Source organism: Photorhabdus sp. RM323S (assembly GCF_042879375.1).
In the GTDB taxonomy this organism is placed as follows: Bacteria; Pseudomonadota; Gammaproteobacteria; order Enterobacterales; family Enterobacteriaceae; genus Photorhabdus; species Photorhabdus tasmaniensis.
This window is the reverse complement of record NZ_JBHFKZ010000006.1, coordinates 115,344-159,506: the sequence shown is the minus strand read 5'-3', so window position 1 is coordinate 159,506 and position 44,163 is coordinate 115,344. Positions and strand designations below refer to the sequence as shown.

The 44,163-nt window shown below is 41.5% G+C and carries 38 protein-coding genes and 1 riboswitch (1 of these 39 cut by a window edge); of the genes, 17 read left to right on the top strand and 21 right to left on the bottom strand.

Going from position 1 to position 44,163, the window contains the following annotated elements; all coding sequences use genetic code 11:
• Together ACGF7G_RS05110 and cdiI are read left to right on the top strand one after the other, a co-directional pair.
• On the top strand, nt 1-2,475 hold a 2,475-nt coding region (locus tag ACGF7G_RS05110), incomplete at its 5' end, for a DUF637 domain-containing protein (RefSeq protein WP_387463949.1).
• A gap of 10 nt (nt 2,476-2,485) precedes the next feature.
• Entirely contained in the window at nt 2,486-2,848 is a 363-nt protein-coding gene (gene cdiI / locus ACGF7G_RS05105; RefSeq protein ID WP_133812679.1) for a ribonuclease toxin immunity protein CdiI, read from the top strand.
• Between the two features lie 54 nt (nt 2,849-2,902).
• Here the strand turns inward: cdiI and ACGF7G_RS05100 are convergent, their stop codons facing one another.
• Complete coding sequence (locus ACGF7G_RS05100) at nt 2,903-3,118, bottom strand: SymE family type I addiction module toxin (protein WP_166650283.1); 216 nt, start codon at nt 3,116-3,118, stop codon at nt 2,903-2,905.
• Between ACGF7G_RS05100 and ACGF7G_RS05095 the strand changes: the two genes are divergently transcribed.
• The 4 genes from ACGF7G_RS05095 to ACGF7G_RS05080 all read left to right on the top strand — a co-directional run bounded on the left by ACGF7G_RS05095 (nt 3,022) and on the right by ACGF7G_RS05080 (nt 5,547).
• The gene (locus tag ACGF7G_RS05095) at nt 3,022-3,678 is read left to right on the top strand and encodes a hypothetical protein (protein WP_387463959.1); all 657 of its coding nucleotides are present in this window, start codon (nt 3,022-3,024) and stop codon (nt 3,676-3,678) included. The two genes, ACGF7G_RS05100 and ACGF7G_RS05095, sit on opposite strands and share 97 nt — an antisense overlap.
• On the top strand, nt 3,679-3,966 hold the full coding sequence (locus ACGF7G_RS05090; RefSeq protein WP_133812677.1) for a hypothetical protein: 288 nt from the start codon (nt 3,679-3,681) through the stop codon (nt 3,964-3,966).
• Between the two features lie 245 nt (nt 3,967-4,211).
• Entirely contained in the window at nt 4,212-5,030 is an 819-nt protein-coding gene (locus ACGF7G_RS05085; protein WP_387463947.1) for a hypothetical protein, read from the top strand.
• Between the two features lie 13 nt (nt 5,031-5,043).
• Nucleotides 5,044-5,547, top strand: coding sequence for a contact-dependent growth inhibition system immunity protein (locus tag ACGF7G_RS05080; RefSeq protein WP_387463945.1), 504 nt, complete (start codon nt 5,044-5,046; stop codon nt 5,545-5,547).
• Nucleotides 5,548-6,905: 1,358 nt separating this feature from the next.
• Here the strand turns inward: ACGF7G_RS05080 and purB are convergent.
• From purB to rluE, 5 genes are all read right to left on the bottom strand, one after another.
• Nucleotides 6,906-8,276, bottom strand: coding sequence for an adenylosuccinate lyase (gene purB / locus ACGF7G_RS05075; RefSeq protein ID WP_387463943.1), 1,371 nt, complete (start codon nt 8,274-8,276; stop codon nt 6,906-6,908).
• Between the two features lie 23 nt (nt 8,277-8,299).
• Nucleotides 8,300-8,926, bottom strand: coding sequence for a high frequency lysogenization protein HflD (hflD, locus tag ACGF7G_RS05070; protein WP_387463941.1), 627 nt, complete (start codon nt 8,924-8,926; stop codon nt 8,300-8,302).
• 2 nt (nt 8,927-8,928) lie between these two features.
• A complete protein-coding gene (mnmA, locus tag ACGF7G_RS05065) occupies nt 8,929-10,032 on the bottom strand; it encodes a tRNA 2-thiouridine(34) synthase MnmA (RefSeq protein ID WP_387463939.1) in 1,104 nt (367 codons plus the stop codon).
• A gap of 84 nt (nt 10,033-10,116) precedes the next feature.
• A complete protein-coding gene (locus ACGF7G_RS05060; protein WP_387463937.1) occupies nt 10,117-10,566 on the bottom strand; it encodes an NUDIX hydrolase in 450 nt (149 codons plus the stop codon).
• Complete coding sequence (gene rluE, locus ACGF7G_RS05055; RefSeq protein WP_387463935.1) at nt 10,559-11,188, bottom strand: 23S rRNA pseudouridine(2457) synthase RluE; 630 nt, start codon at nt 11,186-11,188, stop codon at nt 10,559-10,561. The genes ACGF7G_RS05060 and rluE overlap by 8 nt, the downstream gene beginning before the upstream one ends.
• A gap of 139 nt (nt 11,189-11,327) precedes the next feature.
• Here rluE and icd point away from each other — a divergent pair, with 139 nt between their 5' ends.
• The 4 genes from icd to ACGF7G_RS05035 all read left to right on the top strand — a co-directional run bounded on the left by icd (nt 11,328) and on the right by ACGF7G_RS05035 (nt 18,021).
• The gene (icd, locus tag ACGF7G_RS05050; RefSeq protein WP_387463933.1) at nt 11,328-12,581 is read left to right on the top strand and encodes an NADP-dependent isocitrate dehydrogenase; all 1,254 of its coding nucleotides are present in this window, start codon (nt 11,328-11,330) and stop codon (nt 12,579-12,581) included.
• 321 nt (nt 12,582-12,902) lie between these two features.
• Complete coding sequence (locus tag ACGF7G_RS05045) at nt 12,903-13,370, top strand: hypothetical protein (RefSeq protein ID WP_387463932.1); 468 nt, start codon at nt 12,903-12,905, stop codon at nt 13,368-13,370.
• A gap of 2,107 nt (nt 13,371-15,477) precedes the next feature.
• Nucleotides 15,478-16,941, top strand: coding sequence for an alanine/glycine:cation symporter family protein (locus tag ACGF7G_RS05040; RefSeq protein ID WP_387463931.1), 1,464 nt, complete (start codon nt 15,478-15,480; stop codon nt 16,939-16,941).
• 252 nt (nt 16,942-17,193) lie between these two features.
• The gene (locus ACGF7G_RS05035) at nt 17,194-18,021 is read left to right on the top strand and encodes an N-acetylmuramoyl-L-alanine amidase (protein WP_387463957.1); all 828 of its coding nucleotides are present in this window, start codon (nt 17,194-17,196) and stop codon (nt 18,019-18,021) included.
• A 403-nt stretch (nt 18,022-18,424) separates the two neighbouring features.
• On the opposite strand, the gene ACGF7G_RS05030 is transcribed toward ACGF7G_RS05035, so the two are convergent.
• Complete coding sequence (locus ACGF7G_RS05030) at nt 18,425-18,853, bottom strand: DUF805 domain-containing protein (protein WP_133812690.1); 429 nt, start codon at nt 18,851-18,853, stop codon at nt 18,425-18,427.
• Between the two features lie 215 nt (nt 18,854-19,068).
• Here ACGF7G_RS05030 and ACGF7G_RS05025 point away from each other — a divergent pair, with 215 nt between their 5' ends.
• Nucleotides 19,069-19,569: a DUF2165 family protein gene (locus ACGF7G_RS05025; RefSeq protein ID WP_387463930.1), complete on the top strand. Its 501-nt coding sequence runs from the start codon at nt 19,069-19,071 to the stop codon at nt 19,567-19,569.
• 157 nt (nt 19,570-19,726) lie between these two features.
• On the opposite strand, the gene yidA is transcribed toward ACGF7G_RS05025, so the two are convergent.
• Entirely contained in the window at nt 19,727-20,533 is an 807-nt protein-coding gene (gene yidA / locus ACGF7G_RS05020) for a sugar-phosphatase (protein WP_387463929.1), read from the bottom strand.
• Nucleotides 20,534-20,624: 91 nt separating this feature from the next.
• Nucleotides 20,625-21,008: a helix-turn-helix domain-containing protein gene (locus ACGF7G_RS05015; RefSeq protein ID WP_133812693.1), complete on the bottom strand. Its 384-nt coding sequence runs from the start codon at nt 21,006-21,008 to the stop codon at nt 20,625-20,627.
• Nucleotides 21,009-21,318: 310 nt separating this feature from the next.
• Here ACGF7G_RS05015 and ACGF7G_RS05010 point away from each other — a divergent pair, with 310 nt between their 5' ends.
• The gene (locus ACGF7G_RS05010) at nt 21,319-21,477 is read left to right on the top strand and encodes a PhoP/PhoQ regulator MgrB (RefSeq protein ID WP_387463928.1); all 159 of its coding nucleotides are present in this window, start codon (nt 21,319-21,321) and stop codon (nt 21,475-21,477) included.
• Between the two features lie 170 nt (nt 21,478-21,647).
• Nucleotides 21,648-23,027, top strand: coding sequence for an amino acid permease (locus tag ACGF7G_RS05005; protein WP_387463927.1), 1,380 nt, complete (start codon nt 21,648-21,650; stop codon nt 23,025-23,027).
• Between the two features lie 69 nt (nt 23,028-23,096).
• Here the strand turns inward: ACGF7G_RS05005 and pagP are convergent, their stop codons facing one another.
• Nucleotides 23,097-23,720: a lipid IV(A) palmitoyltransferase PagP gene (gene pagP, locus ACGF7G_RS05000; protein ID WP_387463926.1), complete on the bottom strand. Its 624-nt coding sequence runs from the start codon at nt 23,718-23,720 to the stop codon at nt 23,097-23,099.
• A 611-nt stretch (nt 23,721-24,331) separates the two neighbouring features.
• Between pagP and cspE the strand changes: the two genes are divergently transcribed.
• Nucleotides 24,332-24,541, top strand: a complete 210-nt coding sequence (gene cspE, locus ACGF7G_RS04995; RefSeq protein ID WP_011147003.1) for a transcription antiterminator/RNA stability regulator CspE — start codon at nt 24,332-24,334, stop codon at nt 24,539-24,541.
• A gap of 115 nt (nt 24,542-24,656) precedes the next feature.
• A riboswitch (TPP riboswitch) is annotated at nt 24,657-24,749 on the top strand.
• A gap of 42 nt (nt 24,750-24,791) precedes the next feature.
• Nucleotides 24,792-25,592 carry a bifunctional hydroxymethylpyrimidine kinase/phosphomethylpyrimidine kinase gene (thiD, locus tag ACGF7G_RS04990; RefSeq protein WP_387463923.1) on the top strand — a complete coding sequence of 267 codons (801 nt, stop codon included), beginning with the start codon at nt 24,792-24,794 and terminating at the stop codon, nt 25,590-25,592.
• 124 nt (nt 25,593-25,716) lie between these two features.
• Here thiD and fbaB read toward each other — a convergent pair whose 3' ends face one another.
• Nucleotides 25,717-26,766, bottom strand: a complete 1,050-nt coding sequence (gene fbaB, locus ACGF7G_RS04985) for a class I fructose-bisphosphate aldolase (protein ID WP_387463921.1) — start codon at nt 26,764-26,766, stop codon at nt 25,717-25,719.
• 506 nt (nt 26,767-27,272) lie between these two features.
• Here fbaB and ACGF7G_RS04980 point away from each other — a divergent pair.
• Nucleotides 27,273-27,566: a DUF1240 domain-containing protein gene (locus ACGF7G_RS04980; protein ID WP_387463956.1), complete on the top strand. Its 294-nt coding sequence runs from the start codon at nt 27,273-27,275 to the stop codon at nt 27,564-27,566.
• A 1,184-nt stretch (nt 27,567-28,750) separates the two neighbouring features.
• Here ACGF7G_RS04980 and yegQ read toward each other — a convergent pair.
• From yegQ to ACGF7G_RS04945, 7 genes are all read right to left on the bottom strand, one after another.
• Entirely contained in the window at nt 28,751-30,127 is a 1,377-nt protein-coding gene (yegQ, locus tag ACGF7G_RS04975; RefSeq protein WP_387463920.1) for a tRNA 5-hydroxyuridine modification protein YegQ, read from the bottom strand.
• A 200-nt stretch (nt 30,128-30,327) separates the two neighbouring features.
• Nucleotides 30,328-30,672, bottom strand: a complete 345-nt coding sequence (locus ACGF7G_RS04970; protein WP_133812699.1) for a YegP family protein — start codon at nt 30,670-30,672, stop codon at nt 30,328-30,330.
• Nucleotides 30,673-30,769: 97 nt separating this feature from the next.
• A complete protein-coding gene (gene baeR / locus ACGF7G_RS04965) occupies nt 30,770-31,474 on the bottom strand; it encodes a two-component system response regulator BaeR (RefSeq protein ID WP_133812700.1) in 705 nt (234 codons plus the stop codon).
• Nucleotides 31,471-32,859: a two-component system sensor histidine kinase BaeS gene (baeS, locus tag ACGF7G_RS04960; protein WP_387463955.1), complete on the bottom strand. Its 1,389-nt coding sequence runs from the start codon at nt 32,857-32,859 to the stop codon at nt 31,471-31,473. Before baeS ends, baeR begins: the two co-directional genes overlap by 4 nt.
• The gene (gene mdtC, locus ACGF7G_RS04955; RefSeq protein ID WP_387463918.1) at nt 32,856-35,942 is read right to left on the bottom strand and encodes a multidrug efflux RND transporter permease subunit MdtC; all 3,087 of its coding nucleotides are present in this window, start codon (nt 35,940-35,942) and stop codon (nt 32,856-32,858) included. Before mdtC ends, baeS begins: the two co-directional genes overlap by 4 nt.
• On the bottom strand, nt 35,939-39,085 hold the full coding sequence (locus ACGF7G_RS04950; RefSeq protein ID WP_387463917.1) for an MdtB/MuxB family multidrug efflux RND transporter permease subunit: 3,147 nt from the start codon (nt 39,083-39,085) through the stop codon (nt 35,939-35,941). The genes mdtC and ACGF7G_RS04950 overlap by 4 nt, the downstream gene beginning before the upstream one ends.
• On the bottom strand, nt 39,085-40,299 hold the full coding sequence (locus ACGF7G_RS04945) for an MdtA/MuxA family multidrug efflux RND transporter periplasmic adaptor subunit (RefSeq protein WP_387463916.1): 1,215 nt from the start codon (nt 40,297-40,299) through the stop codon (nt 39,085-39,087). The genes ACGF7G_RS04950 and ACGF7G_RS04945 overlap by 1 nt, the downstream gene beginning before the upstream one ends.
• Nucleotides 40,300-40,502: 203 nt before the next feature.
• Here ACGF7G_RS04945 and ACGF7G_RS04940 point away from each other — a divergent pair, with 203 nt between their 5' ends.
• Nucleotides 40,503-40,718 (top strand): helix-turn-helix domain-containing protein, encoded by a 216-nt coding sequence (locus ACGF7G_RS04940; protein WP_387463914.1) that lies wholly within the window; start codon nt 40,503-40,505, stop codon nt 40,716-40,718.
• Between the two features lie 89 nt (nt 40,719-40,807).
• Here the strand turns inward: ACGF7G_RS04940 and ACGF7G_RS04935 are convergent, their stop codons facing one another.
• The 3 genes in view from ACGF7G_RS04935 to ACGF7G_RS04925 are tightly spaced (at most 35 nt apart) and all read right to left on the bottom strand, a layout consistent with a single transcriptional unit that may run on beyond the window.
• On the bottom strand, nt 40,808-42,340 hold the full coding sequence (locus tag ACGF7G_RS04935) for an asparagine synthetase B family protein (RefSeq protein ID WP_387463913.1): 1,533 nt from the start codon (nt 42,338-42,340) through the stop codon (nt 40,808-40,810).
• A gap of 35 nt (nt 42,341-42,375) precedes the next feature.
• Entirely contained in the window at nt 42,376-43,731 is a 1,356-nt protein-coding gene (gene aroA / locus ACGF7G_RS04930; RefSeq protein ID WP_387463911.1) for a 3-phosphoshikimate 1-carboxyvinyltransferase, read from the bottom strand.
• A gap of 27 nt (nt 43,732-43,758) precedes the next feature.
• Nucleotides 43,759-44,163, bottom strand: the end of a protein-coding gene (locus ACGF7G_RS04925) for a 3-phosphoshikimate 1-carboxyvinyltransferase (protein WP_387463909.1). 900 nt of this gene lie beyond the right edge of the window; 405 of the gene's 1,305 nt are visible here — the last part of the coding sequence; its start codon lies beyond the right edge, outside the window; it ends in the stop codon at nt 43,759-43,761.

The window sequence follows — 44,163 nt, the reverse complement described above, 5'->3', positions numbered from 1 at the left end:
CAGGCCACCAAACTGGCGGCTAAAGGGGCAATGGATGTGGCGGCACAAGGCGGTTACTTGTACGCTCAGGCGATGGAAGAATCCAGTCACTATGAGAAAACAGAGACCACGCATAAGTGGTATGGCAAAAAGAAAACCATTAAACACACCCGTCATGATGTTACTAACAAAGTGACTGAATTTACCGCCGGCGGCGATATTAACCTGTTAAGCCGGGATGACAGCACCTATGAAGCCAGCAAAATCGCCGCCAATCAACATGCCAGACTGACCAGCACGCACGGTCAGGTTAATTTTAAAGCGGTAAACAACAGCACCTTTGCGCAAACGATTACCCATTCCAAAGGGTTCTACATCAAGCAGACAGATAAAGGTTACACCGAAAATACCTGGGTGCTTCCTGCTATTCATCTCGGTGGAAAACTCACCGTAGAAGCAGCCAACGGTGTCAGCGCTGATATCAAAGCTAAAAATGGTCAGTCATTACAAGCTGTCGTCTCCGTCTTCGGTAATACCCCGGAAACCGCCTGGTTGAAAGGACTGAATGAACGTCAGGATGTTCAATGGAACGTAGTCAAAGATGCGTATGACAGCTGGGATTATAAAAGCCAACACCTGAATCCGGTGGTTTCGGCGGTGATAGCGATTGCCGTGGCTACCGTGACGGCAGGCACAGGCATAACGGCTTCGGTGGCCGGGTCAGCAGCAGGCACGGCAGGTTCAGCGGCGACGGCAGCGGGGGCAACCGCCAGCACCGCGGCTACTGTGGGCTCAATGGCTTACGGTGCGACAGCTTCCGGCATGGCGGCACTGGCCTCTCAGGCGGCGGTCGCCCTGGTGGATAATCAAGGAGACTTATCTAAAACCTTAAAGGCCATGGGCAGCAGCGATACCGTTAAATCAACCATGACCTCCATGGCAATGGGCGGTGCATTGGCGGGTTTTGACACGGTGATGGGATGGGATAACGCAGCGAATGGCGCAAAACTGGATCCATCAAAGGCAACATTACCTTCCCTGAGCAACGGCGACTGGAGCAAAGTGGCTCAACGGGTTGCAGGCCAATCCATTATCGGTGCCAGTCTGGGGACAACGATTAATGGCGGCAGTTTTAAAGATAACTTCACCACCGCATTACTTGCCAATATCGGCAATCAGATGAATGCAGAAGGGGCCGGGCTGATTGGGGATAACGGGGACATTCTGGGTGTGCCCGGTAAAGCCCTTAGCCATGCAGTGGTCTCTGCCCTGGCGGCGGAAATGGGGGGCGGTGATGCCAAAGGGGCGGCTGTGGGTGCATTGGCCGCAGAACTGGCGGCAATTACAATGGAAAGCCGGCTATTTGAACCATCGTACAAAAATGAAGCCGAGCGGCAAATTCATCAGCTTCAGGAAGCGCTTACGGGTAATGAAGCCAAGACCCAGACAGCCAAACTTATCGGGGCGTTGTCAGGTGCCCTGATAAGTCATACACCGGAAGGTGCTTACAGTGCGGCTAACAGCGCAGAGCTTGTCTATCGTAACAACATGACTGAGCATATGTTGCATCAGTTATCGGTTGATAATCAAAAAGATATCCTGGCGGCAGAGAAAGGGGATAAATCGGCGGCAGAACGCGTTATTGCGCGACGTGATGCCGCGATAACCGTGACCGCAGTGGCCGCAGGCGGATATGCACTGGCTTATGGCGGTTATATACTGGTGGCCGGATCGGCTGAAATGGCAGCGGCAGGGCGTATTGCGCTTGAAGGGTGTAAGACTAATCCAGCTCTGTGCCTGAATAACGTGGGCATTTTTGTTGCGGATACTATTGCGCCAGAAGCGGCGGTTGGCACGGGCGTTTTAGCGACCGGAGCCGTAAAAATATTAGGCAATACCCAAGAAGGTGCGAAAAATCTGGCAGGAGAATTGAGGGATGCCTCAAAACCGCTGTTAAGCAATGCCAAACCTGATACCCATGCTGTAACTCGCTTGATTGAAAAAGAGAAGTTGTATGCTGGAAAGGGGACGACGACCATCACAACCCCAGAAGGTATCAGTTTCCAGATTAACCAGCCGAAGCATTTAGCGACTGTAGATGGTTTTTCTCAAAAATCAGGTATTAGTGGGGCACACAATGCTGATGCGTTTAATGCAGCAGTAAAACAATATAACGTAAAAATTGTAAGTGAAACACCTACAGGTGTGAAAGGTATTACACATATTGAATATAAAATACCAGCTAAACATCCTCAAACAGGTGAAATTACTCACTTCAAAGGTAATGGTTCAAAACCATTTGAAAAGACTATCTATGATCCTAAAATTTTTACTGATAAGAAAATGTTAGAGTTAGGTCAACAAGCAGCTACCAGTGGTTACAAACAAGCTATAGCTAGAGGCCAACAAGCATATGATGCTACAACAAGTGGTGTTACATTTAGGGTATATCTTGATAAGAAAACAGGTGGGATAAGTAACTTCCATCCAAAATAGGACATAATAAATGAAATTTTTATTTGAGCTACCTTATGATCATTCTAATTTTGATTGGATCATAAAAAGCTATTTTGATCTTATGTATAATGACAATCGTTTTTTAGATGCCGTAGAAAATATTATCCAAAAAGACTCTTTTATACTAGATGGTGTATATTGCTTTTTTCCTGACATAAATAGTTATGATGAAAATGAACATTTTGAAGGTGTTCAGTTTGCTGTTGGTTATCCACCAACTGATGAAGATACGATAACAATCAGTGAAGAAACCTGTTATCACTATGTCAGATTAGCCTGTGAAAAATATCTAAAACTTCATCCAGAAGATACCGATAAGGTTAATGAGTTACTGACAAAAATACCAAAGTAAAGTCAACTCTCCCCGATCATACGATCGGGGGGGGGGAATTATTTTTATTAACTTTTAGAACTGATACACAAGTTTAATAATTAACTGGTCATCTTCTATTTTAACAATCACCGGTCTATTAGCATAAAAACCTATCTGTTCCAGCCATCGTCCCTTAATGGTGATCTGCTGAAATGGCAGCGGCAGGGCGTATTGCGCTTGAAGGGTGTAAAACGAATCCGGCGCTGTGCCTGAATAATGTGGGGATTTTTGTTGCAGATGCCATTGCACCAGAAGCGGCGGTTGGCACGGGCGTTTTAGCGACCGGAGCCGTAAAAATATTAGGCAATACCCAAGAAGGTGCGAAAAATCTGGCAGGAGAATTGAGGGATGCCTCAAAACCGCTGTTAAGCAATGCCAAACCTGATACCCATGCTGTAACTCGCTTGATTGAAAAAGAGAAGTTGTATGCTGGAAAGGGGACGATTAACCAACAATACCTTAAAGAAATGTCTAAGAATGGTGTCAAATTTTCACCTGAAAATGTCTTAAGAGCTGAAAAGTTAGCTGATGGTAAAATAGTGTTTCTTGAGAAAGGTAATTCATCGGCGGGGCTTCAACATATTGTAGAACGCCATGCAAATGACTTTGCTAAAATAGGTGTTTCAGAATCACAAATACCAAATATAGTCATGGATGCTGTTTCTAAAGGAAAGGTTGTCGGTTATCAAGGAAAAGGTACTGGACGTCCGATTTATGAAATTACAATCAATGGACAAAAGCAACGAGTAGCAGTGACTACTGGCAGTAATGGCTTTATTGTTGGTGCTAATCCAGCAGGGAGTAAATAGATGGAAAGAATAAAATTAATGGTTGATTACGATTGTTATCCATTATGGCTTGATTCAGATGATGAGATTGGGAATATTGATCCTGATGTTTTACCAATTAGTGATTCTCTCAAAGAGGAATTAAATAATTGGTCTAAACAATATGATGAAACATTAAATTTGGATGACCCTTTAAGCTCTGGATTTTCAACCCCAGAAGCAGAAATAGTTTTTAAGGAAAAAGGTCAATATCTGCGAGAAAAACTACAAACTGAGTTGGGTAATGACTATGAAGTAGTATATCAATAATGATTACTAATCCCCCGATCGTTAGTGAACTATCCTCCCCCGAATGGTTAGACAAACATATAACATTCGGGGGGAAGTTCATCCAATCGGGGGCTATATTCTTCTATTTTTATGACAACCGGTCTGCCAGCATAAAACCCGAGTTGTTCCAGTCAGAGCCCTTTAAGAGTGAGTTGAGATCTGGACACTGATTAGGCTATCCCCCAGAAAGTGCTTACAGTGCAGAGCTTGTCTACTGTAACAACATGACTGAGCATATGTTGCATCAGTTATCGGTTGATAATCAAAAAGATATCCTGGCGGCAGAGAAAGGAGATAAATCGGCGGCAGAACGCGTTATTGCGCGACGTGATGCCGCGATAACCGTGACCGCAGTGGCCGCAGGCGGATATGCACTGGCTTATGGCGGTTATATACTGGTGGCCGGATCGGCTGAAATGGCAGCGGCAGGGCGTATTGCGCTTGAAGGGTGTAAGACTAATCCAGCTCTGTGCCTGAATAACGTGGGCATTTTTGTTGCGGATACTATTGCGCCAGAAGCGGCTGTTGGAACAGGCGTTTTAGCGACCGGAGCCGTAAAAATATTAGGCAATACCCAAGAAGGTGCGAAAAATCTGGCAGGAGAATTGAGGGATGCCTCAAAACCGCTGTTAAGCAATGCCAACCCTGATACCCATGCTGTAACTGGCTTGATGGAAAAAGAAGCGTTGTATATAGAGCGCAACTCGGCAACAGCGACTGTCAGCGCCGCAGAAACCGGTATTCAATGGGGCAAAGGTAATATGAAGCAAGGTATGCCTTGGGAGGATTATGTAGGAACACAGCTTCCTGTCGATGCCAGATTACCGAAGAACTTTAAAACTTTTGATTATTATGATGGTGTAACCAAAACGGCAGTTAGCGCGAAGTCAATGGATACTCAGACTATGGCAAAACTGACCAAGCCAAATCAGATATATAGCTCGCTTAAAGGAAATATTGATGCTGCTTCGTTGTTCAAGACTCATACTTTATTAGATAGGAAATTGAATACGGGAAACATCAGGGTGTTAAGGTCACAGTGACACAGGTGAAATGATGATATTCAACAAAGATCAGGATTATTGGGCTGGTTGCTACAGCACTAATGAGTTTTTACTTATTGAAACTTATTCTGGATTGGGAATGGTTGGGGTCGATCCTTTATTTCCCCGCCATCTACTTGCACCAGATGCTAATAATAAAGATATCGGTGAAACACTGATACAAGCTCTGTCAGATAGTCGAACATTAACTTCTCTTGATGAGCGTGTGGTTTTTTTTGATCTTGGAAAGGGAAAAGAGAGATATAACGAAAAAGTAGGTATGCTCATGGAGAGGTATGGTTATAAAACTAAACGCGCCTTATTCAATGGCATGAAAAACTGCACTATTCATTGTATTAATGGCTTAATAAGCATTGAGCCAAGCTACCACGAAAAGCTTGAAGCTTGGAGCGGTGATAGAATTAAAGAATCTGATTATGTTGTTCTTCTGATAGATAGTTCTTCGGAGGAAATTGGAGCAGCTCTTAGATTGGCTTTTAGTCGTTGTATCGGTTAAATCAAGATCCCAGCCATAAAAAAGCTGGGATTTTTTCCCTTTTTGGTTGTTCAGCAAGTTGTTTTCTTTTCGGTGATTAGTTATCTAAGGATAAAAAAACAGGTATCTATTAATACCAGATTTTGAAAAGGTACAGAGTAACTAAAACGGCTTATTCCCATCATGTTTAATGTATTTATCAATAATGCTATCCTTTGCTTATTTTACATTTAATTGTCCTGCCATAACCATTTAAAAGCACGAAAAAAGAGATATTAAAGCTTTTATATAAAAGACGGATTTAACTATAAATGCAGTTTTTTAAATGACGTTAATCATTAACAGAAAACTTAAAATAAATCAGCGAAAAAAAGAATGTTTTCCGAAAAAACAAAGAGGTGTATTTATACCACCAAGCTATTTACGGATTGATTTATGAAGATAAAAGACTTATAAAAACCGTTCATAATTGCCAGTAAAACAACGCCAGTAAAGATAAAAAGCGAATGTGATTAAACGTAAAACACAATATGCCATGATGATTAAACTTAATGAAAAGTAAGTATTAAAAGCAGTAAAAGCAACGGTTAAAATCTTATAATACTGATTAAAACCAGCAGTTTTAAAGATGGCTTTTAATAACAGTTTAAAATATCCCTATCATAAATCTATCAGTGAAAATGAGAAAAATAATTGGCTTTATTAATGCTTATATACCACGGATAAAAGGACAAAAAAGAATATGAATCGGTTAATCAGACAATTTTTTTCCAAAAACAACCGATTTTAATAATGTTTTCAACCGGTTAATAAACTTTTTCATAAACCAGTTAAATAGTCATTTATGGAAAACAGGAATAATAAAATACGCAAATAAATAACTTAACTGAATACGAGCTGGATGACTTACAGCGCTATTGTATTGAATTTATTATGTAATACCGTGATACATTAAATACATCCGTTTAAACTCGTTTTACACTATTTATCCCGTTTAATAGCATTGCTTTTCTATCGTTTGATTTAAATCATGTCTCTTTTTATACCTTAAATGTGATTTAACGCTAAAATCAACTTATGTCGTTATTTTTTCAAGCTTTTCTCAGAGTTTAAACCTTACCGAATTAACCTTTTTATCCATTTTTTATTGCGCTATTTCTTTATGGTTTACTTCGTAAAATAACGACTAGAAAGCTTTTGAATACCCATTTATTCAGATGGTGGATTCACATAATAAGTACAACATCGTTAATCTGGAAATAAACAGGTTAATAAGGAAAATAGTCAGTATTATTATTCATAATAAAAAAACCTCGTTATTTTCAACGAGGTTTGTCAGCGGTCTGAGACGGATATTTTATCCGTCTGTGGAATATCAATTAGTTTAATTCATCAACCAGAGTGATTGCACGGCCAATATAATTTGCCGGAGTCATTGCTTTCAGACGTATTTTCTCTTCTTCGGGTAAATCCAGCCCATCAATAAAGGTTTTCATTCCTTCAGCATTGACGCGTTTACCACGAGTGAGCTCTTTCAGCTTTTCATAAGGCTTTTCGATACCGTAGCGACGCATGACGGTCTGGATAGGTTCAGCAAGGACTTCCCAATTTTTATCCAGCTCATCTAGCAGATGCTGTTCATTGACTTCCAGTTTATTTAAGCCTTTCATTGTGGATTGATAAGCAATCAGAGCATATCCCAGACCAACGCCAAGGTTACGTAATACGGTTGAGTCAGTCAGATCACGCTGCCAACGGGAGACCGGTAACTTGTTTGCCAGATGACCAAGTACGGCATTTGCCAGCCCCAGATTACCCTCAGAGTTTTCGAAATCAATCGGATTGACTTTGTGCGGCATCGTAGAAGAACCAATTTCGCCAGCAACCGTTTTCTGTTTGAAATGGTTGAGTGCAATATAACCCCAAATGTCACGGTTGAAATCGAGCAGGATCGTATTGAAACGGGCGACGGTATCAAACAATTCGGCAATATAATCATGAGGTTCGATTTGAGTCGTGTAAGGATTCCATTTGATACCCAGTGAAGTCACAAATGTTTCACTGAACTGGTGCCAGTCAACCTGCGGGTAAGCAGCTATATGAGCATTATAGTTACCTACTGCGCCATTGATTTTGCCTAATATTTCGGTTTGCTCCAGTTGGCGATACTGGCGCTCCATCCGGTGAGCAACGTTGGCAAACTCTTTACCCACAGTGGAAGGTGTGGCCGGTTGACCGTGAGTACGGGACAACAGCGGCAAATCCCGATATTCAGCCGCCATTTTTTTTATGGTGTCAATTATCTGACGCCATTGTGGCAAAATGACTTCTTCACGGGCTGTTTTCAGCATCAGTGCATAAGACAGATTATTAATATCTTCAGAAGTACAGGCAAAGTGGATAAATTCGGCAACTTTATGCAGCGCCGACACATCTGCAACTTTCTCTTTCAGAAAATATTCCACTGCTTTGACATCGTGGTTAGTCGTGCGTTCGATCGTTTTGATACGCATTGCATCCTGTTCATTGAAATTGGCGATAATTTCATTCAGGTAAGCGTTTGCGTCCGTATCAAAAGCGGGAACTTCTTTAATTTCAGCACATTCTGCCAGTTTTTGCAGCCAACGTACTTCAACTTGCGTGCGGAATTTCAGTAAGCCAAACTCACTAAAAATGGCACGTAATGCGCTGACTTTATCGCCGTAGCGGCCATCAATCGGAGAAACAGCAGTCAGTGAGGATAATTCCATTGGTAGCAACTCCCGGATTTTATTTAACAATGAGCAAGAATATCTTTCGCCTGTTGGAGCAGGCGTTGACGAGAAAACATTAATTGCCAGCGACTACCGCCAACTTGCTGCCATAAGACAGCACAACGGACCCCTGCCAGCAGAATAGCCCTGACTTTCGCTTGTACCAGTGGATTGCGCAGAACATCAGGGGAACCTGTCACCTGGATCCTTGGGCCTAATGGGCTGACAATATCAACATAAATACCGGCCAACGCATTGAACATGCCTTCTGACATGGGTTCAAAATAAGTCTGTTGGCGCTCTAACTGGTTAATACGGTTGCCAAGTGCGTTGGAAGCGTCCCGATTGTCATTCAGGCGGCGTTCCAGTACCATCAGGCTTAACATATAGCGGGTAATATCGGCAGAAAGACTACTGTTAGAGCCATTGAACATCCCTAGCATGGCATCCAGCCCAATTTGCAGATTGCGTTCATGTTTGCCAAACACATCTAAAACAGATGCTGGGTTGGTGTTCAGAATGCTATTAACCATAGTTGCAACCGCATCGGTATCACACTGGTTTTCGTGAGCAAGTTGCTGGACCAGACGACTTGACTGGCAAATTCCCGCCAGAGCCAGTGTAATGTTGTAATAATTCTTTGCCACAATTACTCCTGCAAACGTTGTTCAATCACGCCACCGCCAAGACAAATTTCCCCCTGATAAAAGACGGCTGACTGGCCAGGGGTGACTGCGGCGACAGGGTTAGCAAAACGGACTTCTATTTTGTCTTCGTTTATTGGTGTGACAGTGCAAGGAATATCCTGCTGGCGATAACGTGTTTTAACTACGCAGCGGATTTCTTCTGTCAGTGGTTGTCTGTCAATCCAATGAAGCTGTTGAGCAATAAGGCCGGCAGACATCATACGGGGGTGTTCGTGTCCCTGAGCTACGATCAGAATGTTATTTTGAACATCTTTGTCTATGACATACCACGGTTCTTCACTGCCTTCTTTAGTTCCGCCGATCCCCAAGCCTTTACGTTGACCCAGTGTGTGGTACATCAGCCCCTGATGCTCGCCAAGAGTTTCTCCATCTACCGTCATAATTGGCCCCGGTTTGGCGGGCAAATAACGGCCAAGGAAATCACGGAATTTGCGCTCACCGATAAAACAGATACCCGTGGAATCTTTTTTCTTTGCCGTCACCAAACCGATTTTTTCAGCGATACGACGAACTTCCGGTTTTTCCAATTCACCGATAGGAAATAAGCTTTGCGCAATTTGCTGGTGGCTCAGGGTATATAAAAAGTAGCTTTGGTCTTTATTGTTATCGAGCCCACGCAATAATTGGCTCTTACCGTTAATATCCTTGCGGCGGACATAATGACCTGTAGCGATATAATCCGCCGCTAAATCTTCAGCGGCGAATTCCAGAAATGCTTTAAATTTAATTTCTTTGTTGCATAGAATATCTGGGTTAGGGGTTCTGCCGGCTTTATATTCAGAAAGGAAATGCTCGAAAACATTATCCCAATATTCGGCAGCAAAATTGACGGTATGAAGTTCAATACCCAGTTTATTGCAAACGGATTGAGCATCGGCCAGATCAGTCGCGGCTGAACAGTACTCTTTATCATCGTCCTCTTCCCAATTCTTCATGAACAAGCCAGCCACTTGATAACCTTGCTGTTGCAGCAGGTATGCGGAAACGGAGGAATCTACACCGCCGGACATGCCGACAATGACTTTTTTCTGGCTGTTATCTGACATGGGAATCTCACTGGAGAAAAAAACAAGCGCCGTACTTTAACACGTTGTAAACGGGGGTGCATTAAACTCATCACTGTTTTGCTATTAATTAACCGGAGAGACATAGCTATCCAATAGGGTGATAGGATGTTTTTCATTTCGCAGGTAACAGCGGATACTTTCTGCGACGAGTGGTGAACGCAGACGATCACTCTTTAATATTTGTTCTGCCGTAACCCAGTGGCAGCAGTCAATATCACTGTCCTGTGGATGGGGAGCTGTTTGCTGTTCCATTTCGATCAGAAACAGAAAGCGGATAAAGGGTGTGCTGTCTGGTGCAACCCACTGATAAATTTTCAGCAGCGCTTGTGGTTTAGCCCGGATACCGGTTTCCTCCCATAATTCACGCTCTGCTGCCTGCAATAGCGTTTCATCCGCTTCAAGATGACCTGCGGGTTGATTCCATAATGCTTTGCCATTAATTGTCTCTTCAACCACCAGGAATTTATTCTGGGCATGGACAACACAGGCAACGGTAACGTGATGGTTAAACAAAATCGATCTCCTTCCATTCACCGGGTTTCATCTCGTCTAATTGCCAGTTTCCCAGACTAAAACGGATCAGCCGAAGTGTAGGGAAACCAATATGTGCTGTCATTCTGCGCACTTGGCGGTTTCGACCTTCGTAAAGTGTTATTTTTAACCAGCTCACAGGAATGCTTTTACGTTCACGAATCGGTGGATGACGATTCCAAAGCCATGTGGGTTCATGAACTAACTCGGCACCTGCGGGCAAAGTAGGCCCATCCTTTAAAATAATACCGCCCCGCAGTTTATCGAGTGAAGCTTCATCCGGAACGCCTTCGACCTGAACGTAATAAACCTTGGCGGTTTTTTTATCCGGTTGAGTCAGATGTGCCTGAAGTTTACCGTCATTAGTCAAAATCAATAATCCTTCACTGTCACGATCCAAACGTCCGGCGGCATACACATCGGGGAACGGGATAAAATTTTTCAGTGTTGTTCTGCCCATTTCATCGGTGAACTGGGGCAAGACATCGTAAGGCTTGTTAAATACCAACACCCGGCGAGGCCCTGTTGGTTTTTTGACAGAATGTGATATTTTTCTGTGGCTGAATCGGTTAAGTTTGTGTTTTTTAACAGAGAAATTTGTCATCATAGATCACTAAGCGAAATGGGGTCGGTATTATACATTAGTCTGCTATCGATTGGCGTTTGCAGAATATTCAAGTAGTATTGACAGGTCCCTTACAAAAAATTAACAAGGTATTACGCTTACTTGAAAGGAGAGGTTAATGGAAAGCAAAGTAGTTATTCCGGCGGAAGGTAAAAAAATAACAGTCGACGCTAAAGGTAAACTGGTTGTTCCGAATAACCCGGTCATCCCTTATATCGAAGGGGATGGGATTGGTGTCGATGTTACCCCTGCAATGTTGAAAGTTGTCGATGCAGCGGTTCAGAAAGCCTATAAGGGTGAGCGTAAAATTTCCTGGATGGAAATCTACACCGGTGAAAAATCTACTCATGTATACGGTAAAGATGTTTGGTTGCCGGATGAAACTCTGGATCTGATCCGTGAGTACCGCGTCGCCATCAAAGGCCCTCTGACGACGCCGGTTGGTGGTGGTATTCGTTCTCTGAACGTGGCATTGCGTCAGCAATTAGATCTGTATGTCTGTCTTCGTCCTGTTCGTTACTACCAGGGAACGCCAAGCCCGGTTAAACAACCTGAACTGACCGATATGGTGATCTTCCGTGAAAACGCAGAAGATATTTACGCCGGTATCGAATGGAAAGCAGGCTCTGCGGAAGCGGATAAAGTGATTAAATTTCTGCAAGACGAAATGGGCGTGAATAAAATCCGTTTCCCACAGCAGTGTGGTATTGGTGTGAAACCCTGCTCTGAAGAAGGCACTAAACGCCTGGTTCGTGCTGCTATCGAATACGCGATTGATAATGACCGTGAGTCTGTCACGCTGGTTCATAAAGGCAACATTATGAAGTTCACCGAAGGGGCTTTCAAAGACTGGGGTTACCAGCTTGCGCGTGAAGAGTTTGGCGGTGAACTGCTGGATGGCGGTCCTTGGGTGAAAATTAAGAACCCGAAAAATGGCAAAGAGATCATTGTTAAAGATGTAATCGCAGATGCTTTCTTGCAACAGATTCTGTTGCGTCCTGCTGAATATGACGTTATCGCCTGTATGAACCTGAATGGCGATTATATTTCTGATGCACTGGCTGCTCAGGTTGGTGGTATCGGTATCGCTCCGGGGGCAAATATCGGTGATGAATGCGCTCTGTTTGAAGCAACTCATGGTACAGCACCTAAATATGCGGGTCAGGATAAGGTGAACCCAGGTTCGGTTATTCTTTCCGCTGAGATGATGTTGCGCCATATGGGGTGGACAGAAGCTGCTGATCTCATCATTAAAGGCATGGAAGGCGCGATTGCTGCGAAGACCGTCACTTACGATTTCGAGCGCTTGATGGAAGGCGCGAAGCTGCTGAAATGCAGTGAATTTGGTCACGCTATTATCCAGCATATGTAATCCGTGATCTTCTGAAAACTTCACGGTAGCTGATGTTTCCGTGGAGTTTTCTTGTTTCTTGAAACTTTTGCTATAGAACTCTCATAAAATAGCCATAAAAAACGTATTTGTTTATATTGCTATGATTTGTCAATTTTCCCTTATCATCATGTAGTTACCTGTTGTTTTTACACGTTTATGTCCTAATGATTGTATTGGAAAGATTCAAGTACCTAAGTGCGATGTTTTGTTGTTTTTGTTGAATGCAAAATTTTGCAAGTCACATATGCCAGAGTGTATACTGAGATTAATATTTGTTCTGTTTGATATTGAGGGGGAAAGATGAGTGACTCAGATGATAAAAAAATAGAGTTCAGCACGAGTGATGTGTTAAATGCTCTCTTGCATCGAGGGCAGAATATGCAACATCTTGCAACTCAGGAAAGTGTTGATAATCTGCGCCGTGAGAATGAGGCTAGCTTTACGTCACTTAAATCCGATATTAACCAGCGGTTTGAGGCTATGGATAAAGCCCTTAACCAACGATTTGAAGCTGCGGATAAAGCTCTTGATCAACGATTTGAAGCTGCGGATAAAGCTCTTGATCAACGATTTGAAGCTCTGGATAAAGAGTTTAATCAACGATTCGGATCTATGGATAAAGGTGTTAACCAACGATTCGAGTCTGTGGATATGCGTCTTAGCAAACTTGAAGGTAAATTTGATCGTCTTCAGTGGTCTATTGTTGCTGCGACGCTGGCGTTTCTTTTTAAAGAATATATTTTTAAGGCGGTTGCTCTTATCCAGTAATCAATTGTTTTTTTTGACTTTATTATTTTTTCTTCTTCATTCTCTTCTGCTACGGTGCCTTACCAGTTTATATCGGAATGGTACTGTAGCTGCATCTGTAACACGTCATATGGGCCGGATAATAAGTAGAGTATGACCTTCCTTAGCGGGTTAGCAAGCTGTTAAGGGTGATTTTAGCGGGGGGAATGCGACGCTATAGGGCGTCATTTTTATTTCAGTTTGGTCTGATGACCGATAAGTAAACATAGAAGTTAAAACTGGATAGTTAATTTAATAGCTTGTAAAAATCTTTATGATAGATGTGACTAAGTAAAAACCGCTAACGGGAGTTTGTTCTCCCGCCGTTTTTATAACTGTAAATATAGTACTTATTGTATAATATTTGAATTGTTATGATTTAGTTATTATTTTCCTTATTAAGGATTTTTTCATATTCCTCCCAAACGACAGATAATGGTGAACTTAAGCAACAAATGGATATTGAACCCCCTGATGGAGGGTGGTATTCATATTTAGATCTCCCACGATAGACTCTTATAGGTAAATTGTTATCAGTAGGATTCTTCCTTTTTCTTCTTAACGTCATTCATAACCTCAACGTATATTGTTTAAATTATGGATTGAGAATAAAAGTGAGATATTTTTGCAATATTAACTTCATAAACATGTTTTTTTTGTAAAAGATAACAAATGAAAATATTAGCAGTAGATAATAAAAGATCCAGTTTTATGTTGCATATAAGAGAAGTTTTTTCATATTTTTTATGAAATTAATTTCATTTAGAAATAATATCTAATTGAAATTAATATATAATGTTAAGTTAGTATGAAATAAATATTGGTTGTGGCTATGTATAGTTGAGTTAAGTACATTGTTTTACCGATTAATGGGATTGTAATTAATCGTGAAAATATTAGTTTTGGAGAATTTTGATGCTTAAAAGTAAAGAAGTTGTTAAAATAAATATTGAGCGAGATTTTAGCAAAAAACATTGCAAACCCTCTAAATTGGAAAACTTGTTCGATAGTATGGAAAGCAGTCACTTAGGCTATCTTTTCCTAGTTATATTAATGAATTGCTGAGTTGAGTTTTTTGTCGGTGATTTAACCAACCATTGACAGATAATCGAATTTGTATTTATGCACTGGAAAGCTACCAGATAATTGTTATTTATTTCCCTCAGACGACCAGAGAGTGGTCCGATTATTTTATAAAAAAGATCTTGCTGTATCAGTTCTATTGTAATTTAACTTTAATTCATGTGCGGGAATATTGGGCAGTAACTTTACAGAAAATCCAGTAATAGCAGAGATTGGATATATATTCAGATAGTCAAAAAATAAGCGGGAATGTGTTAATTGTGACCATATAAAGAAGTGCAGAGTGTTCGTTAAAAACTTTTAATGTTAATTATAACTTAACTCAAATAATCAAAAGAAAAATATCATTTATTCTTTTGATTTGGTAAACCTATAGTTGCAGGGCAGTTATAGATTTACCTTTTTATTAGTTTTTTGAATGTTGTTTATTCATTGGGATGATATTTCAGGCATTAGCATAGGATATTGATATTTCATTGTGATTTGATGGGAGATAGTGAGTTATCTTTTTGATTTTTAATGTTTTATAGGATGGGTATCACTATGCGAAATTTTTTTAAATTAATGACGATTTTTTTCTTAAAGCTGATAATCTGCTCACAAAATTAACCACAATATCTTATTTTTGAATCTTTTTTCTTGATATTAATTGCTTGTTGATTTAATTAAAATGCGATTCACAAAATGGGAGGTATAGATAATGGCGTGTATGAAGTTACTGGCGGGCAATAGTTGATAGAATGGCATAACCTATTAACTATCGGCTAAGAAACAGGACATCAAACATTCATTTAATCTGATGGGCAATGTAAAAAGGTCAGTAAACATTACACATTAATTTCAAACTTGTGTTACATTTATAGCGTTTTTCTGACCAGTATCTCTGCGTTTTTTTTAAACGGCATTGCGTTAGTTGTTAATTATAAAGGCATATTAAGCGCAATGAATTCTGCCGGATACGGTTTTATGGTCAGACTAGGTTTGCTAATTTAAGGGGAAAAACATCTTGACGGAACTAATTAACTTTTTTAACAACATCCTTTGGGGCTCCGTACTGATTTATCTTCTTCTTGGGGCCGGTGTTTACTTCACTATATGTACGGGTTTTATACAGATACGCCACTTTGGGCATATGTTTTCAGTATTGAAAAACAGTAAAAAATCTGACAGTGCAGGTATTTCATCATTCCAGGCATTGTGTACCAGTTTAGCTGCACGGGTAGGTACGGGTAATCTTACCGGCGTGGCAATCGCCTTGACGGCGGGTGGGCCTGGTGCCATTTTTTGGATGTGGGTTGTTGCCTTTATTGGGATGGCGACTTCTTTTATTGAGAGCACACTTGCCCAGCTGTACAAGACAAAAGACGATAAGGGGAATTACCGTGGTGGCCCGGCCTATTACATGGAAAAAGGGCTTGGGGTACGCTGGATGGGCATTATGTTCTCCATATTCCTTATTATTGCTTTTGGTCTGGTATTTAATGCTGTCCAGGCAAATTCAATTGTTCAGGCTGCTGCTTTCGCGTTTAATTTTAATCCGTTATATGTCGGTATTGGTCTGGTGATCCTGAGTGGGGTCATTATTTTTGGTGGCTTACGCTCTATTGCCAGAGTTGCAGAACTGGTTGTTCCTTTTATGGCGACAGCTTATCTGATCCTGGCATTTTGGGTTGTTGGGCATAATTTTGAACGAATGCCAGAAGTGTTTGCATTGATCTTCAAAAGTGCATTTGGTTTACATGAAGCGGTTGCAGGAACCGTTGGTTACGGTGTTGCTCAGGCGATGACGCAAGGCGTTCAACGGGGGCTGTTTTCAAATGAAGCGGGGATGGGGTCAGCTCCTAATGCAGCCGCATCTGCATCTCCATATCCTCCTCATCCGGCGTCTCAGGGGTATGTGCAAATGCTGGGTGTCTTTATGGATACGCTCGTTATCTGTAGTGCTACCGCTGTTATCATCCTTTCATCGGGTGTGCTTGATGGCAATATTGAAGGGATCAGTGGAATAGAGCTGACTCAGCGGGCATTATCCTCAGCTGTCGGTGATTGGGGATCTGAGTTTATCGCGTTAGCTATCTTCTTCTTCGCTTTCACATCAATCATTGCGAATTATGCTTATGCTGAAAGCAATATCGTCTTTCTTGAACGTAATCATACTGCGGGTCTGGTGATCCTCCGTCTGGCGGCATTAAGTATGGTGATGTTTGGTGCGTTGGCTGAATTGCCTTTAGTTTGGAAAATGGCTGATTTATCTATGGCATTGATGGCAATTACCAATCTAACCGCTATTTTGTTACTTTCCGGCGTCGCATTTAAACTTGCAAGAGATTATAACCAGCAGAGACGTGCCGGTAAGCTACCGACATTCGATATCAATCAATATCCGGAGATTCAGCAAAAGGTTGAAGTTGGTATTTGGGAGGAAACAGCCAGTCGCGCCCACGCGAATCAAGTGACCGAGCACAAGTGAGATACCAGACAGAAGGTATAGTTAATAATATTTAATGATATAACAACTGATTACCTTTTACGTTTCGCTTGTTATTTTTGCCTTATTCCTATCTAAATTATGGGAATAAGGCATTTTCTTTGGTGTTCTATATCAAGAATAAAGCTGATAATTTTATAAAAAAAGCATACAAAACATAAAATTTATTTTGTATTCATTTGATTTCTTTGTGTTATTATCTTACTTTCAATTAATAGGTGGGACAGGGAGATGATGAAGAAGATCATATTGGTTGGCTTATTTATGTTATTGGCCGGGTGTTCCAGCCAGCGTCATCTGGAAGATCGGGGCACTTATAAAGTGGATAGCTCTTTTCCTTCGAAAAGTCAGAATGACAGAGTAAGATTTTTGGTGTTCCATTATACTGCTGTCAATGATGAGGATTCTTTACGTATATTAACGCAGGACGGAGTCAGTGCCCATTACTTGATCCCGTCATTACCGAATGATGTACGCGGGAAGCCGGTCATTTTGGAATTGGTTCCCGAGGGCAAGAGAGCGTGGCATGCTGGTGTCAGTGGATGGAATGGTCGCAAAGATTTAAATGACACATCAATTGGTATTGAAATTGTCAATAAAGGATTTACGGAAAGGTTACTTGAGAGAGAGTGGTATCCGTTTAATGAGCAGCAGATCGATCTGTTAACGCGTTTGGCGAAAGATGTTATCCAGCGTTATGACATTGAACCTGTCAATGTTATTGGTCACAGCGATATTGCACCGCTGAGAAAATCTGATCCAGGTAAACTTTTCCCTTGGAAGAACTTGGCTGAACAAGGTATCGGTGCATGGCCTGATGATGCAACCGTTGAAAAATATATGGCTGGCAGAAAATGGAATGACATGGCTTCTGTTGCGTTAATACAGAAAACATTAGCTAAATATGGCTATACCATTCCACAAACGGGTGTACTTGATAAAGATACCCTTAAAACAATCAGTGCATTCCAGATGCATTTCAGACCAGATGACATCAGTGGTAATCCTGATGCGCAAACTGAGTCAATAGCTCTGGCTTTGGTTGAGAAATATAAAGGGTAGTTTGTCGCATTTAGTAAGATCGTGCCATAAAAGGAACTTTATTAGGGTGACTTTTATGGCATAGCTTCTCGATAATTAGCTCGATAAAACTTTCATAGTTCGCTTTTCTGGTTCCTTTTCACGTTGTTTTTAATCTGTAATCACAGATTATTTCGGCAATGATTAATCAAGAATTTCCACTGTCTTGATGCCAGATCTCTTTCATCATGATTTTTTGTAATTAAATTATTTTAACAAAGCAGTCTTCAAACGGGATTGTAGAAATCCGGTCATAGTTGAATAATAAAATGCTCAGTAATGATGCAATGTATATAAATAATCGTCGTTTTATTTTATAACGACGATTACGATCTTAAGTCATAGTCAGATGAAATAACGTTTTTTTTGAGATATAAAGTAGATATTATCTTTTATTATCGTTTTTTCTTGCCGGGAGAGTAAATGCAAGAATGATCCCTACCAGGCTGATAAATGGTGAATAGTTCATTATTTTGTCAGAAAGATAGTTTGGTAAGACACTGCATAGATAGATAAAAATAGATATTGACCAGCCATATAACCCCGCTTCATTAAATCTGAAAGCGGTTTTCATGATTAAATAATAAATAGTGGCGAAGGAGCACATTGCCCATATGCCAATAGAGATCATGTACAGCCATACGGATAATCCATATTGCATATAAGCGGCATAATTGTTTTCTGCCAGATAACCAGAGAGAAAAATCAGCATTCCCAGGATAACTGCCGCTGTAATAAAGTTAATAATATAATCTTTCCTACTCAGTTTTTGTCTGAAATAGTTTTTTATTGAGCTAACTAGAGAATCATCCATAAATAACAGTCAGGTAAATAAGCATAGAACAGATAATAACTGATCTAATGATGGTATGAACAGAAAAAGATAAGTCAGATATTAGATGAAAATATTTTAAAAGTCATTCTACACTTTAATATGTGGGAATAAGGTGATGATTGTTAAATTATATGATAGTTTGTGTTTTTTATGATTTCTCTGGTGTTTCAGTCATTCTTTGGAGAACCCGACAAATGATTATTCGTTTATCTAAGATTTTGATGGTCTGTGCAATCGGGCTGTTTGCTACATTGGTCGCTTTTGGCAATATCACAGACTATGGCACTAATTTCGTGTTTGTACAGCATGTATTAATGATGGATACCATTTTCCCTGATGCGACCATCACCTATCGTGCAATCCATTCACCGGTACTACATCACATTGGTTATACTGTCATTATTTCTTTAGAAATGTTAACCGCAGTGTTATGTTGGATTGGTGGTATTCGTTTACTGGCGAATTTAAAATCTAATGCTGCTGTCTTCAATAAAAAGAAAGCTATTGCGATAGCTGGCCTGACGCTGGGGTTCCTGACTTGGCAGGTGGCATTTATGTCAATTGGGGGTGAATGGTTTGGGATGTGGATGTCTAAACAATGGAACGGTGTGTCCAGCGCTTTCCGTTTCTTTGTCACTATCATTCTGGTATTGATTTATTTGATACAGCGTGACAGGGAACTAGATCAAGAATAAATATGAGGATAGATGTGAAAACAAGGATCGAACAACATAAAGCGACAATATTCGGATCAATTGTCTGTTGGTTAGCGACCACAACCAAATAATACCTGTGAAGTCAGTGATATCAGGAATAGGTATGAGATGGGGTTCCTTTAGATAATAAATTGCTTTACAAGAATTTATTTATAGCTATTGCGACTCCATCTTGTTCATTTGTAGTTGTAATAAACTGAGCGATATCTTTGACACCTTGTTCGGCATTACCCATTGCAACACCAACCGCGGCGAATTCGATCATAGCTAGGTCATTATTGTGGTCACCAATACACATAATTTTATCTCTGGTGATACCGAGATGATCAGCAATGGTTTTGACAGCAGTACCTTTATTCACTTCTTTGCTGAGAATTTCCAGAAAATAGGGGCTGCTTTGAATCAGTGTATAGTGTTTATGAGCTTCGGCAGGAATGAAGTTGATGGCATCACTGAGAATATTAGGGTGGTCGATCATCATCAATTTAGTAAAGTGCATCTCACTGTTCATTTCATTGACAGGACAATAAATTAGCGGTGTGTCAGTGAGAAAAGCTTCTCTGACGGTATATGGGCTGATATCACGATTAGCGGTGTATATTTTATTGAATTCTAAAGCGTGAAGATGAACGCCGATTTCGCGGGAGAGCGATTCAAAAAATAGATAGTCCTTAAAATCCAATAAATTTTCCAGCAAGTGTTCACCATTATACGCCTGATGGACAACACTACCATTATTGCTGATGCAGTAACTGTTGATTTCGTCCAGCTCTAATTCCTGTAAATATCGCTGGATACCGGTAAAAGGCCGGCCAGAAGCCAAAACAATATGAACGCCTTGCTTTTTGGCTTGATAAATAGCTTGTTTGACTGGAGGAGTGATCTGATGGCCCTCGTTCAGTAACGTGCCATCAAGATCAATGGCGATCAATTTTATTGACATATCTCTCTCCTGAAAGTCTGGCAGCTTGATTGTGGTATGGCTACGTTTGTTGGGTAATTACCCGTTTACAAGGCACTTTCTGGTTGCCGTGTCATGCACAATTGGTGGCGGAATGCAGAGGTAGTTTAACCTCCAGCGCAATATCTGGATTCTGCCGGAAATCATAGGGCGTTATGCCATACTCTTTGCGAAACATATAAGTGAAATGAGATTGTGAGCCAAAGCCAAAATCCAGTGCGATATCAAAAATAGGCAAAGTGCTGTTTCTTAAAAGATGAACAGCGCCGGCCAGACGTCGCTGGCGGATATATTTGCCAAGAGAAATTCCGGTAACTTCCTTGAATATTTTCTGCATGTGCCAAAGCGAATAGCCGGAGTAAGCAGCCAGTTCTTCCAGATGGATTACCCGGCCAAGGTGATTCTCAATCCATTTACTGAGAGCGTATACAAGTGCTAAGTGATTATCCTGTGGCATTAACAATTTTGTTCTGGTTGAAGGTGAAAGGGAGTATACACAACTTTTTCTATTTTTTCTAAAGATGACAAAGTGTTGACATAGCGATTCAAATTATAACTAAATGTGATAATTGATTTTTTTGTTCTGGTGAATAGAATCCACGCAATGGGTATTTGTTTAAATTCGTTTTGGTACATTGCTGTCATAAAACTGTGAGCCAGTACGGTTTTTTCACAACGGAAAGCATGAGATGAATATTTTTCCTGTTGCACTATTGTAGAATATCATTTTCCAACTTTATTCTTAATATATTGCGTACTGACCGAACTTGAAGGAAACAGAATTGGACATAAAAAAAACCATTGCAATCTTAGTATTACTTGGAATATGTCTGTTCTTGTATCTGTTAGCTTTGGATAGCTACTGTGATCAGGGTGAAAAGTTTGATTCAGGTACTTGTTTTGTGACCCGGTATCTGCCTTTCTGATTAGTTGCTGATACTCATCAGCCATTTTCCCATCATGTATCTGTGCTAACATATGCCTTCAATATCCACCCTTTAAAGCTAGTGTTTTGTTTGCTTTAAATAAAGCAGATAAATGGGAAGCGGTTGTTTTCCCACTAATAATAAAATAAAAGTTGCAGCAAGAGGAAAAGATGGCAGAACAATCGCAGGGATCAACACTTAAACGCGGTCTAAAAAACCGGCATATTCAGCTTATTGCTTTGGGGGGGGCAGTCGGGACAGGGTTATTTCTCGGTATTGCGCAAACCATAAAAATGGCAGGTCCCTCCGTAATTTTAGGCTACGCTATCGCAGGCTTTATCGCATTTCTGATTATGCGTCAGTTGGGGGAGATGGTGGTTGAAGAGCCTGTAGCGGGGTCGTTTAGTCATTTTGCTTATAAATATTGGGGGGATTTTCCCGGTTTTTTATCAGGCTGGAATTACTGGATGATGTTTACTCTGGTCGGAATGGCAGAGTTGACGGCGGTAGGGATGTATATTCATTACTGGTGGCCTGATATTCCTACTTGGGTTTCTGCTACGGTATTCTTTGTCCTAATCAATACGGTAAATTTAATTAATGTCCGGTCATATGGTGAGACAGAATTCTGGTTTGCTATCATTAAAGTGACAGCAATTATCTGCATGATTGTTTTTGGCGCTTACCTGTTGGCCAGCGGTAATGGCGGCCCACAGGCCAGTATTGCTAATCTTTGGCAATATGGCGGTTTTATGCCTAATGGGATCTCCAGCCTTATCATGGCAATGGCTGTGATTATGTTCTCTTTTGGTGGGTTGGAACTGGTTGGTATTACCGCTGCGGAAGCGGAAAATCCACGTATCAGTATTCCCAAGGCAACCAATCAGGTGGTATACAGAATATTGATTTTCTATATTGGTTCTCTGACCGTGTTGTTGTCGCTTTATCCATGGGGCAATGTTATTGAAGGTGAAAGCCCATTTGTCATGATTTTTCATAACCTGGATAGTTTCTGGGTGGCTAATGTTCTGAATGTTGTTGTTCTGACTGCCGCATTGTCCGTTTATAACAGCGGTGTATATTGTAACAGCCGGATGCTGTACGGTTTAGCAAAGCAAGGTAATGCACCTGGAATGCTGAAAAAAGTTAATGAGAGTGGTGTTCCTACCAAAGCAATCGTGATGTCTGCATTGGCTACGTCAATTGGTGTCTTGATTAACTATGTTATGCCGGGTAAAGCATTTGAATTATTGATGGCGCTGGTGGTGACAACACTGGTTATTAACTGGGTTATGATCTGTATGGCGCATTTAAAATTCCGGGCAAAGAAAGTTAAAGAGGGGGTAGAACCTTCATTTAAAGCATTCTGGTACCCGTTTAGTAACTATCTATGTCTGGTTTTCCTGGTCTTTATACTGGTCATTATTTTGATGATGGACAGTATTCGTATTTCAGTCATTCTGATGCCATTTTGGATTGGTATTTTATGGCTCGGGTTTCTCATATCCCATTCCCGTAATAATAAAATGGAAACCATGAACCAGGGATAACCTATACTTGGATTATCTCGATAAGGATACCAGGCTGATGTCACCTACAGCCTGGTATTTGTTATCTGGTTACCATTGCCAGCGTAACCAGGCGAAGAGAACGTTACCGTTATTATATGTACCGGGAATGTATGTCCCCTGAAACGATAACCGATCGTATTCTATGGAGAATAGCGGTAGTGGGAGTGGGATAGGGACATAGTAATAATCATGGCGGGCTGTGACACTTAAAGTGAAACCAATACCCATTCGGAAGCCATCTAAATCACCGGGTATCCACATTTTCTGAAACCCATAACCAATGATGGGTTCCAAACGGTTATGAGAATCCATAAAAGCCATAGCATAGAGAGAATGCCAGTCATTGTCTTCGTCGTAGCGGTATTTACCATAACCAAAACCCCAGGGCCGCTCATTATATTTGTCAATTTTTTCTTCATCGTAGGTAAATCTGTTATGCCAGGTAATTACCGGCAGATAAAGTTCATTGCTGGGGGTATCCCAAGTGAGAGCAACATTATTGCTAAATTTTCCCCATAAACTGTCTGAACTGTTGCTATAACTGGTCTGTGTATGGGATTCCGTGGTTGTTAATGATTGATTGGTAGTATTTGCCGTTGTTGCAAACACTGTCTCAGATGAGATGAAAAAAGTTACTGATAGGGCACAGGCTGCGGTTAAATCAAACTTCATTATTTATTGCTCCAATTCCCCGGCGACATAAATTGGGAAGATCCTTTGCATCACGAAAAATATGACAAACATCTAAATTCAAGGATTCTACTCTTGCTATTTTCAATAAAACTTAAACGAGAAATTAATATTAAGATGTTATATGTATTAAATGAGTATATTTAATACTGATATTTGGACTGACGAATATTGGGAAATGTGTTGACTCTTTCTTTCACTCAAAGAGTGGTGGTTCGCGCCTGTAGACATACCATAGATATAAAGATTCTAATAATAAGACAGGCAAAATAAATTAAAATTATTTATATGATTTGGGATTTTGTTGAGTGGATAAACTGCAAGCTAATTAGGATAACCTTGGATTTTCAAATTTTTGCGGTTATGTTAAACAATAATTGTTGTTAAGAATTTTAAATATGTGCGTTAGCTCCATAGCTGATAAAAAATGGCTTGCCATCATATTAAGAATATGTGATAAATCGTTCGAGTAAACGAGGTACGGTTCTGTTATATGGTTCTGTTAATAGCAGCTAATAGCAGCAACTCGCTCTGGTTTTTATGTTGCGCCGAACGGCGAATTAGAATTAAGTGATCCAAAGGAAATTCTTAAAATGGCAAAAATCACTGGTACTGTAAAGTGGTTCAACGAATCTAAAGGTTTTGGTTTTATTACTCCCGCTGATGGCAGCAAAGATGTGTTTGTACATTTTAGCGCTATTCAGAGTGAAGGTTTTAAAACTTTGGCAGAAGGTCAAAAAGTTGAGTTTGAAATTCAGGACGGTCAGAAAGGTCCTTCTGCGGCAAACGTCACAGCAGCATAACTTCTTTTTGTCAATCATTTTGAATTGACGAAGTAAATTTGTTGTCTTAATTGGTTTTTTATTGGCAACAATGACATACCGATATCACCCTGTTGGTTATCTAATAGGGTGTTTTTGTTTTGACTCGGGGTGCTCTTCACTGAGCTGAGATGAACCCGTAATACCTGATCTGGATAATGCCAGCGTAGGGAAGTCAAGGTGTCTTTTTCCTGATACCTGCTTTTACTTTTGCTGGTGGGAAGGAGTACCTATGGTAAGAATCAATTCACTGACAATTGCCGGGACTGATCCTAGCGGTGGTGCTGGTATTCAAGCTGATCTAAAAACTTTTTCTGCGCTTGGTGCTTATGGCACAACAGTTATGACTGCTCTCGTCGCACAAAATACACATGGCGTGCAATCTGTTTATGGCATAGATCCCGCTTTCGTTGCTGCCCAGCTTGAGTCTGTACTGTCAGATATCAGAATCGATAGCGCCAAGATAGGCATGTTATCTAATGCGGCCAATGTTGCCGTCGTTGCAGATGCAATAAGCCGTTATTCAGTACCTTATGTTGTATTAGATACGGTGATGATTGCAAAAAGTGGTGATCCGCTGCTGGCACCGGAAGCGGTTTTTGCGGTTGTTGAACGGCTATTACCGAAGGTTTCGTTGATGACGCCGAATTTACCGGAAGCGGCGACCATATTGAGATGCTCTGTAGCAGAAACCGAAGCAGACATGCAAAAACAAGGACGGAAATTATTATCACTGGGATGTGAAGCGGTTTTACTTAAAGGCGGACACCTTACCGGCTGTGAAAGCCCTGATTGGCTATTTACGGAGAATGGAGAATGGCGTTTCACGGCTCCCAGAATCAATACCCGTCATACTCATGGTACAGGCTGTACGCTTTCCGCTGCATTAGCGGCTTTGCGTCCACGTTATCGGGATTGGCAGACAACGCTGCCTGTTGCTAAATCATACCTCCAGGCGGCATTAGAACGGGCGGATTCTCTGGATGTCGGAACAGGAATTGGGCCTGTACATCATTTTCATCAGTGGTGGTAAGAGTGTTTTCTTGATTCGGTGATAATGCGTCATGAAGGGTAAGATGCCTATGCTATGAGAGCAATATGGCTCAAAATGCGTAATGTCTTCACGATCTATTCATTATCACCGATGACAAGCCTTATTAAGCGATAGTTACTTGCTGATCCAGATAGACATCTTGAACCGCGTTAATCAGTTCAACACCCTCTTTCATGGATTTTTTGAAAGCTTTACGACCGAGGATTAACCCCATACCGCCTGCGCGTTTATTAATGACAGCGGTACGAACTGAATCACTCAAATCATTATCACCGGATGCACCACCTGAATTAATCAAGCCGGCACGACCCATGTAGCAGTTAGCTATCTGATAACGGACCAGATCGATTGGGTGATCGGTGGTCAAATTGGTGTAAACACGCTTATCGGTATGACCAAAACCAATGGCAGTATAGCCGCCATTATTTTCAGCCATTTTTTGTTTAACAATATCGGCACCGATAGTGGCGGCTAAATGGTTAGCCTGACCGGTTAAATCCGCGCTGGCGTGATAATCCACGCCCTCTTTTTTGAAGGCGGGGTTACGCAGGTAGGCCCACAATACCGTGACCATGCCAAATTGATGCGCTCGTTCAAAAGCCGCTGAGACTTCCTCAATTTGACGACGTGATTCAGCAGAGCCAAAGTAAATGGTTGCGCCAACGGCTACAGCACCCATATCAAATGCCTGTTCAACTCTGGCATATAGAGTTTGATCATATTGAGCAGGGTAACTCAATGTTTCATTGTGGTTCAGCTTAACCAGAAACGGGATTTTATGAGCATAACGACGGGAAACGGCGGATAATACACCATAAGTGGAGGCGACGCAGTTACAGCCTGCTTCAATAGCCAGTTCAACAATATTTTTCGGATCAAAATAGAGAGGGTTCGCGGCAAAGGAAGCGGCAGCAGAATGTTCTACGCCTTGATCCACCGGCAAAATAGACAAATAGCCCGTGCCTGCAAGGCGACCATGATTTAACAGTGCTTGCATGGAGCGCAGAACTGTATTTGGCCGATTATTGTCGATCATGATACGGTCAACAAAATCGGAGCCTGGTAGATAAAGATTTTCACTCGGAATGGTACTACAACGATGCTGTAATAAACTGTCTGCATCTTTACCTAACAACTTAGCGATATCAGTCATGTCTTACCTCCAATTCTTAAAAGATGTTTTTGATTGTCATTTATCCTTTTCAGAATAACAAGCTATATTAGGAGGGAAGTGGTAGTGGATCGCTTCAGGTCGGCTTTAAAAGCGAAGTTTATTACTTGAAAAGGGTCGGTATTTAACGTAACAGCGACGTGGCTATGCTTGCAAGTGATATAGGGGAAAGTGTAATAGCTTTATATATTTGGTTATATATCCTCATAATTTATATAAATTTTTCGTTATATTCATAGGATTTGGTAATTGCTATTTCAACCTTGTTTTTGACAGGCGCTAGCGTAATTGCCGTGATTAATTTAATCAAAAAAGAAATAGATAGAAAACCAAGATCTCCAGAAGCTAATTTTAATCAATTTCTTTATAACTGGGGGCGTTATGGAAAATAAAAAAAGATTATACATATAATTATTGTCTTTACTTTTTCTGTTTTAGCGTCATATGCTTTCTTCTTGATAGGAGGAAATTTAATTTCTTTAGTTAAAGTGGATGATGAAATAATATTCTCAAGTAGTATTTTTATTATATTTTTTTCTTTTCCTTTTATTACCTATCTTATGGTTTCTGTTATTTTTGTTAATATAACTGGCCGCTGTCCTAAATATCATGACACCTATGTGAAATATTCGGCTGTGATAGCTTTCTTTGCAATTTCTCTAAGTTTTCCCATATCTTTCTATGAGGATTATAAATTAAAGAGTGAGCGTTATTTAGTATGTGAAAGAATATCTTGGATGTCGCCTAATACCTATGTAAAAGATATTAAACTATGTAATTAATATTATTGTATTGTGCATTTGCATAATAAATTCATTGGTTACATGAAATGTGTACAAAAATACAATATATCATGATATTATTTTAATGAACTTTATCAGGTTAGATGTTAATATTTTTAAGTTTTTATTTTGATGATTTATTTTACTTGATTATATAGGGTAAATAAGACTTTGGGCTGTCACGGTTTTAAAATATATATCATCCTGTAAGCGACAATCAATGTGGTTATTTATCCTCTCATGAAAATGATTATAGAGTGAGATAATCATTTTGCTAAATTTTTAGTTTCAGACTATATTTATCAATTAATTAACTAATTGAAATACATATAAATATAATTTGATTTTTTCACAGATAGAAAATTCTTCATGGTTTTTTATTGCAAATAGCGATATTTGGCTTTTTTCCATTGGTAAAAAACATTTCTCCTGTGACGTTTCTTTCTTGATTGCTCGTTTGCAAACGGTGTTTTGTCAAATTGTTGACCTGTTGATAGAAGATGTCGCGTTTGATCGATAAGGTGGAATGCTTATTGCCAGATGATATTTTTTACTCTCTAGTGAGATATGGGATGTGCGGCATTGTTCGGCTTTTGGTCGATGTTTGTTATTTTACCCTTGTTAATATTATGTCTATATGAAACAGAAGTCAGAAGCCGTTCAGTGTTGATAACCAGAAGAGTGAGGTAAATGTTGAACTAATAGTTTTAATAATAAATAAATTGTAATTATCTATTTTCATAATTTTCACCTGATTAATTCTATCAATTCGTATAATATTTGCTCTAAACATGATGGGTTTCGTAAATTATTGAACAGTGAAAAATCTTAATTAAATTCCTTTAGATAGTGTGATATTTCAATAAATAGAAATATTTTCTTATTAATGCATAGAGTACAAGAAACATATTAATATAAAGGTTTATTAATTTAATAGTTAAGTTTATCTATTTAATTAATCATGTAAATGAAACTCGTAACTTATTGATTTTATTTATTGGAGAGAAAAAGAAAAGGCCAGCTCAAGGGAGATTGAGCCGGCCAAGGAGGTGGTTCCTAGTCTTACTGTAAAAATTTTTTAGTTTTTTATTTTTCACCAACAATACTACGGTAAATAAAATAGTATTGATGTGATCTGTTTCTAAAAAAAGAAATATATCATCACTAGAATGGTATATTGGTGATTATTTGTCTGCGTCTCGATTCGGTTGAGCATATTGAGAACTAATACCATTTAGATTGCGTATTAATAAGGCGTAATTAATATCAATTTGTTTAGGGATTGGTAAATAGACAATATACCCATCTCCAGGAGCAACTTCCATTGGTTGGCCTTTTTTATCCTGCATTGCCTCTAGTGTAAACTGGATATTACCTGATGGTGTCATTAATTCGAGGCTGTTTCCAACCATGAATTTATTCTTGACCACAACTTCAGCCAATCCGTTGACTCGTTTCCCTGTAAACTCACCGACAAATTGTTGGGTATCGGATATCGAATGGCCGTATTCATAAGTCTGGTAGGCATCATGGGTATGGCGGCGCAAAAAACCTTCGGTATATCCACGGTGAGCAAGTCCTGCCAGCGTTGTCAGCAGAGTTGGATCAAACGGTTTTCCTGCGACAGCATCATCAATGGCTCTGCGATAAACTAGTGCTGTACGGGCGCAGTAATAGAAAGATTTTGTTCGTCCTTCGATTTTCAAAGAGTGAACGCCCATTTTAGTTAATCGCTCAACATGCTCAATTGCGCGTAAGTCCTTGGAGTTCATGATATAAGTACCATGTTCATCTTCAAAAGCCGACATATATTCGCCTGGACGTTTCGCTTCTTCAAACATAAATACTTTATTTGTTGGTGCGCCTTCTCCCAGTGTCGGCTCGATATTTTTTGCCGGTATAGGTTCATGCCTATGCACAATATTACCAATATCATCTTCTTTGCCTTCTTGAACATGGTATTCCCAGCGACAGGCATTAGTACATGTTCCTTGATTTGGATCACGTTTATTAATATAACCGGATAACAGGCAGCGACCGGAATAGGCCATGCATAGTGCACCATGTACGAAAACTTCCAGCTCCATCTCGGGAACATGCCGGCGGATCTCGTTAATTTCATCCAGAGAAAGTTCACGGGAGAGAATGACTCTGGTCAGTCCCATTTTTTGCCAGAATTTGACTGTTGCCCAGTTAACCGCGTTAGCCTGAACGGAAAGATGAATTTCCATTGCGGGAAAAGCTTCACGAACCAGCATAATAAGTCCGGGATCGGACATAATTAGCGCATCAGGCCCCATTTCAACCACAGGTTTTAGATCACGGATAAAGGTTTTCAGTTTGGCATTGTGCGGTGCAATATTAACCACAACGTAAAAACGTTTGCCAAGTTCATGTGCTTCTTTAATGCCTAGTGCCAGATTTTCGTGATTGAATTCATTATTGCGAACACGCAGGCTATAACGTGGTTGACCGGCATAGACTGCATCCGCGCCATAAGCAAAAGCATAACGCATATTTTTCAGCGAACCGGCAGGGGAAAGTAATTCTGGAGTCAACATGGTTAAAAAATTCTCGGTCTGAGTTCAGTGGCAATTTTCACTACAAAAAGTGAGGGTAAGGCGGAGGATTCTAACGCTTAATTTGTTGAGGATACAAATTTATTAGCTCGAAGTGCTCAATTCTGTTGGTCGATGAAGATGCACCTTATCAGTTGAATATTGATTTCAAATGATAAGGTGCAGTTTATGATGAAAAAATATCACTCTGACTTTGTCAAATCCCGGACATTTTCACTGGAGCCATTTTTAATCGCAGACTGAAGGCCCTGTTTGGCAATGGTTTCATTATCGAAAGATTCGCTGATGCCGATGACTTGATAGTTCCTGGCTTTCAGCACGAAATAATGCTTGCCAGACTTGTGTTCCCTGATTTCGAAGTTTTTTTCTGCCGGTGAGTTTGCCTGGACAGAACGGATCCCTTTATTCGCCGCTGCCTTTGTGGTGTACATTTCACTGGTGAGGATAACGTCACCGTTCGATGCTTTTAAATTAAAGTAATACTGCTTGTTTTTTGTTCTTTTCAGATCATAATAGCCTACAGCCATAAGAAATTCCTCCAATTATAGGTAAGTATTTTTAATATAGCTGAATTTCTGACCGGCGAAAGGTTGAAAGAAATTTAATTCGGTTAAAGTGTGACAGTTATAACAAACGGCAGATATCCGTTTCCCATCGGTAACCCAGCCCATAAATGGAACGAATGAACGTTTTATCATTGTCCAATTGCTCCAGTTTACGGCGCAGGTTTTTAATATGGCTATCAATAGTACGGTCTGTCACGATCCGGTGATCGTCATACAGATTATTCAGTAATTGATCGCGGGAAAACACTTGCCCTGGACGACTCGCCATCGTTTTTAATAACCGGAATTCAACCGGCGTCAAATCCAGTATTTTATCGCAGTAACGCGCTTGGAAGCAGGCTTCGTCAATGTGCAGATCACTTTGTCTGACAATATCTTGTGGCCGGTAACAGCGGCGAAGCATGGCTTTAACCCGTGCGACAATTTCACGCGGGCTGTAAGGTTTACAAATGTAATCATCTGCGCCGATTTCCAGCCCCAATAAACGGTCAATTTCTTCCGTTTTGGCGGTAACCATAATAATCGGTACGTCAGAGAAGCGGCGGATTTCTCGGCAGACAGAGATACCATCACAACCTGGCAGCATCAGATCCAATAAAATAATATCTGGATTATGTTGCTGTACGTGGGGAACAACTTGATCGCCACGCAACAGCCATTGAGTTTCGTAATCCGCCGCGCGCAGGTAATCAACCAGCAACTGGCCGAGCTTTGGCTCATCTTCAACAATCAGAACCGTATAATGGTCAAATTCCGTACTCATAATGTTTCGCTGTCAGGAGACTCAATTAGCGGCAATTCTACGATAATTCTCAGGCCACCTAAAGGCGAGGGTTCCGCACAGATGGTACCGCTATGTGCTTCAACGATGTTATAGCAAATAGCCAACCCAAGCCCTGAGCCACCACTGGCACGGTTTCGTGAGGATTCACTGCGGTAGAATCGTTCAAAAACCCGTTGGTATTGTTCGGGTAACAGGCCCGGCTCGCTGTCCTGCCAGTGCAATATAAAACGATTATCGTCAGAATGTCCTTCAATAGTCAGTTTTCCATTATCAGTGGTATAGCGAAGACTGTTTTCCAGCAAATTATGAAAAAGCTGAGTCAATCTGCCTGGATCAGCAAACATCATGATAGTTTCCGGTAATTTAACATCTATCTGAATGTGCTTATCAAAGAAGCGCCCACGGCAAGATGCGATAGCTGTTTGAATTAATTCACTGATATTAATAAATTCTTTCCGGTATGCCAGTGCTCCGCGATCTGATAAAGAGAGCTGGTGTAGATCATCAACCAGTTTGGTCAATGTGGTGATCTCCGCCAATAACGAATTCAGTGTTTCGGGTGTTGGTTTATGAACGCCATCCTGTAAGGCTTCCAGTTCACCACGCAAGATGGAAAGGGGAGTGCGCAGTTCATGGGAAATATCGGCCATATAATCGCGGCGCATCTGCTCATTTTTTTCCAGTGTACTGGCGAGCTGGTTAAAATTGTGGGCAAGCTGACCGATTTCATCTTTACTTGATGGTGTCACCCGGACACTGAAATCGCCCGACGCCAGTTTATGTGTCCCTTCGACCAGACGCTTAACGGGTTTTAACATGCCGCGGGATAATAATAATGTGGCGACAATGGCCAGCAAAGTAGACAAGCTGGCAATTATCCAGCTTGTCAGTTGTTGCTGGCGATCAAAACTGATATCTGCCTGACGGGTAATTTTGTCTGATGCACTGACAATGACCCAGCCAACAACTTGGTCATTATAGATGATCGGTTTGCGATAGGTATCTTCCGGAATTTTACCTTCATGACCGACCAGCAGTTTCATCTCATTGTCCACTACCCAAAATTGAGTTCGCCAGCCACGGGGCGGCGGACCCTGGCGGCTTTCACTGGTTTGTTCAATGGAACGAATGATTTGAAAAATGACCCGGTCATTTTTCTTTAAGAATTTCCAGCTACTATATTGTTGATATTGTTCAGCCAGTGCTTCAGCCAGCATAGAGGTGCGTAATTGGATATTTTGTTTTATATAACCCATAAAACCATGCTGGAAGCTACTTCTTACACCCCAATGCATGGTAATAAGTACCAGCATACATGTGGCAAAGATAGCCATAAATAGCTTACCGCTGATGCCCAGTTTCATCGTTGCCCTGCCATTTGTTTGATGGCACGCCGTTGTTGCCATTTCTCCCTCAGCCGATCAAAACAGAGATAGACAACCGGTGTGGTATAGAGTGTTAAAAGTTGGCTCATGACCAAGCCGCCAACGATGGTTATCCCCAATGGCTGGCGTAATTCCGCTCCATCGCCACTGCCTAAAACCAGTGGCAGAGCACCAAACAAGGCGGCCAGTGTGGTCATCAGAATTGGGCGGAAACGTAACAGGCTGGCCTGGAATATCGCGTCACGGGCGCAGATATTACCGTTACGCTGAGTTTCAATAGCAAAATCCACCATAATGATGGCATTTTTTTTCACGATACCAATCAACAACATGATGCCGATTAACGCTATCAGGCTGAATGGTGTGTCGAACAACTCCAGCGCCAGCAGGGCACCAATCCCGGCAGAAGGCAGAGTAGAAAGAATGGTCAATGGATGGAGATAACTTTCATACAGTATCCCCAGTACCAGATAGACCGTCATAATGGCCGCCAGGATCAGGAATAATTGTGATTTCAGGGTTTCCTGAAAAATTTGGGCGGTGCCGGCGAAAGTGCCGCGAACCGTTGAGGGCACACCCAGCCCGGTCATGGTTCTTTCAATCGCATTGATAGCATCGGACAGGGTATAACCTGTTGGTACATTGAAAGAAATGGTTGAAGCAGCAGAAAGCCCCTCATGATTCACACTTAGCGGCGCGTTAGCCGGTTGCCAGTGGGCAAAATAGGAGAGGGGAATCGCTTTTCCTTGATTATTTATCACAAACATTTTTTCCAGTGCGCTGACATCCTGCGTATATTCCGGTGCAACTTCCATGACAACTTTGTACTGATTGAGTGGCTGATAAATAGTGGATATTTGCCGCTGACCAAAAGCATTATTCAGCATGCTATTTGCTTCATTGACGTTAATTCCCAACCGCGACATGGTGTCGCGATCATAGATTATTGCCATTTCAGCCCCTTTATCTTCTTTATCGGAATTCACATCGGTCAGTTGGGGCAGTTGCCCTAATGCTTTACGGATAATGGGTTCCCATTTGCGGAGATCATTGAGATCATCTGCCAGCAAGGTAAATTGGTAGCTGGCATTAGACTGGCGACCACCAGCCCTGACATCTTGTACTGGAATGAGAAACAGGTTTGCCCCTGGCTCATTGGCAAGCTTGATTCTCAGGCGTGAAATAACCTGTTCGGCACTGTCTGAGCGTTCTTTCAATGGTCTCAGAGAGATAAACATAAAGCCATTATTGACTCGTCCCCCACCAGTGAAACCGATAACGCTGTCTATCGCAGGATCGGCATCAATTATCTGCATAAAATTTTTCATTTTTTCACGCATAGACTGAAAAGAGATACTTTGATCTGCCCGGACAAACCCCAACAATCGGCCAGTGTCCTGCTCCGGGAAGAAAGTTTTTGGGATGTTGATATAGAGCCAAATATTCAGGGCAATGATACCCGCCAGGATTAACAATACCCAACGGCTATGGTTCAGTACCCACATCAGGGAGCGCCCATAACCTTGTTGAATTTTCAGCAGCACTTTACCGAAACCACGGATTCTTTTCTGTGCTTTGGGCAGTTGAGGTTTCAGCAAATGAGCGCACATCATCGGCGTTAGTGTCAAAGAAATCAGCAATGAGATACCGATTGATGTGGTTAAGGTAATGGCAAATTCACGGAATAACCGGCCAACCAGCCCATCCATTAGCAGAAGTGGGATAAAAACGGCAACCAGCGAAATACTCATAGCAAGGACGGTAAAGCCCACTTCCCGGACACCGCGCAGTGCGGCTTGCATCGGTTTGATACCGGCTTCAAGGTGGCGGGAAATATTTTCCAGTACCACAATCGCATCATCCACCACAAATCCCGTCGCAATCGTCAGAGCCATCAGGGAAAGGTTGTTCAGACTGAAACCGCACAGATACATGGCGGTAAACGTTCCAATGAGTGAAACGGGGACCGCAATTGCCGGGATCAACGTTGCCCGGCCAGAACGCAAAAACAGAAATACCACCAAGATCACCAGCCCGATAGCAATCACCAGCGCCCGTTCTACCTCAGACAGTGAAGCGCGAATAGTCGGTGTGCGATCCTGAGCCACTTTAAGCTGAATAGAGGCAGGAATGGATCCACGTAATGCCGGTAATTGTTCTCGAATACGGTTTACCGTAGCGATAATATTCGCGCCGGCTTCACGGCGAATGATCAGCAAAATAGCCGGTTCACCTCCAGACATACCGGCTGCTCTGACATTTTGCACCGAATCTTTTACATCTGCGACATCCTGCAATCGCACCGGTGAGCCGTTATTATAGTGAACGATTATCGGACGATAGCTTTCGGCGGTTTTCAGTTCATCGTTTGTTTGAACTTGCCAGCGTTGTTGCTCTGAATCCACATAGCCCTGTGGACGGCGGACATTGGCATTGCTGATGGCTTTGCGTACTGCATCCAGAGAAACACCTTGATGAAACAGCGCGCTGGGATTCAATTCAACTCTTACTGCGGGTAATGAACTGCCGCCAACAGAGACTTCACTGACGCCTTCAACTTGTGCAATTTTCTGTGCCAGTTGAGTAGACGCAAAATCATAAAGCTGCCCCTGATTATAGGTATCAGAAGTCAGTGTCAGGATCATAATCGGTGCGTCGGACGGATTTACTTTGTAATAACCCGGCCTGCCAGGCATACCGGAAGGCAACATATTTTGAGCCGCATTCAGTGCTGCCTGTACATCCCGTGCCGCGCTGTTAATATCACGGCTCAGGTCAAATTCAAGTATGATATCGGTATTGCCAAGGGAGCTGCTGGATGTCATTTCATTAACACCGGGAATTCGGCCTAAGGCACGTTCCAGCGGGGTCGCGACAGATGAGGCCATTGTCTCCGGTGAGGCACCCGGTAATGAGGCATAGACGGAGATCACCGGAAAATCCACTTGTGGCAAAGGAGAAACCGGTAACAGGGTAAATCCCAATATTCCGCACAGGGTTATGGCTAAACTTAATAGTGTGGTGGCAACCGGACGTTGGATAAATAGCGCAAAAAATTTCACCGCGGCTCCTGATGATCAATGGATGAAATATCTGATGCTGAGAACATGCGGTTACGGCGATAGTGTGCCAGCCGATCGAACAGTAAATAGATCACCGGGGTGGTAAACAGCGTCAGGATCTGGCTCATCATCAGCCCACCCACCATACAGACACCCAGAGGGCGGCGTAATTCGGCACCTGCACCGGTACTGAGCATCAATGGCAGTGCGCCAAGCAATGCTGCCATTGTGGTCATCAGAATCGGACGAAAACGCAATAAACATGCCTGATAAATCGCTTCGTAAGGGGATAATCCCTGCTCGCGTTCTGCCGCCAGTGCAAAATCGATCATCATGATGGCATTTTTTTTCACAATACCTATCAGCAAGATAATGCCGATGATCGCAATAACATCCAGTTCGTGACCTGCCATCATCAGTGCCAGCAGTGCACCGACTCCTGCGGTCGGCAAAGTGGAGAGAATTGTCACCGGATGGATAAAACTTTCATACAGGATCCCCAACACGATATACATAGCGATGACAGCAGCTGCGATCAGCCACAATGTATTACCCAGCGCGCTTTCAAATGCCAGTGTTGCTCCCTGAAACTGGGGGGTTATGTCTTTGGGCATGTTGATCAATTGCACGGCATCACGAACAGCATTGACGGCCTGTTCAAGAGAAGCGTTTTCGGCAACGTTGAAAGAGAATGTCGCAGCGGGGAATTGCGCCAGATGGTTAATTGCCAGTGGTCCAAATCTTTGTTCAACAGTGGCGATAGCCCGGAGTGGCACAATATTGCCGTCAGTTCCGCTGAGACGGATGTTATCAAATGCTGCCAGCCCTGGAGTCGATTTCACATCATGTTCCAGTACAACCCGATACTGATTAGCCTGAGTATAAATGGTTGAAATTAGCCTTTGGCCGAATGCGTTGTAGAGTGCGTTATCTACGGCTGCCATTGAAATGCCTAATCGGCTGGCGGTATCTCTGTCTACTTTGACATAGGCAATCGGCCCTTGATCTTGCCAGTCACTGCTGACATCAACCAATGCTGATCTCTGTTTCAGTTCAGTCAGTAATTTGGGTACCCAAATACCCAATTCATCCAGGGAAGTCGCCTGTACTGTAAATTGATATTGGGTGCGTGTAACCTGAGTATCAATCGTCAGGTCCTGCATAGGTTGCAGATAGAGTTTTACTCCGGGTATAGACGCAATTTTTTCCTGCAAACGTGGAATAATTTCGGCGATTCTATCATCACGCTGATTGAGAGGTTTTAGTGTGATTTGTAACCGGCCGTTATTCAGTGTTGGGTTGCTGCCATCAATGCCGACAAATGTGGTGATATTTTCTATTGCCGGGTCTTGCAACAATAAGGATGAAACTTGCCGCTGTTTATCCACCATTGCCGCAAAGGAAATTGATTGTGGCACTTCCAGTGTTCCCTGAATCAGCCCGTTATCTTGCAATGGGAAAAATCCTTTTGGAATAATGAGATAAAGCAGGGTAGTCAGAGCCAGGGTGCTTAAAGCGACGCTAAGTGTGATCCACGGATGGTTCAGCGCTTTTTTCAGCCATACGGCATAACCGGCAATTATCCGATCAAAAAAGCGTTCACTGGCCTGCTCAAAACGGTTGTGTTTTACCTTTGATTCTGGTTTGAGCATTCTGGCGCACATCATGGGTGTCAATGTCAGTGAGACAACCGCTGAAATCAGAATGGCCACGGCCAGGGTAATCGCAAACTCACGGAAAAGGCGGCCAACGATATCGCCCATAAAAAGCAGCGGGATCAGCACTGCGATCAAGGAGAAAGTCAGGGAGATAATGGTAAAACCGATTTCACCTGCGCCTTTCAACGCGGCTGCCATCGGTTTCTCCCCTTGTTCTATATAGCGGGAGATATTCTCAATGACCACAATGGCGTCATCCACCACAAAACCGGTGGCAATGGTGAGCGCCATTAGTGTCAGGTTATTAACGGAAAAACCGCAGAAATACATCACGGCGAATGTGCCGATCAGTGAAAGAGGAACAGCGATACTTGGGATAAGTGTTGCGATGCCGTTGCGTAAAAACAGGTAAATCACCATAACAACCAGTGCAATCGCCAGTAACAGCTCAAACTGAACATCTTTTACTGAGGCGCGAATCGTTGTGGTGCGGTCGGTCAAAATTTTCATATCGACAGATTTCGGTAAACTACTGATGAGTTCCGGCAATATCTGACGAATATTATCGGTGGTTTCAATCACGTTAACACCCGGCTGGCGCTGGACATTAATCACAATTGCCTGTTTGTTATTTGCCCATGCGCCCAGTTTGGTGTTTTCGGCCTCTTGTTCAATGGTGGCGATATCTTGTAACCGCACCGGTGCCCCATTTTTATAGGCAACGATCAGTTTGCGGTAATCATCTACTGATTTCATTTGATCGTTGGTCGAAAGCGTGACAGAACGAGTCGGGCCATCAAGGCTGCCTTTGGCGGAGTTGACGTTGGCATTGTTGATAGCGGTACGGAGAGTTTCGCTGTCCAATCCCTGTGCGGCGACAGCCTGAGCATTCAGCTTCACTCTGATTGCCGGGCGCTGACCACCGGCCAGTGTCACTAATCCAACCCCATTGACCTGTGAGATTTTCTGTGCGATCCGGGTTTCCACCATATCTTGAATCTGTGTCATCGGCATTGCATCGGAGGTGATTGCCAGCGTTAGAATAGGGGGATCTGCGGGATTGACTTTGCTGTAAATGGGAGGATAGGGCAGGTCATTGGGTAATAAGTTACTGGCGGCGTTAATGGCTGCCTGCACTTCCTGCTCGGCGACATCTAATGGCAAAGTCAGTTGAAATTGTAATGTGATAACGGAAGCTCCGCCTGAACTTTGGGAGGCCATCTGTTTAAGACCGGACATTTGTCCAAGCTGGCGTTCCAATGGTGCGGTGACTGCGGAGGTCATCACGTCAGGGCTTGCGCCGGGGTAGAGTGTGACAACCTGAATGGTGGGATAGTCTACTTCCGGCAGCGCAGACACCGGTAACATGCGATAGCCGATAATCCCCGCTAATAGGATCGCCATCATGAACAGTGTGGTGGCAACGGGGCGCAGAATAAACAGGCGCGATGGTCCGCCGCCTGGAATTTGGGAGCTTACCTGCATCAGGAATTCTCCGTTTTGCTGTGTTTTTGCGGCTGAATCTTATTTGCCATTGGTGTGACAATATCCACCTTAGCGCCATCTGTCAGGCGATCGATACCATCAGTTACCACTTTATCACCCGCCGTCAGGCCATTGTTGATAACAACCCGTTGTGTATCCTGCAATTGGACTGAAACCAGATGTTTGTTGACTTTATTATCTTTATCCAATATCCAGACAAAATTCCCTTCATTTCCCATTTGCAGAGCAGCGTTTGGGATCACCACTGCGTTTTTCAGCGTATCAACTTTAATTCGGATATTAACGAACTGATTCGGGAACAGAATGTCATCTTGATTGGCAAAACGGGCTTTCAGCTTAATGGTGCCGGTAGCGGCATTGATTTGATTATCAATACTCAGCAATTTTCCTTCGGCAAGTTGTTGCCGGTTGTCGCGATCCCATGCGCTGACAACGACATCATGATTCGCTTTCTGAGCTTGCAAGACGGCATTGATATCGTTTTCGGGCAATGAAAACAGCACATCCGCGGGATCGGTTTGTGTGATAACAACAATAGGAGAATTGTTGCCACTGGTGATAAAATTCCCGACATCTATCTGTTTCAGACCCACCCGACCGGAAATAGGCGCAGTAATACGGCTGTAAGTGAGTTGCAGCTTGGCACTGTCAATTGCGGATTGATCAACTTTCAGACTGGCTTCATGTTGGCGGACAAGTGCACGCTGATTATCCATTTCTTGTTGGGAAATCAGTTTAGTATTTGCCAGTTTCTGGTAGCGGCTGAGATCCTGACGAGCATTTGCCAGTATTGCCTCATCTTTGGCAAGTTGACCTTTAGCTTGTGCTAACTGAACCTGAAAAGGACGAGGATCAATTTCTGCCAATAAATCACCTTGTTTAATCTGTTGACCTTCCTGAAAGTGCAGAGCCATAAGCTGACCTTCAACCCGGCTGGTCACAATGGCGGTATTGGCGGCCTGAATGGTGCCAAGCCCGGTCAGAAAGCGGGGTACTGCCTGTTCTTTAGCGGTAGCAACCTGAACAGGGGGTAAAGGAGGATGTTTTGAACCAGAGGATGGATTAGATGCGTCAGGTTGTTGAGAGACTGAAGGCATATTAAATTGGTGCCAGACAAATATAGCGGCAACGATGGCAACAGCGGCCAGTGTTGCACGGAAAAGGAGGATACGGCGTTTATTATTTTTATTCATTTTTTCGACATGCGCTCTCAAATGCAAAATGTTGCTTGATTATGCCGACTGCAATAGCGGTTTAATCGTATTCTATTAGTTTAGCCAGTGAGGATAGGCTAAAAGATGAAGAAAATGTGGAAAATATGTCAAGAAAATGCTTTTTAAGTCAAATTAAGGTGTTTTTTGTCAATTTCTTCGAGGCCGCTCCAAGATTTATGTAAATGATGGTGGCTTTGTTACTTTATTATAATGCGAAGAAAAAGGGAGCTCTCTTTGTATTAGAAAAAAGAGAAAATTTAGCTGCTATTCTCGGTGTTTCAGTTAGACAATTAAATCGGGCTATTAAAAACTTGAATGAGAAAGAGATAATTATGTCAAAGAATAAACAGGTTAAAGTTATTGATTGCAGATCTTTGGGCAATAATATTGAATTTTAAATAGTGAAAATTAAAATACATATATTCTATCTTAAAATAGCTGCATTGTTAGCAGGATGAACAATGCAGCAATAAATGCAGTGATAACGTTATGATATGAAATTAAAGTAACCAGATTCTGAGAAATCTTTACCGGATTCTTTGAAACGTTGCTTCGGCAATGGATAGCCAAAAGAGAGATATTTTTCAGCAAAATAAAGTGAACTTTGATCGGTTAACCCAATAGAATTAAGATTGTTAATAATGTTCTTTGGCAGATAGCATTTAATCTCCTTAACATAATCAATGATTGTATTTTTTACACCGCTACCATCCGGCATTCTTATTTTTGGCCGGTCAATAATATATTCGGGTATTTTTCCTCTGAATGCTTCACGTAAAATATATTTTTCCACTCCGCTATTTAATTTGTAAGAAAAATCCAAGCTTAAAACATAAGGAACCAGTGCTGAGTCCATAAATGGCACTCTTGCTTCAACGGTATTTCTCATGCTTGCCCGATCAACTCTTTGTAAATCAGTCCTGTGCAGGTTATTTAATCGATAGAGAGAGAGATTATAGGGATCTGTATGCGTTTTAAATAAATCATAGCCGGCAAAAATTTCATCGCTGCCTTCTCCACATAAAGCAATTTTAAAACCAAGGCGATTAGCAATATAGTAACCAAAATGAGCAATAGTTGAGTCAATCGCATCAATTTGTTCGAAAAATTCACCATAATAAACTGAATCCTGGATATTATTTATTAATTCTTCCTGGGTAAAAGTATATATAATATGTTTTATATTATTTTCAGAACAATATCTTTGGGCGATTTCAATGTCCTTTGAGCCGGGTAAACCAAATGAAATTGCTGTAACATCGTGGTGATATTTTTTGGCGAGATAGAGCACGATGGTGCTGTCTATACCTCCGCTAAACATAATTGACACGGGTAGGTCTGTATCAACTCTTTTTCTGACGGCATTATCTAAAAGTGAGTAGACTTTCTCTTTTGCTTGTTTGAAATTATCGCTGCTTGCTAAGATAGTTGAATCATAGTGAATATACTTCTCACTGGTAAAACCATCGAAAATTGAACCAGGTTCAACAGGTTTAATTTCCGAGAAGAATCCAATCAATGATTTTATTTCTGACGCTACATACCAATTACCCTCTTTATACGTGTAATATAGCGGCTTTATACCAACATGATCTCTGCCTAGTAAGAATTTATTATTCTTATTGTCAAATAGAATAAAACTAAACATTCCGTCCAATTTTTTAATAAATGATTTTCCATAGCAAATATAAGCAATCAGTACAACTTCAGCATCTCCGCCATTTTTAAATTGATAACCCTGTTCAATTAATTCATTCCGAAGAGACTTATAATTATAAATCTGACCATTCAGCACAAGATGGAGATCATGTTCCTGATTTGAAATAGGTTGATATGCTGAGTCACGTTCAACAATAGCAAGCCTGTTTGTGGCGATTGAAAAGTGATTTCTGACAATTTTTTCATTAAAGCGAGATGAATCACCCCGATGAGATATTTTTGACATTATAGTATGTAGCTTATTCTCTATATCATCGATAAGCTTGTTTTCTGTATTAAAAACACCACCAATTCCACACATAGTGAATTCCTTTGGTTAAGAGTTATCAATGATATTTAAATGTCTTCTGGTATAGGGCTGGAATATTTTAGTTCATTTACATTGGCACCTAATGTGGATATTTCGGCGAAATATTCAGGATAGGTTTGACCAACATGATATGGTTCACGAATAATGAGTGGTGCATCACAATGTAAACCTATTGTCGTGAGAGCCATGATTAATCCATGATCGTAATGACCATCAACGATAATGCCGCCTTTATATCCATATGGATTGCCATAAATAATTAATTGGTCCAGTTTCTCTTCTGATCTGACACCTATTTTATCTAATTCCCGCCGAAAATCAGAAATTCTGTCTGATTCTTTATAACGAATATGTTCAATGTTATAAAAAACGCTTTTACCCTCGGCAAATGCTGCTAATGCAGCAAGGGCAGGTACTGCATCGGGTGCCAGTGAACCATCGAAATCCTGCGCTTTTATTGTTCCTCCGGAGCGAATATTGAGACAATCTTCCCGGATAAAGTTGATTTTAGCTCCACTGTTAATTAAATAGTTAATAACGGCCCCATTACCTAATTCCTCCTCAAAGAAACCGTTTAGGGTGACGTCAGAATTAAGTGAGGCGCAAAGTGCAAGGATTGCCGCAGTACTGGCTGGATCGGCACCGACATTAAATTCTGATGCGATAAACAGACTATTTCCTGTGGTAAAGAAATGGCGGAATTCGTCATCATATTCAATACTAATACCGGCCTTACGCAGGTTATTAATTGTAGTATGCACCATTGATGGTGCGGTTATTGTATCGGTCACTTTTATATGGAGATCCCGTTCACTAATGGCACCTAAATAAAGTAATCCACTCAGGAATTGAGAACTTTTTCGGCATGAAACTTCAGTGTAACTACCAATGTTTCTGTTTGATTTAATACTTATCGGCAAATGTGAATCGGGTCCAACGGCGGTGCACTGAATGTTGAGTAGTTTTAGTGCATTAACCATTTCTGATTGTGAGCGAGTGCCAAGAGAGTAGCTGTAATCTGTAATAAATTCGACATCAGGCAGATAACCGGATACTCCCATTAATAGCCGTAATACCACGCCGGAATTACCTGGATTGAATATGATTTTTTTATTAATTTTTTTGACGTTTATGCCTGTTACGGTGGTCCCTGAAATCTCATTATTAAATGATGCGCCTAAACGGGAACAGTTTAATTTCATCGCTGTTGTGTTGTTCCCTGATGCCATGTTATTTATTTTACTTGTTCCTTCCGTCAATGATGCTGTTAGGATGGCACGGGTTGAGGAGCTTTTGGATGCCGGTAAAGTTATTGAGCCGTTTAATGATTTGGTGTTATTTATTTCAATAAATGGCGGATGATTATTACCATAGTACTTCATATTTTTATCTCGCTTTTATATTGTTAGCTAACTTATTCTGGCGCCGAGAGAACTTAAAGATTGGATAAATCCAGGAAAGCCATCATCTAATTTATTAATATTATTAACCGTTGTTCGCTCTCTTGCCCCTAGTGATGCAATAATATTGGATGCGCAAATCCGATGATCATAATAGCTGAATACCTCAACGCCTCCATTGAGTGGCCCGTTGCTGTGGATCATTATTTTGTTGAAAGCACCAGTATCATTAAAAATTAAATAACTTTTTCCTCCCATCATTCGTATATTTTCATTAATAATGAATGCCCGTTGACATTTGTGGTTATTTATCGCATTAAGCCCGGAAAATATGATATCTCCTTTGCCATTAATCGCTGCGGCGATAATATTAGTGGCAACAGAGGGAAGTTCATTTAAGTAAATTTCACCTGT

Excerpts from the sequence above, each read along its gene's own strand:
- cdiI (WP_133812679.1), top strand. The coding sequence starts at position 2,486 with ATGAAATTTTTATTTGAGCTACCTTATGATCATTCTAATTTTGATTGG.
- ACGF7G_RS05095 (WP_387463959.1), top strand. The coding sequence starts at position 3,022 with ATGGCAGCGGCAGGGCGTATTGCGCTTGAAGGGTGTAAAACGAATCCG.
- ACGF7G_RS05090 (WP_133812677.1), top strand. The coding sequence starts at position 3,679 with ATGGAAAGAATAAAATTAATGGTTGATTACGATTGTTATCCATTATGG.
- ACGF7G_RS05085 (WP_387463947.1), top strand. The coding sequence starts at position 4,212 with ATGACTGAGCATATGTTGCATCAGTTATCGGTTGATAATCAAAAAGAT.
- ACGF7G_RS05080 (WP_387463945.1), top strand. The coding sequence starts at position 5,044 with ATGATATTCAACAAAGATCAGGATTATTGGGCTGGTTGCTACAGCACT.
- purB (WP_387463943.1), bottom strand. The coding sequence starts at position 8,276 with ATGGAATTATCCTCACTGACTGCTGTTTCTCCGATTGATGGCCGCTAC.
- mnmA (WP_387463939.1), bottom strand. The coding sequence starts at position 10,032 with ATGTCAGATAACAGCCAGAAAAAAGTCATTGTCGGCATGTCCGGCGGT.
- rluE (WP_387463935.1), bottom strand. The coding sequence starts at position 11,188 with ATGACAAATTTCTCTGTTAAAAAACACAAACTTAACCGATTCAGCCAC.
- icd (WP_387463933.1), top strand. The coding sequence starts at position 11,328 with ATGGAAAGCAAAGTAGTTATTCCGGCGGAAGGTAAAAAAATAACAGTC.
- ACGF7G_RS05045 (WP_387463932.1), top strand. The coding sequence starts at position 12,903 with ATGAGTGACTCAGATGATAAAAAAATAGAGTTCAGCACGAGTGATGTG.
- ACGF7G_RS05035 (WP_387463957.1), top strand. The coding sequence starts at position 17,194 with ATGAAGAAGATCATATTGGTTGGCTTATTTATGTTATTGGCCGGGTGT.
- ACGF7G_RS05030 (WP_133812690.1), bottom strand. The coding sequence starts at position 18,853 with ATGGATGATTCTCTAGTTAGCTCAATAAAAAACTATTTCAGACAAAAA.
- ACGF7G_RS05025 (WP_387463930.1), top strand. The coding sequence starts at position 19,069 with ATGATTATTCGTTTATCTAAGATTTTGATGGTCTGTGCAATCGGGCTG.
- yidA (WP_387463929.1), bottom strand. The coding sequence starts at position 20,533 with ATGTCAATAAAATTGATCGCCATTGATCTTGATGGCACGTTACTGAAC.
- ACGF7G_RS05015 (WP_133812693.1), bottom strand. The coding sequence starts at position 21,008 with ATGCCACAGGATAATCACTTAGCACTTGTATACGCTCTCAGTAAATGG.
- ACGF7G_RS05005 (WP_387463927.1), top strand. The coding sequence starts at position 21,648 with ATGGCAGAACAATCGCAGGGATCAACACTTAAACGCGGTCTAAAAAAC.
- pagP (WP_387463926.1), bottom strand. The coding sequence starts at position 23,720 with ATGAAGTTTGATTTAACCGCAGCCTGTGCCCTATCAGTAACTTTTTTC.
- cspE (WP_011147003.1), top strand. The coding sequence starts at position 24,332 with ATGGCAAAAATCACTGGTACTGTAAAGTGGTTCAACGAATCTAAAGGT.
- thiD (WP_387463923.1), top strand. The coding sequence starts at position 24,792 with ATGGTAAGAATCAATTCACTGACAATTGCCGGGACTGATCCTAGCGGT.
- fbaB (WP_387463921.1), bottom strand. The coding sequence starts at position 26,766 with ATGACTGATATCGCTAAGTTGTTAGGTAAAGATGCAGACAGTTTATTA.
- yegQ (WP_387463920.1), bottom strand. The coding sequence starts at position 30,127 with ATGTTGACTCCAGAATTACTTTCCCCTGCCGGTTCGCTGAAAAATATG.
- ACGF7G_RS04970 (WP_133812699.1), bottom strand. The coding sequence starts at position 30,672 with ATGGCTGTAGGCTATTATGATCTGAAAAGAACAAAAAACAAGCAGTAT.
- baeR (WP_133812700.1), bottom strand. The coding sequence starts at position 31,474 with ATGAGTACGGAATTTGACCATTATACGGTTCTGATTGTTGAAGATGAG.
- baeS (WP_387463955.1), bottom strand. The coding sequence starts at position 32,859 with ATGAAACTGGGCATCAGCGGTAAGCTATTTATGGCTATCTTTGCCACA.
- ACGF7G_RS04950 (WP_387463917.1), bottom strand. The coding sequence starts at position 39,085 with ATGCAGGTAAGCTCCCAAATTCCAGGCGGCGGACCATCGCGCCTGTTT.
- ACGF7G_RS04945 (WP_387463916.1), bottom strand. The coding sequence starts at position 40,299 with ATGAATAAAAATAATAAACGCCGTATCCTCCTTTTCCGTGCAACACTG.
- ACGF7G_RS04940 (WP_387463914.1), top strand. The coding sequence starts at position 40,503 with ATGATGGTGGCTTTGTTACTTTATTATAATGCGAAGAAAAAGGGAGCT.
- ACGF7G_RS04935 (WP_387463913.1), bottom strand. The coding sequence starts at position 42,340 with ATGTGTGGAATTGGTGGTGTTTTTAATACAGAAAACAAGCTTATCGAT.
- aroA (WP_387463911.1), bottom strand. The coding sequence starts at position 43,731 with ATGAAGTACTATGGTAATAATCATCCGCCATTTATTGAAATAAATAAC.